This window comes from Colwellia sp. MB02u-10, assembly GCF_014077185.1.
Lineage (GTDB): Bacteria > Pseudomonadota > Gammaproteobacteria > Enterobacterales > Alteromonadaceae > Cognaticolwellia.
The window spans coordinates 1-57671 of record NZ_JACGVK010000045.1; the positions used below are offsets into that span (position 1 = coordinate 1).

Consider the following 57671-nt stretch of genomic DNA (forward strand, 5'->3'; position numbering starts at 1 on the left):
TGGTTAAAATACACCAAGGCTACGGTGCTCTCAATCACAATAGCCAGCTATTGCTCAATCAAGCGTCTTGCCCTGATGCATTTTCTCTGCGCACAACAAGATCACAAATTTAATGAAAGTGGTATAACACCTGATATAAGGTAAAATGGTTATGTATTGCTATTAAACAAGACATAACCATGAATGACTTAGCGAAAAAAGAGGCTTTCAACGCTAAGTGTTTCTGCTATATTTTTTAGTAAAACATTACTATTTCAAGCAATTAAAAAGCGAAGTCTTCACTCGCTAATGCCATAATTGAATCAACACCACCTTCAATACAAGCGGCGTGCCCTTTTGCACGTGGCAGTATGCGTTTAAAGTAAAAATTTGCTGTTTTAATTTTTGCTTGGTAAAACGCTTTATCTTCATCGCTATTTTTTAATTTATCTTCAGCCACTGCAGCCATTCTTGCCCAGAAATAAGCTAAAGTAACATAGCCAGCAAACATCAAATAGTCGACTGATGCGCCGCCAATTTCATCTGCGTTGCTCATGGCTTTTTTACCTACGTCAGCGGTTAATTCTTGCCATTGCTGAGAATAAGCCCCTAGTGCTTGAATATGCTCTGCCATTTCTGGATTACCTGCATGCTGTTGGCAGAATGCGCCAATATCAGTCATGAAAGGTTTTAAAATGGCGCCTTTACTGCCTAAAATTTTACGCGCAAGTAAATCTAAGGCTTGAATACCGGTAGTGCCTTCATATATGCAACTTATTTTAGTATCGCGCACTAATTGTTCCATGCCCCATTCTTTGATAAAGCCGTGACCACCTAATACTTGTATACCATGACTGGTACACTCAAAGCCTAATTCACTCAACAAGGCTTTAGCTATCGGCGTTAACAAGGCAAGTCTTGTTTCAGCGTCTGCTACTTTGGCTGCATCTTTTTCGGCATGTGTTACATCAACTAACTGTGACAAATAACCCAATAACGCTCGGCCGCCTTCAGCAATAGATTTTTGCGTTAACAACATTCTACGTACATCTGGATGCACAATAATCGGGTCTGCCGGACCATTTGGGTTTTTAACACCGCTAATTGATCGCATTTGCAAACGGTCTTTAGCATAAGCTAATGCCCCTTGAAAAGACGCTTCTGTTGCTGCCGTACCTTCAAGTGCCACACCCAAGCGCGCTGCGTTCATAAAGGTAAACATACAGTTTAAACCGCGGTTAACTTCACCAATTAAATAGCCTTTAGCATTATCAAAATTAATCACACAAGTTGCGTTAGCGTTGATACCCATTTTGTGTTCAATAGAACCACAACTTACCGCGTTTTTATCCGCTATCGTGCCATCATCGTTGACGTTAAATTTTGGTACGATGAAAAGAGAAATACCTTTACTACCTTCAGGCGAACCTGGAATACGGGCAATAACGATATGCACAATGTTGTCAGACAAATCATGCTCACCCGCTGAAATAAATATTTTTGAGCCGGTTAATGAATAGCTACCATCGTCTGTTAGTTCTGCTTTGGTGCGCAACATGCCTAAATCGGTACCACAATGCGCTTCAGTTAAACACATAGTGCCCGTCCAGCTGCCTTCAACTAGGTTTGGCATAAATTGTTGTTTTTGTTTATCAGTACCATGCGCTTCAATGGTAGCCATTGCACCATGACTTAAACCAGGATACATAGCAAAACTATGATTCGCTGCTGACATCATTTCGCTGATCGCGCCATTCAATGAATGTGGCAAGCCTTGACCGCCAAACTCTACGCTTTGAGATAATGTTGGCCAACCACCGTCAACATATTGCTTATAAGCATCTTTAAAACCGTCTGGTGTGGTTACTACGCCATCGGTCCATGTACAACCTTGTTGATCACCTATTTGATTAATGGGTGCAATAACCTGCTCAGTAAATTTGGCAGCTTCGCTAAGAATAGCATCAACCATATCTTCACTGGCATCAGAATAACCAAGTTCTTGGTAATGCTTGTTGCAGTCTAACAACTCTTGCATAACAAACTTTATATCTCTAATCGGGGCTTTATACTCAGGCATTTATTTATTCTCCAGTTATTATTAGATTCAGTCTTTTTTAATAGAAATTAACTTTACTACCATTGAAAATAACACAGTGGTACTACCAGTACGAGAAATTAAATTTTTTAGATTACTTTTAAATAAAATAACATTGAAAAAGCATGTCACACTTAATTTATTTAACCTTAACCTCTAATAATCAACAGTCTTCTGCCCATCATAGCGAGTAGTCTTATAATTTTATGCTGTTCACAAGACAGTTATAAAACCAATGAATATTTTTCATTACCTACTATTATGTTTTCGTATACAACAAATCATCAAATACATCTATAATTTGACTAGTGTCAAGATAGATTGTAACTTACTTAACTAACGTCTAGTTTAGTGCCGTTTTATCTTATATATCGTCACTACTATATGTTTTTATAATACCGTCTTATTAAAAATATTCATTGGTGTTATAAAAACATCGGCTTTAGCATAAGTAACACTACAAGCATGCTTTTATGCTGTAGGTTATTATTAAGCTTAGATTCAAATTAAACTAGCTTCACATTAAACTTAGATTCAAGCAGCAAATTAATCATCCGCTATTTTAAATCATTATAAAGGACCTGTTATGTCAGTGATTGCCCTGTTAGAAAAACGCTACTCTACCCGTGCTTATTTGGATAAACCCATACCACAACCATTACTGGAATCCATTTTTACACAAGCACAGCAGGCGCCTTCAAACTGTAATGTGCAACCTTGGCAAACCTGTGTAGTGTCTGGTGAGAAGAAAGAGCAATTAAAAAACGCTCTGATCTCAACCGTTATGAAGGGTGCTGCACCCAATCCTGATTTTAACTGGCTACCTAAATATGAAGGCGTTCATCGAGATCGCCAATTTGGTTCAGCGAATGCACTTTATAGTGCTATTGGCGTGACCCGAGAAGATAAGCAAGGCCGACAGCGTGCGATGATACGAAACTGGAGCTTTTTTGATGCTCCTCACGTTGCTTTTTTTACCATGGATAAATATTTAGATATTATGGGAGCCGTTGATCTGGGTATTTATGCCCAAACGCTTTCATTAATACTCGCAGAGCATGGCTTGTCATCTTGTATGCAAGGTGCTCTGGGCCAATTCCCCGATCCCATAAAAGCAGCACTTAACTTACCAGAACAGCGTGGCATTTTATTTGGTATGTCATTTGGTTATGCTGATGAAAGCGCTGCCGTAAATAACACCCGAACTGAGCGTGAAGATATGACCAATGCGGTGACCTTTTTTAAATAATCTTAAAAAAAAGAGCAACACTTAATCGCTATATTGCCAATGAGATATAACACTATTTTTAATCCATTTAAAATTTTTAAACAAACGCATATTTTTTGCTGGCGATTGTTTCAGTGCCGCTGATACTATGATGGCAATTATATTAGCAATGACCGAAAACCTGGGGTTATGAGCAAATCACACCATAACCCAAACTTATTTTGTTAACATTAACAAAGGCATCCGACCAAAAAGCAACAGGTTTTGGTTTGCAAGGCCATTTCATTCAAATTAGATAACTTTAGGAAGAACCGTGGAATTAATCGATTTAGACATTAATGAAAAAATTGCAACAATCACTTTAAAAAATGGCAAAGTTAACGCTATTTCTCACCAAGTGATAGCCGAAATAAATGACGCTTTAGATCAAGCTGAATCCGCCGGTGCTGTGGTTATTTTAACCGCTCAACCCGGTATATTCTCTGCTGGATTTGACTTAAAAACCATGAAAGAAAGTTCAGAATCAGCGGTGGCCTTAGTTACCGCAGGTTCTACTTTGTCTCGTCGTATGTTGTCATTTCCTTTACCAATTATCGGGGCATGTTCTGGTCATGCTATTGCTAAGGGGGCATTTTTATTACTGAGTTGTGATTATCGTATCGGCAGTTTAGGTAAATTTAAAATCGGCTTAAACGAAGTCACCATTGGTATGACTATGCACCAAGCCGGCATTGAAATAGCACGCAATCGCATACCCACTAACTATTTAACCCGCTCGGTGATTAATGCAGAATTATTCTCGCCAGAAACAGCAGTTTTAGCTGGGTTTTTAGATACCTTAGTAGAACCAGAACAGTTAATGACAACAGCGAAGGCAGCTGCTACTCATATGCTGACATTGAATATGGATGCGCATCACGGTACTAAGTTAAAAACAAGAAAAGATATTTTAGCGACCTTAGATGCGGCAATTGCCCTTGATGCAGCTATGGTTATCGCTTTATAGAAATTTTTTAAAACCGCTTGATATACCTGCCTATGCACTTAAATCAGAACGTTAGTTTAAGTGCATAATCATCATCTGTAGTAAGGCCCTATACAGAAACCATCTAGGTGTAAACCTAGGATGGACCTCAGTCCATCAGGTTAAATGAAATTTAACTGCTTTTAGTATTAAGACTCATTAAGAAAAATAATATCCGCTGCCAATGCTTTTTGGCCAATAGCATTAATCACCCGCTTAACGGTTGTCGGACTAAAGTCCGACCTACAAAAAAATCACCTAAATCTACATAGTCACCCGTAGGCTCTATGTAGGATGGACTTCAGTCCATCAAGTTAAATGAAATTTAACGGCTTTTGGTATTAAGACTCATTAAGAAAAACAATACTCGCTGCCAATGCTTTTTGGCCCATAGCGTTAATCACTCGCTTAACGGTTGTCGGACTAAAGTCCGACCTACAAAAAAATCACCTGAATCTACATCGTCACCCGTAGGCTCTATGTGGGATGGACTTCAGTCCATCGAGTTAAATGAAATTTAACGGCTTTTGGTATTAATACTGATAAAAAAACAATACTCGCTTAACGGTTGTCGGACTAAAGTCCAACCTACAAAAAAATTGTCCAAGGCTAGATTATCACCCGTAGGCTCTATGTAGGATGGACTTCAGTCCATCAGGTTAAATGAAATTTAACGGCTTTTGGTATTAAGACTGATTAAGAAAAATAATACCTGCTGCCGATGTTTTTTGGCCAATAGCATTAATCACCCGCTTAACGGTGACGGGCTAAAGTCCGACCTACAAAAAATTGTCCAAGGCTAGATTATCACTCGTAGTTTCTCTGTAGGGCCTATATAGATTGGACTTTTTATTTATACTTACATGAGTCTTTAGCTTACTTCTTTAATAGCACGACCTATACCGTCAACCGTTAGTGGAAACATTTTGTCGTCAATTAATCCTTTAATAATTGAAATTGACTGATGATAATCCCATTGATTTTCTGGTTGTGGGTTTAACCATGCCACCTTATTAAAATGCCCCAAAATTCGTTGCATATAATCAATGCCGGCTTTTTTATTCCAATGTTCAACACTGCCACCTGGGGCAATTATTTCATAAGGCCCCATGGTAGCGTCACCGACAAAAAGCACCTTATAATCACTGCCAAAGGTTCGTATTATCTCTTCTAGATCAACGGTGTTAGTACGACGACGGCTGTTGTCTTTCCATAAACTTTCGTAAACACAATTATGAAAATAGAAAAATTCAAGGTGTTTAAACTCAGTATGCGCCGCTGAGAATAGCTCTTCACAGGTATGAATGTATTCATCCATAGAGCCGCCAATATCAAAAAACATTAATACTTTTACCGAATTATGACGCTCAGGCTCCATATGCACGTCGAGTAAGCCACCATTTTTTGCAGTAGAACGTATAGTGGTATTAATATCAAGTTTTTCACTGGCGCCAGTACGAGCAAATTTTCTCAGTTTTTTAAGCGCAAGTTTGATATTGCGCGTACCGAGTTCTTTATCTTGGTCAAAGTTTCTAAACTCGCGTTTATCCCACACTTTTACCGCTCGGTTATTACGATTACCGTCTTGACCCACACGAATACCTTCTGGGTGATAGCCATAGGCGCCAAACGGTGATTTACCGCCGGTACCAACCCATTTGTTACCACCTTCGTGTCGTTTTTCTTGCTCTGCAAGGCGCTCTTTTAAGGTTTTCATTAATTCGTCAAGACCACCCAAGGCCTTTAACTTGTCTTTCTCTTCTTGACTGAGTTGGCTTTCAAACTTTTTTCTTAGCCATTCATCCGGTACAACCTTGTCGAAAATATCGATCTTTTGCACACCGTCAAAATATTCAGCGAATGCACCATCAAACTTGTCATAATGGATCTCGTCTTTAACCATCACAATTTTAGCTAAATGATAAAAGGCTTCAACATCGGCAAAAACTACGCCTTTTTTTAGTAACGCAATAAGATCTAAGAGCTCGCGCAAACTCACCGGTACTTTGTGCTTTCTAAGGGTTAAAAATAAATCTATAAACACGTTTATTGCCTGTTTCTGCGACTAATAAAAGCGAGCTTTTCGAGTAATGACACATCTTGCTCATTTTTAAGTAAGGCGCCAAATAAAGGAATGATGTCTGACTTTTTATTGATCAGTACATCTTGAGCAACATCGTCGGCAACTAGCAGTTTTAACCAGTCAATTAACTCAGACGTTGACGGTTTTTTCTTAATACCTTGCACCTCCCTAAGATCAAAAAACACCTCTAAAGTATGCGCTAACAAGTCTTGTTTTACATGCGGGTGATGAACGGCAATAATTTGTTCCATCTCTACTTTGGTTGGAAATTTAATGTAATGAAAGAAGCAGCGGCGCAAAAATGCATCGGGTAGCTCTTTTTCATTATTGGAGGTAATAATAATAATCGGCCGTTGTTTTGCTTTGATCACCTGTTGAGTTTCATAAACAAAAAACTCCATCTTATCAAGCTCTTGCAATAAATCATTGGGAAATTCTATATCGGCTTTGTCTATTTCATCAATTAATAATATCGGGCGTTGTTCTTCTTCAAATGCCTGCCAAAGTTTGCCTTTAATAATATAATTTGAAATATCATTAACCCGTTCATCACCTAATTGGCTATCACGTAAACGCGACACGGCGTCATATTCATACAAGCCCTGCTGTGCTTTAGTGGTCGATTTAATATGCCATTGATATAATTTACAATTAAGTGACTTTGCTAATTCTTCTGCTAGCTGGGTTTTACCCGTACCCGGCTCGCCTTTGATCAATAATGGTTTTTCTAAGGTAATTGCTGCGTTTACCGCTAAGCGAAGTTCGTCTGATGCAATATAATTTTCTGTACTGTTAAACATGGTTTTCCCTATAAAGATGATGCCCTGTAATGTTAGGCGCCATTAAAAATTGATGGATTAATATAACTGTCGGACTCAATAATTACTCAGACCGGAAAAAGATCTGGCGTGTCTGCTGATTGCTTTTATATTTACAAAACGCTTAAGGCTAATAATATCGTCTTAAGCTAAATAAGAGCAAACACTCAGTGAGTTTATTTTTAGTATCCTCCTACATGGCAAGTTTAACTGCGACTGGTGTGCCATTAAGCGCCGCGTTACCTGTTAATGTGTCGACCCGATTAACATCAGTTAAATCATTTATACTGACACCAGGTTGTGTCGCTGCTACCGACATATTCGTGTTTTTTTGGTTATGCCCCCAGCCTTGCGGCATGCTCACAACACCGCGTTGAATATCATCGGTAATAGCCGCATTAATCAGCACTTGGCCCGAAATCGAGCTAACACTGACTAACTGTCCATTGGCTATGCCCAATATTTTTGCATCTTCGGGATGAATTTCTAATGTGCATGGGTTTTTACCTTTCACTAAACGTGCTGAGTTTTGTGTCCAAGTGTTATGACTTTTTACCAAGCGCCGACCGATTAAGTCAAACGGGTAGTCATTATAACGAGCAGGCTTTGACATCACTGCTTTTAGCCGAGGTAAATCGTCAACATAGAGTTGCGGCAATAAATCTACTTTACCGTCAGTGGTTTTAATTCGCTCAGTTATACACGGCATTAAAGGCCCAATATCTATGCCATGTGGGTTATCAATAAGTTTTTGTAAACTTAAACCTTGCTCACCATAGGGGCCGTTTTTCAACTCCGTGTCTAAGATAATTTCTGGCGTCAGGTTTTTAAGATGCTCTGGAATGACTGTATCTGTCATTCTGGCGGTTAGTTCTTTTAATATTTCATAATCGTTGCGTTGGCCGTCTTCTTTTTCAAATAATGGCGCTGAATATTTTACGGTATTTCGCACAGAAAAAGAGTTAAAGAAAATATCATAGTGAGAATTTTCAATACCTGTGGTCGCCGGTAAAATAATATTGGCATATTGGGTGGTTTCATTTAAATAAATATCAACGCAAACCATGTAGTCTAACTCTTTAAAGGCTTCTGCTAATTTATGACCACTAGGACTAGAAAGCACCGGATTGCCAGCAATGGTGATCAAGGTTTTAATTTGGCCTTCACCTTGGGTCTGAATTTCTTCGGCTAGCGCAGCGACGGGGAATTCACCATTAAAAAACGGCAATTTTCGCACTCGGGTATGATGCTGACCAAATGAGCTTTTATGCCCTTTTTTATGATTTCTTAATAAATCAAAAGCGGGTTGAGGAAACATCGCCCCGCCTGCACGGTCAAAATTACCAGTAATGATATTCAGTGCATTGGTTAGCCATTGACATAAACCACCAAAGGTTTGTGTTGATGCCCCCATGCGGCTGTAACACACGGCTGAATTTGCCGACATAAACTCATCGGCTAAGCTACAAATTTTTTCCGCCTCAATACCAACAAACTCAGCAACAGTCTCTGCACAATAGCTTTTTGCTAGTTGCTCAAGTCCATCAATACCCTTAACTTGGTTATCTAAGTGGCGTAAGTTTAGCGAATTAGTGGCGAAAACACGGTTGATCATCGCCAGTAGTAATAAGGCATCTTTCTCTGGACGAATGAATAAATGCTGGTCAGCTACTTTGGCGGTATGGGTTCTGCGAGGGTCTATCACCACCACTTTACCCGCACGTTTTTGAATCGCTTTTAAACGGCCAATAACATTGGGCGCTGTCATCATACTGCCGTTAGAAACCACCGGATTAGCACCAATAATGAGCATAAAATCAGTGCGGTCAATATCAGGGATGGGAATCAGCATGCCGGCGCCAAACATAAAGTTAGCTGCAACATGGTGCGGCATTTGGTCGGTTGAAGCAGAACTGAAACGATTAAGCGTGCCTAACGCTTTAATGAAGGGTTTTAAAAATAGCGTATTACCCAGGTTATGGGCATTGGGATTACCTAAATACAAGGCTAAGGCATTTTTACCATGTTGAGCTTGGCTCGCCTTGAGTTTTTCAGCGATTTCAGTAAAGGCGGCTTGCCATGAAATGTCTTCCCAACCGTTTTCGGTGCGTCTTATCGGCGTTTTTAAACGATCTTTATCTTGGTAAAAATCTTGTAAGGCCATTGCTTTTGAGCAATGGTAACCTTTACTAAAGGGGTCTTTTTGATCGCCTTTAATGGAAATTATTTTTTTATCTTGATACTTAATTTCCAAACCACACATGGCTTCACAAATATTGCAGTTACGATAATGGCTTTTAATTTCACTCATAAATATTGCCTAATTTAATAATGAGCAAATCGGTTAGTACGGCTTGAACACCGATATACTCATTTTAATTTCCTTAGATTTAGGTTAAGACTTCTCTTTAAACCATATTTTAATAAAGCCTTTTAATGAAGCCTTAAATAAAGTCAATAGTAACGATACTTTTCAGCTTAAAAGTGCCAGCCAATCATCCTTTTCAGGTACAAGATTACGAAAACCTGGCGCTGAACGCTAAAGTACAAGGATAATTTTATGGCTATAGCAAATATTTACAAGCAAAAATTATTCGCTAACTGGTTAAATTTTAACGATTAACTTGCCTTTGTTTTTACCCGTAAAGAATAAGTTCAAGCCTGTAATTGCTGACTCAAGCCCTTCTAAAACGTGCGCACGATGTTTGATTTTTCCTTGCATCACGTAAGGGGTCAGCTTGGTTAATAAGGCTGGAATTTCACCAAAATGATCTGGCATGGTAAAACCTTGTATCGTCAAACGCTTTTTGATGATCGGGATCCAATTTGGCGCTAAGTCAGGGTTTTGTTTTGGATAATCAGCAATTAAGCCACAAACAACAATACGACCATGCGCATTCATTCTTTCAAAGACATGGTGCTGTATTGGGCCACCCGTATTTTCAAAGTAAACGTCAACACCATTTGGGGTAAGTTCGGCTAATTTTTCAGCTAAATTATCTGTTTTATAATTAATAGCACCGTCAAAGCCTAATTCGTTAACAATCCAATCGGCTTTTTCATCACTGCCAACCACACCAATAACTCTAAGGCCATCCGCTTTAGCTAACTGCCCGACAATTGAACCAACCGAGCCTGCCGCACCAGAAACAACCAGGGTTTCACCACTTTTTGGCTTACCTATACTGTACAAACCTTGTGTGGCGGTTAAGCCCGGTAAAGCAAATACCGATAAAATCGCTTCATCTGGCAGTGGCGCAGCCACTTTGTTCAAGCCTGCACCGTCACTTAAGTGATATTCTTTCCAGCCCATCATGCCCATAACACGGTCGCCCACTTTAAAGTCAGCATGTTGACTTTCGACGACTTCGCCAATGCCTGAACTGCGCATCACATCGCCTAATGCCACCGGCGGAATATAACTTTCGGTGTCAGCACTCATCCAACCAAACATGGCTGGGTCAAGCGACATATGGTTTTGTTTTACTAAAAACTGCCCTTCTCCAACGGTTGGCATGGCGACTTGCACAACCTCAAATAGTTCTGGGCCAATGGGGCCAGTACCTGGACGAGCGATTAAATTAATTGCGGTATAAGTAGTCATTATATTTCTCCTAGTTATCTGCTTTACTGAATATACAGAGCCTGATTAATAAAGCCTGATAACCAGATAAAGCAGTGGTTAATTTTTATTAAGCCGATAGTGGCAAATAGTATTGATTTAACGGTTTAGCTGCGTAATTCTTTTCGCAGCACTTTGCCGACATTGCTCTTGGGTAATTCATCGATAAATTCTACAAACTTAGGACGTTTATAATTGGTTAGCATTTCATGACAGTGATCAAAAATATCTTGTTCGGTTAAGTTAGGATCTTTTTTAACAATGAACACTTTTACTGCTTCACCGCTAGCATCGTTTTTAACACCAATGGCTGCCGCTTCAAGTACCCCTTGGTGCATCACAAGAACTTCTTCTATTTCATTTGGAAAAACGTTAAAACCAGAGACAATAATCATGTCTTTTTTACGATCGACAATCTTAAAAAAGCCATTTTCGTCCATGGTGGCGATATCACCGGTTGCTAACCAACCGTCTTTTAATACTTCATCAGTGGCGGCTTGACGATTAAAATAACCTTTCATCACTTGTGGGCCTTTTACCCACATTTCACCCGGCTGTCCTAGCGCAACATCCATACCATCATCATCGACTAAACGAATATCTGTTGAAGAAACAGGAATGCCGATAGAACCATTGTAGTTTTCTTGGTTATAGGGGCTCATCGTCACTAAGGGTGCGCATTCAGTTAAGCCGTAACCTTCTAATAAACGTGTGCCAGTAACCTTTTCCCAAAGTTCTGCGACGGGACGTTGCACAGACATACCCCCCCCAAAACCAAGTTTTAGTGGACTAAAGTCAAGTTTGTCAAAACCTGGGGTATGTAACAAACCATTAAATAAAGTGTTTACACCGGTTATGACGGTAAAAGGATATTTAGCTAATTCTTTAACAAAACCGGCCATATCTCTAGGATTAGTAATTAATAGATTAGTGCCACCAAAGGGGATAAAACACAGACAGTTAGAGGTTAAGGCATAAACATGATAAAGCGGTAACGCGGTAACCATAATTTCTTTGCCAACCTCGTAAACATTTTTAGTCGCCGCATTAGATTGCTCAAGGTTAGCAACCATATTACGGTGGGTTAACATCGCGCCTTTTGAAGGTCCGGTTGTGCCGCCAGTATATTGTAAAAAAGCTAAATCAGTACCCACCACCTCAACCGGCGTAAAATTAAGCGCCGCGCCTTTTGCCATTGCCCGATTAAATTTTACTGCTTGAGGTAAATGGTACGCGGGTACTTGTTTCTTAACATACTTTAGTACGCCATTAATTATAGCGCCTTTAATTTTACTCAACCTGTCACCGACACCGGTAATAATAACCTGCTCTACGTCCGTTTTATCAATAACGGCGGCAAGTACATGAGCAAAGTTTTCGAGAATAAGAATGCCTTTTGCGCCCGAGTCTTTTAATTGGTGTTGTAATTCACGCGCGGTATAAAGCGGATTGACATTAACCACAGTGAGTCCGGCAATCAATGCGCCAAATAATGCGATAGGATATTGCAGGGTATTTGGGATCATAATGGCAAATTTATCGCCTTTAACTAATCCTAAATCTTGTTGCAAATAAGCAGCAAAGTCGTTAGCTTGTTGTGCAAGTTCTTGATAAGAAATGCTGGCACCCATATTAATAAATGCGGTATTGTTTTGATAAAGTTTGGTGTATTTTAAAAACAAATCTGCCAAAGAGTTATATTTGTCTGGATCTATTTCAAATGCTAGACCCTTTGGGTAACTTTTTTCAAGCCAAATTCTTTCCATTTTATTCTCTCCCCAATTGTTGATTTTTTAAGTGACTTTTTAAGCCACCTTATTATTATTTTACTGCCGTGCTACATTGCTTTTAATATTTACAGTACTTCAAATAAACCTGCTGCACCTTGACCACCACCAATGCACATGCTGATCACGACATATTTTGCACCGCGTCGTTTACCTTCAATTAATCCATGCATAACCATACGCGTGCCGCTCATGCCGTATGGATGACCAATTGAAATAGCACCGCCATTTACATTCAGACGATCTTCTGGAATACCCAGCTTTTGAGCACAATATAAAACTTGTACGGCAAAGGCTTCGTTAATTTCCCATAAACCAATATCGTCCATAGTTAGCTTATTACGCGCTAGTAATTTTGGTATCGCATAAATGGGACCAATACCCATTTCATCAGGTTCACAACCCGCAACGGCCATGCCGCGATAAACGCCTAATGGCTTAAGTCCGCGCTGCTCGGCTAACTCACGCTCCATTAATACCACAGCGGCTGCACCATCAGATAACTGTGACGCATTGCCACCGGTTATTGAACCATGTTCTTTTACTGCTTTCAACGCCGATAAACCTGCCATATGAGTTGATGGGCGGTTGCCTTCATCTTGCGTTAAGGTAACTTCTACTTTACTGATAGCACCTGTTGCTTTGTCCATCACTAATTTTGTTGCTGTAACTGGCACAATTTCATCATCAAACTTATTCTCGGCTTGTGCGGCTGCCGTGCGTTGTTGAGATTTAAGTGCATAAGCATCTTGTGCTGCTCTTGATATATCATAACGATTAGCTACCACTTCTGCAGTATCTAGCATAGGCATATATATCGCTGGGCGATAGGCTTTTACACTGGGGTCAACCAGGCGATGCATATTCATTTTGTCGTTTTGCACTAAACTAATAGAGTCACAACCACCGGCAACCATCACTTGTGCGCCATCGCAGACAATATGATTTGCCGCGGTTGCTATCGACATTAAACCTGATGAACATTGTCTATCAATTGTCATACCGGCAACAGAAACCGGTAACTCGGCCGCCATAGCCACTTGACGAGCAAAGTTCATCCCTTGATTACCTTGTGTCAACGCGGCACCAAAAATACAGTCTTCAATTTCATTTACATCAATTCCTGCCCGTTCTACGGCAGCTTTTACCGCCACAGCAGCCAATGTTGGTGCTGATAAATCATTAAATGCGCCACGGTACGCCTTGCCAATGGGCGTACGAGCTACTGATACAATAACGGCTTCTCTCATGATAAATCCCTATTAAGTCTTTGATAATTAGTAGATAGTTATTTAGCCAAATAGCAACGCGTAACTATTTTCTTGCTTTTTGTTGTGATTTCATAAAAGCCATGGCTTTTAAAACAAACTTTTCACCTTGTTTGGCACCTGACGCTAATGTCGTTTGGCCAGTTTGATTAGTTAACTCGGGCCATTGTTCACGTACAGTTTCAGGATTTTGGTTTTGCTCGGCAATAAAACAACCCTGGGTTTCAACGATACTGGCACTTGAATAGCCGCCTGCGCCAGCACATAAAATAAAGCGATTAGGGGCATCGTCATCACACAGTGTTAACAGAGCGGCTGTTACCGCTTCAGGTGCAAAAGCTTGGACAATTTCTGCCGGCATTAAATCTTCCGTCATACGTGTGCCTGCAGTTGGCGCTAGGGCATTGACGCGAATATTATTTTTTGCGCCTTCAAGTACTAAAGTATTCATTAAACCTAACACCGCCATTTTTGCCGCGCCGTAATTTGCTTGACCGAAATTACCGTACATACCGCTTGAAGAGGTGGTCATCACGATACGGCCATAGTTTTGTTCGCGCATGATGTCCCAAACCGCTTTAGTACAATTAACTGAGCCCATAACATGAACATCCATCACCAGTTTAAAGTCATCTAAGCTCATTTTAGCAAAAGATTTATCACGTAAAATACCGGCATTATTAATCAAGATATCAACACGACCCCATTTGTCCATAGCTTGGTTAACCATGTCTTGTACTTCATCAAAATTGGCAACGTTAGCACCGTGACTGATAGCTTCACCGCCATTTTCTGTAATTAAACGCACCACTTCTTCAGAGGCTTGTGACGATGCACCGCTACCATCGCGCGCACCACCTAAGTCATTAACCAGCACTTTTGCACCACGTGCGGCAAGTGCTAAGGCGTGTGAACGGCCTAAACCATTACCCGCGCCCGTAACAATGGCGACCTTACCTTCAAAACTTATTGGCATAATACTTCCTTAACATGCTTTAATTGGTTGTTTATTAATAGTTCACATTGAGACGATAGATAAGCTTATTTCACCATTTGCACTGAAAGCCATTCCGCCACTAATGCCGGTGTGTCACAACCTTCAATTTCAACCGTCACTTGTGTCGATAAACGATATTGCCCTGGTTTTTTCTCTTCAATCGCTAGCGTTTTAGCATGTGCTCTAACCCGACTATTTACCTTAACCGGTTGCAAGAACCTGACTTTGTCAAAACCCGCGTTTAAGCCCATATAGAAACCCTCAATAATGACACTGAAGTCTTCCGCAAAATGAGAAAGCATTGATAAAGATAAAAAGCCATGGGCTATGGTTGCGCCAAATGGCGTTGCTTTTGCCTTTTCTTCATCAATATGGATAAATTGATGATCTAGGGTGCAATCCGCAAATTGATTAATTTGTGCCTGCGTTATTTGGTGCCAAGGGGTTGGCTCAGCTTCAAAACCAATGTAATTGGCTAATTGATCTTTTGTTATTATGGTTGGCATAGTAAATTTCCTTTTAAGCGCATGATTATTAAGACCCTGGTTATTTAAGTACATAGTTATGTAAGTAGATAGTTATTTAAGGCCAGTTAAGCTTTAAAACCAGTCTACTTTCATGTCATAGGTTGTACTGTCTGCATTTGCTAAAATACTCGACCATAGCGCTATTTTTGGTAACTCAAAGCGATAAAAATACTGTAATGCTTGTAGCTTTCCGTGATAAAAGTCCTCATCGCTTTGATGCGGTTGTTTACTCAGTGCTTCGCTGGCCACTATGCCTTGCTTTAACCATAACCAGGCGACAATAACGTGACCAAAAAATTCAAGGTACTTTACTGAGTTAGCTAAAGCCAAATCGATATTGCCGGTCGACATTGCACCTAATACCACTTGAGTTGTTTGTTTTAAGGTCTCAACAGCAGCACTGAGTTGGCTAGAAAATTCAGCTAAATTTTTATAGGGTTTTGCTTGTTCAATGGTTCTATAAATTTCGGCTATAGTTGCTGTGTAGCCGGCCATTTTATTCATCGGTACTTTACGGGTTAATAAATCTAATGACTGAATTCCTGTGGTGCCTTCATGAATAGCATTTAAGCGATTGTCACGATAAAACAATTCAACAGGATGCTCGTTAATATAACCATGTCCACCCAAGACTTGAATAGCTAAGTCGTTAGCTTTAGTACCATATTCTGACGGCCAGGTTTTTATAATTGGCGTTAAAAAGTCTAATAACTCTTGTGCATCTTGTCGTGCTTCAATTGTGGGGGCCGTTTTTTCGTCATCGCTCAGTTGTGAGCCATAAAGCACCAGTGCAAGTGCGCCTTCAGCATAGGCCTTTTGTGCGAGTAACATACGGCGAACATCGGCGTGTTCAATAATATTAACCATGGGAGAAAGTGGATCTTTGCATGATGGCAAGCGCCCTTGTGGACGGTTTTTTGCGTAATCAAGCGAATATTGATAACCGGCAACCGCGAGTGTTGCAGCGCTAGTACCCACCATAATACGTGCCTCATTCATCATATGAAACATGTACTTAAGCCCTTGATTCTCTTCACCCACTAAGTAGCCCACTGAGCCATTTTTTTCACCAAAGCTTAAGGCTGTTGAGGTGTGAGCGCGACCACCCATTTTGTGAAACAAACCCGCTAGCGCCACCTCATTATCCTCACCCAAAGTGCCGTCATGGTTCACTAAAAATTTTGGCACGACAAATAATGAAATACCTTTAATACCTTTCACTGCGCCTTTTACTCGCGCAAGTACTAGATGGACAATATTTTCACTTAAGTCATGATCGCCACCAGAAATATAGATTTTATTACCGCTAATGCGATAAGTATCATCTGCTGACTTAACCGCCTTGGTGATTAAATCGCCAAGCCCTGAGCCGCTGCCTGGCTCGGTCATCGCCATGGTGCCCATGAATCGTCCTGAGCGCATGGGTTTAACCCATTTTTCAATCAGGGCTTTGCTACCATGGGCTTGCAGTAAATTTGCATTGGCTGTGGTCAACATGTTGTAACCTAAGCCAACACCCCCTGCGGCGGTTAAATAGCTGTTAGCCGCGCTTGCAATAATGGGCGGTAATTGCATGCCATTTGAGGCAAAATCTGCACTAGCTGAAGAAATACCCGAGGCTATTACCGCTTCAATAGCCGGTTTTAACTCAGGAATAAGACTGACGTTTTTACCGTCAAAAGTAGGTTGATGGGTATCAAGTTTTTGTCGAATAGGTAAGAAGTGTTTCTCAGCTATGGCTTTAGCCGTATTAATGACCTCATTAAAAGTCTGACGGTCATGGTCTTGATAGCGTTCTCGTTTTATCAGTGATTCACTATCAAAAAGCTCATAGAGCATAAATTCAAGATCACGTTCATTCATTAATGTTGCAGACATAAAATTATCTTCTCATCTTTTTACTTAGCTAAATCACAGCGAGTTAGTGCAAGTTACTACATGGTTATTAACTTATTGCGCTGAAACACCGCCATCTATGGCGATACATTGCCCTGTCATGTAGGTATTTGCTGGAGATAACATCATCAGCATCATGGCAACAATTTCTTTAGGTTCGCCTAAGCGATTCATTGGAGCGCCTCTAGCCATTTTCTGTTGTTGTTCTTGGTCAGCAAAATTAGTCACCATAGGCGTTAAGGTAAAAAAGGGACAAATGGCATTGATACGAATATTGTCACGACCATATTCAACCGCACCCGATTTGGTTAAACCAATCACCGCATGTTTAGCCATCGCATAAGCACTACCTCTGGCGGCACCACTTAGGCCAGCCATAGAACTCACATTGAGAATACTACCTTCACCTTGTTGCAGCATTTGTTGTATTTGATGACGCATGCCAAATTGAACACCTTTAACATTAATGGCAAATTGACTGTCCATTATGGCTTCGTCTATCTCATGTAGTGGCATAAATTCGTGGGCAACACCTGCGTTATTAACCCCTATATCAACACGGCCAAAGTGTTTAATCGCGGTGTCGACCATGGCTTTACAGTCATAATTTTTTGAAACATCACAAGCCAGTGCAATAACCTCAGCGCCAGTTGATGCAATATCTTCAGCAACTTTTAACACACCAGACTCGTTAATATCACTGATCACTAACTTGGCACCACGCTTAGCCAACTCTTGTGCTAACAGCTGTCCAAAGCCTTGCGCTGCGCCGGTAATAACAGCTACTTTTCCTGTAAAATCTAATAGTGCATCCATGGTATTTCCCTTACATTACAAATATTGTTGATGAATTTTTGTTATAACGCGCCGTTATCACTCAATTTACATGGCGATATTTTTCTTCAAAACTTACCTTTGGCATTACTTATCTGCTATTTTTTCGTCTGTTTTTTCGGCTGCCTGTTCGCCTTCCTGCTCGATAATACTTAAAGCCATTTGCGCTAAAGGTTCAACAAAGGCCCCCACTTTATTGGCCTGTTTATTTGATGCGTTGCCCTCTGATGCACGTTTTGCCACGCCTTGCACTATTGCCGCTAATCTAAAAAAGCTAAATGCTAGGTAAAAGGTCCAATTATCGATACGGTCAATGCCCATGCGTTGACAGTAACTTGCAACATATTCTGCTTCTGTGGGTATGCCTAAACTCACCCTATCAACACCTTGCAGGCCATCGATAGCGCCCATCCCTTGTGGCATACGCAGCTGCATACATTGATAAGCTAAATCAGAAAAAGGATGTCCTAACGTCGATAATTCCCAATCCAGCACAGCCATGACTTCAGGCTTGTCTTTGGCAAACATCATATTGTCTAGGCGAAAGTCACCATGTACTAAGCAAACTCGGCCATCATCTTCAGGCAGGTGTTTTTCAAGCCAAAGTATCAGCTGGTCCATAGCCGAAATTTTCTGTAATTCTGTTGTGCGATATTGCGAAGACCAACGACCAAATTGTCGTTCAAAGTAGTTACCTGCTTTGCCATAATCACCTAAACCCACTAGGTCAATATCAACGCTGTGCAGAGCGACTAAGGTTTTATTCATCGCATCATATAGTTGACTGCGATAAGCATTTGTTGAAATTTCAGCTAATGACGGACTCCAGTAAACGCTACCATCACAAAACTCCATCAAGTAAAACATAGCGCCAATAATACCGGTGTCGCGACAAAGGTGATAAACCTGAGCAACAGGTACGTCAGTACCTTTAAGGGCATCAAGCACTTCAAACTCTCGATCAACGGCGTGGGCAGATTTTAACAATTTGCCCGGTGGTTGGCTGCGCAATACATACAAACCCGATTCAGCCGTGACTTTAAAAGTAGGATTTGACTGCCCACCGGTAAACTTGCTTAAGGTGATAGGGCCAATAAAACCTGCGACATGAGACTCAAGGTATTGAGTTAATTTTTCTAGATCAAAAGCAAAGCTTGCTGTCATCTGTTTATCTCTTTTATTGATTTAACTTGCTCAATGTTTATAGCAATTGACCTGAAGTTGTTTTTTTCACTAAATCGCGGCCAAGTTGCATCATATGTACTTGATCTGGACCATCCGCTAAACGCAAGGTTCTTTGGCCAGCAAAGGCATGGGCCAAAAAGGTATCTTGGCTGACACCAACGGCGCCATGGCATTGAATAGCACGGTCAAGTACATCAAGTGCCATATTCGGCGCGACGATTTTAATCATAGCGATAATATCTTTAGCGGCTTTATTGCCCTCAGTGTCCATTTTTTGCGCCGCTTTTAAGGTCATCAATCGTACTTGTTCAATCTGACAAGCAGAAATAGCAATGTCTTCACGCACTGATTGCTGTTTGATCATGGGGCGACCAAAAACAATGCGCTCGTTAACCCGATGACACATTAAATCAAGCGCACGTTGTGCTACGCCAATAGAGCGCATGCAATGATGAATGCGGCCTGGGCCTAAACGACCTTGGGCAATTTCAAAACCTTTGCCTTCACCGACAATAATGTTTTCAACCGGTACGCGGACATTGTCAAAGGTGATTTCAGCATGCCCTTCGGGAGCGTCGTTATAACCGAACACTTGCATTGGACGTACCATAGTTACGCCCGGTGTTTTCATCGGCACTAGCACTTGAGATTGCTGAATATAGCGGTTGCTATTGTCAGGATCAGTTTTGCCCATCACGATCATAATTTCACATTGTTTGCGACAGGCGCCACTGATATAGAATTTGCGACCATTGATAACATATTCATCACCTTCACGTTCTATGCGAAGTGCTATGTTGGTCGCATCACTTGAGGCAACTTCTGGCTCGGTCATGGCAAATGCTGAACGAATTTTTCCTTCAAGTAGCGGCTCTAACCATTGTTTTTTCTGCGCTTCATTACCATATTTAGCCAATACTTCCATATTGCCAGTATCAGGTGCCGCGCAGTTAAACACTTCTGGTGCCCACATCACTTTGCCCATAATTTCGGCAAGAGGAGCGTATTCCAAGTTAGTTAGCCCAGCACTATATTTACCGTAACTTACCGGTAAAAATAAATTCCATAAGCCTTGCGCTTTCGCCTTAGCTTTAAGTGCTTCCATTAAGGGCGGGGTTGACCATTGATCCTGAGCTACTTGCTCATGCATTTGTGCTTCAACAGGATAAACATGGCTGTCCATAAATGTGCTGACACGTGCCATTAATTCTTTAACTTTGTCGCTGTATTCAAAATCCATGGGTGATCCTTATTATTTTTTAATATCTGACTGTTATTTATGTCGTTTTAGCGCCATTAACTCTCTGCAGTCTTAAATTCACACTATCGCGAACATTTCTGCGATGGCGATTAACTTAATTTCATCAGCGCGGCTTTATTAAATTGTGCGATTTCATCGGCTTTATTGTCTTTAATTTTATTAACCCACTCTGGATCAACTAACAATGCTCGGCCGATAGCGACCAGGTCAAATTCATCATTATTTAAACGGGCCAACAAACCGTCAATATTAGTTGGGTTTGATGTCCCCCCAAGGTCGACACTGCCTTCACCCGTAAAATCACTATCTAAACCCACACTACCGACAGTGATAACAGGTTTCATCGTGATTTTTTTCGTCCAACCGGCAAGATTAAGGGCTGAACCTTCAAATTCAGGTAGCCAAAAGCGGCGTGTACTGGCGTGAAAAATGTCTACACCGGCATTGCTGAGTAACAATAGAAATCTTGTTAATTCTTCAGGTGTTTGACAAAGCTTAGCCTCGTAATCTTGTTGCTTCCATTGAGAAAATCTAAAAATGATTGGAAAGTTTTCACCAACAGCAAGGCGAATGGCTTGCACTATTTCAACAGCGAAACGTGCTCTATTTTCTAATGAGCCGCCATATTTATCGCTACGTTGATTGGTGCCTTGCCAAAAAAATTGGTCAACTAAATAACCATGTGCGCCATGCACTTCAATTGCGTCAAAACCAATAGCTTTAGCATCACCGGCCGCTTGAGCAAATGCGCTAACCACTTCATCAATATCTGCTTGACTCATGGCAATACCGTTGGGTGTGTCCGGCTTATACAAACCTGAGGGGCTATAAGCCGGTATGGCTTTATCTGGGCCTATGCCTTCTTTACGTACTGAGCCTACATGCCATAACTGCGGGGCAATTTTTCCACCGGCGGCATGAACTTCATCAACCACATGTTTCCAGCCCGCTAAGGCTTCTTCACCAAAAATAGCCGGCACACGCTCATAACCGTTGGCGGCTTTATGTGAGATAAAAGTGCCTTCGGTAATAATTAAGCCAACGTTACCTTCGGCTCTGCGACGATAATATTGAGCTACCTCGTCGGTTGGAATATAGTTTGGCGAAAATGTCCGTGTCATCGGTGCCATGACAGTGCGATTTTTTAATGTTAAACCTCCTATAGAGAAGGGTTGAAATAGTTTAGCGGCACTATTTACCGTGTTAGTTACAGCTTTAGTTATGCCCTTATCTTCAACTTTTTTTTCTAGATTTTGTACTGCGTCAATGCTGCTCATCTTATTCCCTAAACGCTTTCATTTTTTATTTGCTCTGCGTAAATTAACTAAAGTGGCGACAATAAGTCTAAAAGCCTGAGCCTCCACTAATTTACGCTTGTGATATAAATTTATAGGGCCATTACCTAGCCAATTAAATAACCGCCATCAACATTAATCGCCGTACCTGTGGTGTAGCTTGAAGCGTTGGAAACCAAGTACAAGACAGTACCCGCCATTTCTTCAGGCTGAGCCACTCGCTTCATCGGTACGTGATGCAACATTTGTGCTAATATTTTTGGATTATTAACTAAGGTAGAGGCAAACTTAGTGTCTGTCCCGCCGGGTAATATGGCATTAACACGAATGTTAAATTGGGCACATTCTTTCGCGAACGTTTTGGTCATCGAAATAACTGCGGCTTTAGTAATAGAATATATACCTTGATAATCACCCGGTATAACACCGTTGATAGAGGCCACGTTAACAATCGCCCCACCGTTATTTTCTTTCATCAATTTAGCGCCAATCGTTGACATGAAAAAATAACCACGAATATTAACGTCAACCGTTTTTTGAAACACCGCTAAATCAGTATCTAATACATGGCCAAAGTATGGATTTGTCGCGGCATTGTTCACTAATATATCTAGCTTACCGTGCTCTGCTGAAATTTGAGCAAATATGGCTTCTATCTGTTCCATTTCACCAATATGACAAGCAATGGCTTGTGCACTGCCACCCGCGGCAATAATTTGCTCAACAACGGCTTGGCAACCTGCTATTTTACGACTCGAAACAATAACATGAGCGCCGTTTTCTGCGAGCAGTTTAGCGATATGCTCACCAATGCCTCTGCTTGCACCGGTAACTAAAGCAATTTTTCCTGTTAAATCAAATAAATTGGTACTCATATCTTCATTCCTTGTTATAAATTTTGTCTTTATTTTTACTTGTCTCTTAACGCTTATCTCACCTAAACGTGACCCAGTCAGCACCCGCTTGGGTGAGATGACTATAATTATTAAAATAATCAATGCTTAAGTTTTTATTTGAAAAGAGTAATTTAGTCACACCGGTATTACGTAACTGTTGAATGATTGCCAGTGTATTTTGATCTGATAAACCTAATATATGTTGAACAAGCACAGAGATTGTACCGCCCGAGGTAAAAATACATATATCGTTTGAGTGCTTGGCGTTAGGTAAAAGTTTTTTAGGCATTAATGCTTGGTTAATAACGTCTTGCAAAGCTGTGATACAACGTTTTTTAAATTGTGGCCAGCTCTCAATATAATCACTGTCGTATGCGCCACCAACCCAGCGTTTAATTGCCAATGAAAATTCTGCTTGAAAAACGTGACTGGCGTTGGGTAACTGATTGGTTTCTTCTACCTTATCAGCAAAATTTCTCCATTGGGCATCGTAGCGTGTCAGCACTTCTACATGGTTAAATTCATTAAAACCTGAATGTAAAATCCTCGCGGGTTTATTACCCTGATACCCTAATAAAAAGTTTTCAAGGGTTTGTTCATGGCGCAGTAAATCGCCCGAAAAAATGTGTTTAGGTGCCGGCAATGACTGCCAACACTTACCCAATAACTGAGATTGCATCGCCCCTTTTTGGGATAACTGATCATAATCAGCTTGACCAAATGAGGCTTGGCCATGGCGAATCAGATAAATAGCGGCCATAAAACTAGGCTACTGCCATAACGTATTGGTTTTGCATTAGATTGAAATATTCTTTTATGATCATCTTATTGCTTACCATTGTCATGATTAAAATATCAGCTTAACGCGATTAATCTATGCTAAGTGCCCGCATAAAATTAAGCAAATGAATAGATCTTATAACTTACTATTCAAATTATGAATAGATAAGAAGGGGGATTACTTGTAACATAGCTAAAGAATAACTCATCACCATTGGCACTATTTTAATTGCCTTGATATTAATGATTTTGCTTTCACGCATATTGCCTACTTCACCTAGTAAAGATACAAACGTTTGTTAGGTGATAATATCGCGGTGGGTGATTGTTTTGTAGGTCGGACTTTAGTCCGTCACTGTTAAACCAGCGATTAACCTAGTGAGTTAACAAACATCTACAGCCAGCTATTATTTTTTATCGGTCTTAATACCATAAGGAAAAAAATGAATAGGTCTAACTAACTAGTAGCCAAAAATGCACTTAGATTAAAATAATAACATGACCCATAGTGGCTAAATGTTTGCTAAATTAAATGGAGAAAGTATGAAAGTAGATTTAAATCTATTTGTAGTGTTTGAAGCGATTTACTGTGAAGGAAATATTACCAAAGCGGCTTCAGCCCTTAACTTATCGCAACCTGCCGTGAGTCATTCATTAAGTAAACTTCGGCATAATTTTGATGATGCTTTATTTATTCGTCAAGGTAACCAGATGCGGCCAACACCGGTTGCCAATAATGTTATTGCCGATGTGCGTGAAGCCTTACAACAATTAAAAGTTTGCTTGGCGCAGTCTAGACAGTTTGAACCTTTAGTTTCGCGTAATAACTTCAATGTCTCGTTACATGGCGCTTTAGAAGCCTCATACTTACCCCCTTTAATGCAACGCATCAGAAAAGAAGCGCCTTTAATTAATTTACAAAGTAGTCGCCGAGTCAATCGTCATGAATTGGAAAACAAATTGGCCAGTGGTGATATTGATTTAGCGATAGACACCTTATTGCCGGTTAGTGACAATATTTTGCATACCCAATTAGATCAAAGCAAATTGGTGGTGCTAGCACGAGAAAACCACCCTATTGTGAAGTCGACACTTGATTTAGCCACCTACCTCGCACAAGAGCATGTACTGGTTTCATCTCGCACAGTAGGACTAAGTATTGAAGATTTTGAGTTAGGACGATTAGGACTACAACGAAAAATCGGCTTGAGGTGTCAGCATGCCTTTTCTGCCTGCCAAGTCATTGCCGATAACAACATGTTGCTAACACTGACCGAAACAACAGCGCAAATGTACAGCCAGTTGCTTGATTTGAAAGTATTTTCCTTACCCGTGAATTTGCACGATATTGACGTGCATTTATATTGGCACAGCAATGTCGATTTTGACCCAGCCAATAAATGGTTAAGAAATCAAATTATTCAAACTACATCGACAAGTTCAACCCTTAATGGCCAAAACACTTAATTGAAGACACTTAACCGAAAACAATGGCGGCAATGAACTTATACCAATTTCATTAATTAGGTGGTCTACTTTATACGCAGGGAAAATGGCCAAATATAAGGTATTTATTTAATAACTAGTTGTGCTAATTATTAAATAAATAACGCAGTAGTGGGTTATTTTAACCCGTAAAAATGATCAGATAATTAGTGAGATTGGTATTAATAAGAAAAAGTAATATTAATGTTGAAATTTAGTCTATTGGGTTAGTTGGCCTAAGACAGGCTAGATTTAAAGCAGTTAACACCGACTCGGAGAAGTCAGCTTTAAAGCTCAGATAAGATGTTTATATTATTTTTACTGGATTCGGTCTAACTTAACAGCCAACAAGTGTGGCTTTACATTTATTCATCCGTATTGAAACTCAGTATTGAAACTCAGTATTGAAACTCAGTATTGAAAAGTCATTTTACCCTTAATTAGGATGATTCCATTTATTAATTATTTTATCTAACTCACCAGATTTTTTTAAATCACCAATGGTCTGATTAATCGCTGTAACCACGCCAGGTTTAACCGATTTTTTGCTGAAAATAATATGAATGTCTGCCTGGTAAATACTTAAAGCATGCTTTTCAAACTCTCCAGCCATTTTGTACTTGTCAGAGAAGGCTTTCATGGTGGCCGGATCAACCAAAAAACCATCAATGTGCCCAGCTAATAGTAATGTTACATTCTCTTCAATATCAACAACTTCAATAATATGTTCTTGAAATTCAGCCGTTTTAATTAATGCTTGATATTCATCACCGTAATAATAGCCGCTTTCGATACCAATCATGTAATTGCTGTTGGTTAAATCTGATAAACCACCTAACTTAATACTATTAGCTTGGCCATTTCTAACAAATAAATTAACGGTCTCTTGCCTATAAGCTTCACTAAACATAGCATAACGCTGTCTTTCTTCGCTTAATGAAGCGCCCATAGCAACATCCATTTCACCGGTTTTTATATAGTGTAAATGTCGCTTCCAGGGTAATTCAGTATATTCTGTTGTATAACCAACTTTGGCAAATATTGTGTTGAAAATTTCAAAATCTAAACCTACAAGCTCTTGCTGGCTATTACGATATTGGTAAGGAAACCAAAGCTCCCAGCCAACATAGAAATTTTTGGCATCACTAGTAAAATTTACCATTAAACAAACTAAGAGAAGGAATTTTTTCATAGTAACCTGATTTATGACCTTAGCTAAATTATTTTTATTTCAACGGTTTGAGCTTTAATACTAATGCTGGATCTAAGCGCATATTAAACCAGTTTATGCGCCAATCTAAGTGTGGGCCTGTCGCTCGACCACTCGCGCCAACAGCAGCGACTAGTTGCCCTTTGCTTACTTTGTCGCCAACACTGACATATGAAGCGCTTAAATGCAAAAATGTTGAGCTAACACCATGGCCATGATCTATGATCATTGTGCCACCTGAGTAGAACATATCAGAGACAAACATAAGCACAGTACCATCGGCAGGCGCTTTAACAGCGTCGCCTGTATCACCCGCATAATCTAAACCATAATGCGGCCATTTAGGCACGCCGTTATAATAACGTTGACTGCCATAAACGCCGGTAATTACTCCTTCAATAGGGGCAATAAATCCCTGAGCAAAGGCGATTAAGTTACTGTCAATTTTTCGAGCGGCTTTAATCTTTTTGTTATCTTCCCTTACACGGATATTGGCTTTTTTGTTAGGGTTCATAATGCTTTTAGCAATACCTTCAACCCGTTGAATATTGTATTCACGTTTTAGCGGTTTTAATATCTGCTTTTCAATTACGCCACTTGGGCTAATGATGGTGAGTTCACTATTATTTTTTTCATCTCGGCTAAAGCCTAACGCATAGTCGCCGTTTAAAGAGACTTTAATCACTTTACCATTAAGCATAACTTTATTTTCTGGGGCTGTTTTACCTACAATTAACGCCCCTTGAAAAAACTGCTCACTCAGCTGTGTTTGAGTTGATGTTTTTGCTGACACCTCTTGTGTAGCCAGTAAACTAGCGATAAAGGTGAGTGTTAATAATAATGAACACTGTTTAGCCATTAGCAATAGCTCCTTTAGCAACGCCTTCAAAAGCAACCACTTTAAACTCATCGTTCGGTGCTTGCTGTTTAAGTTGACGGACAATAAAGTCAGCCAATAACTCAACCGTTGAGTCGCAATCAACCACATCTAAAATGTTACTTGGCACGGCAATATCAAATCGACCTTGTGGCGCAAAGTAAGAAAACAGTTGGTGATCGGGAGTTAAATTAGCCATAGCTGTAGCCGACAATTCTATTTCACTTTTCGCCATGCGGTCAGCTTCACTCGCAAGATATATATCGTGCCAACGTGAACTCCAAGCCGCTTCATGTGCTGCTGAGCGTTGACCATTTTTATAGATATGAATTTTTGAACGATGACCATGAGCGATACGCTGACAATTACCATCATGCAATTTCAAACCATGGGTATAGTGATAATAAGCACCCTCAATATTTTCTGGCCGTAAATTTAGTGTCAAACCTTGGACATTTTTCGGTAAATGACTCAAAATTATATCGGTTAAATAATTTGTCACCGCCGCGATGTCTATTTGCTTGGTATCTATTTTGGCAAATGCACAGCTCGGTGATTGTAAATAGTAGCTACTCTGCTTAGCACTGAAATTGACAAATTCATGACCTGCTCGATGGGAAGAAACTTCCACACTAACGGTGTTACTTTGCATGGGCAATAATAACTTATGATCAACCGCATCATCTATAATGGCCTTAATTTGCTTTTTAACCACAGCAAAATCAAGCACCATACTCATTTCATTTAAACTACCCTCAAGCAAAACATCAACAATCCAACTTTCGCCCACAATGCCACGTTCAGCACAACAGTACGAGAAGTCGATAACGGTTAAATCATTTACAAATAACTGCATTTAATAACTCTCCTACAACTTAACTTGCCAAGCAATGGTTTCATTCGCGCGAATAGGCACCACTTCGTCGTTACCAAAAGCCATGGTGGCCGGTACAGTCCATGCTGCTTTAACTAGGGTTATTTTGTCAGTGTTTACCGGTAAGTTATAAAACTTAGGACCATGTAAACTAGCAAAGCCTTCAAGCTTATCAAGCGCACCGGCTTGTTCAAATGCTTCAGCATATAACTCGATAGCAGCATGTGCGGTGTAAGCACCGGCACAACCACAGGCATTCTCTTTTGCATGTTGTGAATGCGGCGCAGAATCGGTACCCAGGAAAAATTTATCACTGCCACTGGTCGCCGCGGCAACTAAGGCGTCTTGATGAATATTACGTTTTAATATTGGCAAACAATAATAATGTGGACGAATACCGCCCACTAACATGTGGTTACGATTAAATAATAAATGATGAACGGTAATGGTTGCGGCTACGTTGTCACCCGCTGCTTTAACAAAATCAACCGCATTTTTGGTGGTGATATGCTCTAACACTATTTTTAATGTCGGATGCTTTGCCACCAGTGGCCGCAATATAGTATCGATAAAGACCGCTTCACGGTCAAAAATATCAATATCGTGACTGGTTACTTCGCCATGCACCAACAACGGCATGTTCTCTGCTTCCATCGCCGCAAATACGGGGGCAAGATTATCGATGTTAGTTACGCCAGATGAAGAATTTGTTGTGGCTCCTGCTGGGTAAAGCTTGGCCGCATAAACAATACCTGAGGCTTTGGCCGCTTTAATATCTTCTGCGCTGGTTTGATCGGTTAAATACAACACCATTAGCGGTTGAAACTGTGCACTCGGCTTTGCCGCCATAATACGCTGATGATATTGACGCGCTAATTCAGCATTGGTTACCGGTGGTACTAGATTTGGCATAATAATAGCGCGGCCAAAGTAGCGGCTAATATCAGCAACTGTGTTATTTAAGCTGGCGCCATCGCGCAAATGTACATGCCAGTCGTCTGGTCGAGTAATGGTTAATGTGGTCATTTTCTTTCCTAATGTCATCTATTCATCTGCTACTGCCGTTAGTAGGCAATATGTTTTATCACTTATTAGCTTAGCTTGAGCTAATACTAGTATTCGTCTTCTGAGCTTTCTGTGCTTTCTGTTTCTGTGCTTAGCCCTGACGTTATGGCTTGGCTTTGGCTCGCGCTCTGGTTAGCATTACTTTCTATTAAGGCTAGTAGTTGATCTTTTAAATTTGGCGGCACTTTATAAATGGTAATACTTTCATTGGCTGGATTATAAACCACATCTTGGCCAAAATGACTACGCTCGAAGCTTAAACTGATACCGTTACCATAACCCGCATACTTGGTGACTTTATTCACTACGGTTTGATCATGAGGAAACGATTCCTCAATGGGGTATGATTGCTCTTGGCAAAACTTATAAAAGTCTTGGCCACTCTCTTCGGTTTTAATCACATCACTTATTTCTTGCAATGAAACATCTTGCGCCGACTCTTTTTGCTCTTTGCAGTAACTTAAGAGTTCTTTACGACTGTGTTGTTTTTCATTGGCGTCAAATTGATTAACTGCAACATAATCTTCCACCGCTTGCACTAAGGTTTGGGTTTGTTCTTTTGAGTTTAAGCCTTCTTCACAGCTTAAAAAATCTAAGAAAAAGTCAGACACTTTTCTGCCCGCGCGACCTTTAATAAAAGAAATATAACGGTTACCTTGGGCATTATTCTGATAATCGAATAAATCGATGCGAGCCGCTAACTGAAGCTTATTAGTATCAAGGTGTTGATCAGCTGAAATATGTAAATCACCGTCAACTGAATAATGTTCAGAAATAGGAATTATCGCCGCCAGTAAGTAGCGTCCACCCATATACTCGTAATGACACACAATTAAATAACCGGTTTCTGCCAGGTCATATTTTTCTAATTCATTTTTAAGTAAATTTCCCGCTTGGCTACTAAATTCATGAAAACTTTGTGAATCACCTAAATAGCTTTCCATAATATCAACAAATCGAGCTTTGTCGCCTTGGGCTGGCATAGCAGAAAAATGTCCGTAGGCCTTACTGCCTTTGCTGTTGTAAATTTTATGTAGTGCATCAACAAAACTTTCAATTTTGCTGCTAGCTGCAACATTCTCAGGACCTAACCTGAGTACAACTTCGCCAGTTTCTTCTTTTTTTGTTAAAAAATGCAGTGCAATATTCGAAATTATTAAGCTCATAGATAAAGGTCAGTATTATATTGTTCGGGCATTTGATAAACTTATGTCTGTTTATTAAATTACCATTAAGTGTATAAGATGCCCATTGTATCCAAGTATTCCAACGAACGTGTAGAAAAAATTATTAAAGATTTGCTTGATGTACTCGTTAACGAGTCTGCAACCCCTGATCTAGCGCTAATGTGCCTAGGAAATACCCTAACAGAAATTATTACAAATAATGTGCCGAAAAAGGAACGAGAGGCAATAGTAGACAATTTTACCAAGGCATTAAAACAATCTATACAAAATTCTAAATAAAACGTATAGATAATCAGCGACATTCATAAACAATAATAAGAGAATTAAACGACGCAATGGTTTCATTTGAATCAAAACCCTATAGTAAGCGCCTATTACAGTTAATTAGCTGGAGCCACTGGTTCACTTTTTTTAATATTATTGCGGCGATCTTATTATCGTCAATTTATGTATTTAGTGAAGCAATGCCTGACACTTTATTAGGCCAAACCTATTTAGTCACCACTTGGTTAAGCCATGTAGCTTTCTTAACTTTTATGAGTTTTGTGCTCATTTTGTTTCCAATCACCCTGTTGTTTCCTCGAACCCGATTTATTCGGGTGGTCGCTTCTATCATTTTTAGTGCCCAGTTATTGCTTTTGCTGCTCGACGCATTTATCTATACCCGCTTAGGCTATCATTTAAATATTTCATCAAGTGCGCCCATACTTGACCTTATTCATAACGAAATACAACAAAATAGCCGAGCGTTCTGGTTTGTTAGCCTAGTATTGACCATGGTGATATTGTCGTTTGAACTGATAGCATCAAATTATGCTTGGAAGCACCTAAAAGAATTACAAAAAACTATTTTTGCGCGCTTTATCGTTATTCCTCTGGTGAGCTTTTTCTTTTTTAGTCATATTATTCATATTTGGGCTGATGCCAACCTGGAATATGACGTATTACGCCAAGACACAGTATTGCCCTTGTCTTATCCATCAACCGCCAAAACCTTATTAACTAAATATGGTATGTTCGATCAAGTGGATTATATTGCCCGTCGCACCAGCCCCCTTGCCTTTACAGATGCCGTACCTCAGTACCCGCTTTATCAAGGCCAATGTCTCAATGACACCGAATTAAAACAATCGGTTTTCATGGTGATTACAGACCAAATATTGCAAACTCAGCAACTAGATAAAATAAAACAAAGAGCCAAGCAAGGTGTACTATCGCTAGACAGCCATATTGATAACGCGTCACCAAAAGAAGCTTGGTTTAACTTGTTTTATAGCTTGCCAAGTATTTACCAAAAAGCCTTGTTCGAACAACAAGCACAGCCGCTACTATTTCAAATTATGGCTCAGAAAAATTTAGCCACATCACTTACTATTGTCGGTGAAGATCACAATGAAGCCTCAGTAATGAATACCCATGACTTGTTAAGCCTGACAAATAAACTATTTCCAACAGTAACAAAACTAGCCGATATATCGAGTTTGATATTTGCGGATAAACTCAATAGTTATGCCCCAGGTTTACACGTGTTTTATTTTAAAGGTAACAATAGCTATCAGTTTGAACTGTTTTTAGACGCTTTAATGTCGGTGCAAAACAACCAACCAGGCGATAAGCAACTCAAGGATATCCTTTGGATCAGCTCTATTGGTAACAGCACAACAGAAACAAGTTTATCGATTAAACCCGCGCTACTGGTTTTACCGGCAAGTAAAAATAGAGCGATTAATAAACTCACTAGTCATATGGATATGCAACCTACGTTGATTAAAAACTGGCTAAACTGCGATATTAAAGCAACAAGCTATAGCAACGGTACTGACATCAAAAAATTAAATAATGACCGTATTATTGCTAATACCATGGACAACGGCATTGTGGTGTTTAATAAAGATAAATCGATGTTTGTTGACCAAAATGGTAACTTTCAAAGTTATTCTATTCAACTGGCCGCCCCTATTACGGCAAAATCTGATTTTCCATTAATGATTGATGGCGTTCACTTTATTAAGCAATTTAGTAAACAATTCGATGAACAAGTGGATAAACAATTGAATAACGTACAATAATTAGACGCTTAACTCAATTGATGATGTTTTTTAATTGCAATCGAGCGATAAATCATTAATATAGTCCACATAAGCTTTTATCCCCATTAAGCTTATCAATCGGGGTATAGCGCAGCTTGGTAGCGCGCGCGTCTGGGGGACGTGAGGTCGCAAGTTCGAATCTTGCTACTCCGACCACATTAAGAAAATAAAAGAATCGCATTTTGCTTAAGTATCTATTACATAAGCTAATGCGATTTTTTTGTGCCTGTATCACCCTATTAAATTTACTAATCAATAGCAGTAGCATTGGCAGTACCACTTAGTTTTTAAACATATAGATACTCCACATAATCTCTAAATCAAATACGGCTCTTACTAACACTCAAGTTAAACAACCTAAACCTAAAGTAAAAGAGCAAATCACATACTAGCGAAGCATGTATTGCCTTCACTTGAAGGCATGCCTATTGGTGAAATCAAACCCAAGTATGTTATTTCTTTATTGAAACCAGTAGCGGCAGAAGGTAAACATGAAACGGTTAAGCACGTTCATCAATGAGATAATGAGACTAGCAGTTGGTGAAGGTGCTATTGCATTCAACCCCTTGTCCGATATAACAAAGCTATTCCCTGCTTCACAGACCCAACATTTCAAAACATTAACACCTGAAAAATTACCTGAGCTAATGAAAGGTATGGCCATAGCCAATATATCAAGAGTAAGCTAGGTATGTGTTTGAACTACAGCTACATTGTTCAACTAGACCTGCTGAACCTGCCACAGCTAAATGGGAGGTGTTTAATTTTGATACAAAAATCTGGACTATTCCTGCCTCGAAAATGAATAAGCCACATCAAATACCATTATCTACGCAGGTTATATAATTAATTGGTTTGGTTAAGACAATGAGAGTTAAGCGAATGTAGTGGTCTATATTCGCTTAACTCTTATTATATTCGTTGATAAGTAAGGTAAATTCTCTTCACTTTACTTAATTGCTGTGACTTAGTTTAACTGAGTAGCCAGCTTTTCTTTACCGCGAGAAGTTAACCGCTTCATATCTTCAACCAGCAAGTAGTTTACTGGTACAAGTATCAAGGTAATAAACGTGGCGAATATAATACCAAAGCCCAGCGATACCGCCATCGGGATCAAAAACTGTGCTTGAGTTGCCTTTTCAAACAATAACGGCATTAAACCAATAAATGTTGTGAGTGACGTGAGCATGACCGGTCTAAATCGTGATTGGGCAGCAATTAGTACCGCGTTATAGACCTTTTCTCCTGTGCGCACTTTTGCATTAATAAAATCAACTAACACCAAACTGTCGTTGACCACCACACCAATCAACGCCATTAAGCCTAATAGGCTCATGATGGTTAAATCCATCCCCATGATCCAATGACCAATAATCGCACCAATAGCACCAAACGGAATAACAGACATCACAATCAGTGGCTGTACGTACGATTTAAAAGGTATGGCCAATAAACAATAAATAATAAAAAATACAAACACTAAGCCCCAAGCAAGGCTACTAAAAGAGTCTGCTTGCTCGCGTGCTTCACCTTCTAAGCTATAAGAAACTCCAGGATACTTGTTCATAAGTTCGGTTAAAAATTGATTAAGGTCGGCATTTAGTATCGTCATATTGGTGGCGTTTTTATCAACATCAGCGGTCACATTAACCGTACGATATCGGTCAATACGCTTAATGGCTGATGCACTTTTCCCCGCTTTTAAGATCGCCACATGCGATAACGGCACTTTGCCACCAGCGGGGGTATTGATCAGCATATCCTTGAGTTGTGATATTGATTGTCGCTCAGACAATGGAAAACGCAACATCACACGCACATCATCACGGCCACGCTGAATTCGTTGAATTTGAGAGCCAAAATAAGCATCTCTGACTTGTCTGGTTATCCATGAATTACTCATGCCCATCGCATAACCTTGCGCGGTCAGCTCTATCTGTAGTTCTTCTTTGCCGTCAGATAAACTATCGGCAATTTCAAAGGCGGTTGGATAGGTCCGTATGCGCTCTTTTACTTCATCAGCCACTTGTTTTAAGGCTTGTAAATCCGTCGCTGAAAGTTGTACGTCGATAGGATCACTACCTCTGCCTATTTCGGCTCTAAAGGTTAAACTTTCCGCACCAGGTAGTGGGCCAATTAACGCTCGCCATTCTTTAACTAATTGCGCTGTGCCTATGCCAGTGTCATTTTTATCTGCGGGTAATACTTCAAAACGTACTCGGCCTTTTTCTTCACTGGTAATGGCTAAGGTGTTTAAAATTAGGCTTTGGCCTTCATCATCTCGGTATTTATCTTGTAAGGTTTTTGCCGCATTCGACATTTTCTCTACGTAAGCATCAACAACATCAAAGCTAGTACCCACCGGCATAGTGACACTGCCGCGAGCAGTTTCACTGGCAATACGCGGGAAGAAAACGAAACGAGTCCAACCACTGGTAATAAACGCAAGAATCAAAATAAAGACACCAAAAAACAAGGCTACTGTGGTTAAACGGTTGCGAATCGCTAACGACAATAAGGGCTTATAATAACGTAAAATTGCGTTTTCAAAGCCGTCGGCGAAGCCTTGCTGCCAGACACTAAACTTTGATTGTTTAGTGCTTTCACTACGCAAACGCAGTGATTTTAAATGCGAAGGCAAAACAAATTTAGACTCTATTAAACTAAATAACAGTACAGGAATAACAATAATGGGAATTTGCGCAAACAAAGCGCCCCGTTGTCCCTCAATAAAAGCTAAGGGTAAAAACGCCGCCACTGTGGTTAAAATACCAAAAGTTACCGGCGTAGCTACTTCTTCCGTGCCTTTAATAGCGGCTTCTAGGCCGCTAGATGCGGTTTGTGTATGGCGATAAATATTTTCACCTGTCACTATCGCATCATCAACTACAATGCCCAATACCAGTATAAATCCAAATAGGCTCATGATATTAATAGAAATATCAAAAAATGGCATCACGATAAATGCCCCCATAAAACTAACAGGAATACCAATAGAGACCCAAAAAGCTATTGATGGACGTAAAAATAGCGTAAGTAAAAGTAAAACCAGAAAACCACCTTGTAACGCATTAGTGATCAAAGTATTTAGGCGACTTTTTACAATTTCAGAATCATCATCCCAGTAACTTAATACGAAGCCTTGCGGCAGGCTTTCTTGGCGCTGATCAATATAGTCTTTTACGGCATCGGCAACGTCAATAGCACTTTGATTACCAATGCGATACACATCAATTAATGCCCCTTGTTGACCATTAAACCGCGCGCGCAATGGTGTTTCTTCAAAACCGTCATTGACCTGTGCTACATCTTCCAAAGAAATAAAAGTACCATCGGTGTTAGTTTTTATGATAATTTTTTCAAACTCATCTCGACGATACGCTTGACCAATATTACGTACCAAAACATCGCCACCATCTGTACGCACATTACCGGCTGAAATATCAACAGAGCTATTACCGATCGCGGTTGATATTTCAGTCAGGGTTAATTGGTATTGTTCAAGCTTACTTTGGTTAACCTCGATACTAATTTCATAGTCGCGCACCGCATCCAAGGCCACTTGTGTCACCTGAGGTAAGCGCAATAAATCGTCACGCACTTGTTCAGAAAATTCGCGTATTTCTTTCTCACCATATTCAGAGGCAATAGTCACTGAAATAACATTACGAATGCGCTGCGCAATGGCAATAACCGGTTTTTCAGCGTCCGCAGGAAAGGTATTAATAGCATCAACACGACTTTTAATGTCAGCGAGTAAGTCTCGTACATCGGTTGATGAATCAGCTTCAATGCGCACCGTTGCCCCGCCTTCTACTGAAGTACTAGTGATTTTTTCGATGCCCTGTAAATCTTGCACGGCCTCTTCAATTCGAATGGCCACACCTAGCTCTGCATCTTCGGGGGTCGAGCCTCGTAAGGTCACCGATACATTAACGACTTCGGATTCAAATGATGGAAAAACTTCTAATGGAATACTACTTTTAATTGAAAAAATACCAGTCAATAAAATGGTGATCATCAACAAGTTTGCCGCGACATGATTTTTTGCAAACCAAGCGATCATGACGTAACTCCCTTAGCCTTGTCTGATTGTGCTTTACGCGGTTTATCACCCTTGCCTGCATTTTTAGAGTCAGCTGCTGGATTAGCGCCAAGTTTGGCCGCTTTGTTAGACTTTTTCGACCTTGTTACTGCCTTACCGTCTATATTGCTTACAGTTACCACAGTGCCTGAATTGACTTGCCCTAAAGGTGTTAGTACTAGCAGTTGATCTGCTACTAAACCCGTTGCAATTACAGCAACGTCTTCACTTTGCCATGCAATGGTGATGTTTTTACGCTTAAGCACATTGTTATCAACAATGTAGACATAGCTGCCTTGATAAATAGCTCTATTTGGAATACTGAGAGCATTTTTAATGGTTTTACCATCAATTTTTGCACTGACATATTGGCCGATCTTTAACGGCAAGCCATTGCCTTCATTTTCGCCATAAGGGTCGTCAATTTGTGCCACGACAAACAGTTGTTGTGACGCTTCATCAAAAGCACCTTCAGTGCGTACGACTCTACCTGTCCAACTTTGACGAGCCGCCAGATCTGAATAAATAGTTACCGCAGGTTGTTGCTCAAGGCTTGCCTTTTGAAAGCGATTACTCTCTGGCAACAGCATATAAGGTAAGTCTTTATTTTTTAGCGGCAGACGAATTTCGACATAATCAATGGCATAAATTTCCGCAAGTTCAGTGCCTATACTCACTACTTGACCAACATCCACTGACTTACTTAATATTCGGCCAGTGTAAGGAGCAACAATATTACTGCGCTCAACGGCTAATTCAGTTTTTGTTAAACTCGCTTGTGCCGAATAAACTGACGCTTGCGCCGCCAGTAGTTGCGGCTTACGTAAGACAAGTTCAGGGGCTTGTTCACTATTGCCCAAACGCTGCCAGTCTTGTTTTGCTTGTTCTACCCGAGCTTGCTCTTCACTAAAGTTTTGCTTCGCGGTAAATAAGCTTGCTTGAGCTATTTTCACTTCCGCTAGTAAATCACGTTGATCTAATTGCAGTAAAATATCACCTTGTTCGAAAAACCCACCAGTTCTAAATTTAGGACTAATACTGATGATTTTTCCAGATACTTGTGGTAATAATACGCTCTGTGTACGAGGTTTAATGGTGCCATAACTATCAATGGTAACGGCTAAGTCGCTACGTGTTAACTTTTGTACTTGTACACTCAATTGTGGCGTATTACTTGGACGCCCGCGTTTTGCTGAAGGCGGATTACTAGTAACGACATAGGCCGAAAATACCAATGCAGATAAAACAATAATTGGCAGTAGTTTTTTTATTTTAAATGACATTACTTTTCCATGCTGATGCGGTTAATTAGAGATGCTGGTAATAAACTTTTTTCACTTTTGCTGGCATTTTCGCTTGGGTTATTAAGATAATCACCACCTAAAATGCGATATATTTCAATACGATTTTGTAACAACAGATTAGCCAACTGGATCACGGTAGTTTGGGCATCAAAAGAGCGTCGCTGTGCTTCTAATACCGTGGTATAAGTAACTAGGCCACGTAAGTATTGATCGAAAGAAAGCTTCTCTGCGGCCAAGGCATTTTCTTGTGCTTTAAGATAATAAGCATAGCGTTGATTCAATGAATCTCGCGCGCTAATACTGTTTTCTACATCTGCAAATGCTTGATAAACTTGCTGTAAATATTGCTGTTCTTTTTGTTCAACGCTCAGTTTTGCTTGTTGTTCAAGCGACTCAAGCTTTCCGGCATTAAATAAAGGTGTTGATATACTACCTAGCAGTGACCAAGCTAATGCACCACCGTTAAGTAAATTAGTTAATTCAGTGGCATTATCACTGACACTAGCGTTCAAATTAAAACTTGGAAAGCGTTGTTTATGTGCGACCGCTAGGCCCGCATCTAACGCTAATAATGCTAACCAACTTGCTTGAATATCAGCCCGGCGTGTTAATAACTGAGCCGGTAAGCCTAGTTTTATTTCATCATCAATAATGGGTAAGTTTTGCACGCTAACTTTTTTGGCTAGTGGATAATCACCTAAGAGCAACTCAAGTGTTCTACTGCTAGCTTGCAACGTTTGTTGTTGCTCTGCTACACGAGCAAGCTCTTGATTTACCGTATTTTTAGTGAGGTAAACATCAAGAGCTTCGTTCAAACCCAGTTGATATGATGATTGAATCATGACTAAATTACGTTGTAAGTTGTCGGCACGTTCTTGATATAAATTAAGTAACTGCTGCGCTTGTGTTAAATCAAACCAAGCTTTACTGATATTGGCGACTAAAGTTTGTTTACTTTGTTGGTAATCGGCTTGTGCCGCGGCAAAATTTAAACGACTCTGATTTTGTTCGTCAGATAATTTACCCCAAAGGTCGAGCTCATAACTTAAATCGACACTAATATCGGCACTATTTTGATAGCTGGTCGTACTATTGGTTACTTGTTTACGTCTTGAGTTATCTAATGATAACGATAGTGCTGGAAAATCAGTCGCCTCACTGACATTTAATCGTGCTTTAGCAAGTTCAACGTTGATGCGTGCCGAGGCGAGTTGATAATTATTTTCTAACGCATATGCAACCATCTTCTCTAACGCGCTATCGTTAAAGCTTTTTAGCCAGCCATCAGTCACAGGGCTTGCTAGCGATGACTGTGATTTATTTGCTTGCCATTGTTCTGGGGTGTTTTTCTCAATAATATTTAACGGTTTTTTTTCAGATAAACCACTGGGTGTACTGCAGGCGCTGATTATCACTGCTAAGGCAATAACTGTAATACGGCTGGCTTTTATCAAAGATATTGCCCTTAATGCTTGGCTTAACTCATTGGAATTATCTAGGCCGCTTTTAGCGACAGCTTTATTCGAGTGAACTTGCAAATTTTTGTTCAAAATCCTGTTCAAAATTTTCCCCACCACAGATACAATTAAGCCAATTTTTAAGGTCACAATAATATGGTTCAGCATGGAGGCAAACAATATACTTTACATTGCTTTACATTAGCTTACCGCAAGAGCGTTGAATGGACGTTTTTTAACGCTAAGTGGTATTTTATCCATTAGAACAGTAACTAATCTGATACTAGCTAATGTTAACTAATGAAAGTCTCTCGAGTGAACCGTTAACCCTTAGGTACGATCGCTTAAGTTAATTAAACGTCCGGAAATAAAAAACCATTTGATAGCTGTTAAGCAAAGCATGATAAAAAGCAGCGGGATAATGATACGTTAACCGAGCATAAGCCTGCGCAGCAACAGTCACTTTTCAAACATTGCTCCGCCGCCCATAACGACCCTTCCCGTTTTTGAGAGGAAATTATCAATAAATTTTCTAAAGGTATAAATGCTTGCAGCAACCTTAATTCACCAATAGCATTAATAGTTTGTACTTCATACCCCCTTGACGGGGTAGGCCACCGTGTAGGTATTTGTTAATTTCAGGATAACTAATATCAATAGTTTCAACAACGTTAAACATAAAAACGGGCTATAAACACATCATAATTGATAAGATAAAGTTAACCATCTGATAATAAGTAAATTTAAAATAATAAAAACGCCAGTCAGCAATTAACTGACTGGCGTTATTAATAGCCTGTTTTTTCTTTCGGTGTTAGCTGCTACAAAACTCGACGCTGAATAACGGCTTGATCAAGTTCGGCGAGCAAGGTTTCAGTATCTTGCCAGCCAATACACGCGTCGGTAATGCTTTGGCCATAGGTGCCCGTTTCACCAAGCGCTAAGTCTTGACGACCTTCAACTAAGTGACTTTCTACCATCACACCAAAAATGTGCTTATTACCCGCACTCATTTGTTGGCAAACGTCACGACAAACTAACATTTGATTTTCAAACTTTTTGCTGCTGTTAGCATGACTAAAATCGATCATGATATTGGTATTTAAACCTGATTTATCAAGTTGTTCGGTAACAGATTTAACACTACCGGCATCAAAGTTTGTACTTCTACCACCACGTAAAATGATATGACAATCTTCGTTACCTGCCGTTTCAACAATGGCAGAATGACCATATTTAGTTACCGAAAGGAAATGATGTGAAGCGCTAGCAGCGCCAATAGCATCAATAGCAACTTTAATCGTACCATCGGTACCATTTTTAAAGCCAACTGGGCATGATAAACCTGAGGCTAATTCACGATGCACTTGGCTTTCTGTCGTGCGTGCGCCAATGGCACCCCAACACATAAAATCAGCCATATATTGCGGGGTGATCATATCTAAAAACTCACCGGCGGTAGGTAAGCCCAAGTTATTTAAATCAAGCAATAACTTACGGCCAATACGTAAACCATCGTTAAGTTGGAAGCTATTGTCCATATAAGGGTCGTTAATAAGTCCTTTCCAGCCGACAGTAGTTCTTGGTTTTTCAAAGTAAACGCGCATAACAATTTCTAGTGTGTCTTGATATTTCTCACGCAATTTAACTAACCGCTCACCATATTCTAAAGCCGCTTTGGGATCATGTATCGAACATGGCCCGATAACCACAAGTAAACGATCATCTTTATTATTAAAAATGTCACTTATCGCTTTTCTGCCAGCAAAAACCGACTTTGTTGCTTGTTCTGATGAAGGAAATCGCTCAAGTAACGCGATGGGAGGTAAAAGTTCTTTGATATTTTTAATACGAACGTCGTCGGTTTGCTCAAACATATTTTTTCTCTTTATACTGCGAATAATTGCTACTCAATATTTACGTCTAGACATCTAGATGATTAGTCTCTGACTAATTTATCAGTGTTATCACGCTAATAGCAACATAAAATACGAAAAAGACGGTATAATAAAATCATCTTACATCAGAGTAAAATAAATACGCTTATTGTAGAAAACTCTGGTCGTACTTTTCATCAAACACATTCATCTAGGTTGCCAATAACTATGACGCATTCTCAGCTACCCTTAATTGACTTACACCGACATTTAGACGGTAATATTCGCCCTAAAACCATTTGGGCATTAGCACAACAACATCACATCGTTTTGCCTGAAACTGACTTTGAAGCCTTTATTCCACATGTGCAAGTACAAGGCAGTGAAAGCGATTTATTAGCTTTTCTCAGTAAACTTGATTGGGGCGTTGCTGTGCTTAAAACCTTAGATGACTGCAAGCGCATAGCATTTGAAAACGTTGAAGATGCCTTTAACGCGGGTATTCATTATGCAGAATTACGTTTTTCACCCTATTACATGGCCATGAATAATAATCTTGTGGTTGCTGATGTTGTTGCAGCGGTTATTGATGGCGTTAACGCGGCATGTAAAATATATGACGTAAAAATTAACCTTATTGGCATTTTAAGTCGAACCTTTGGTGTAGAAAAGTGCCAAGCAGAGTTAGACGCCCTGCTTACTCATAAGCAACATTTAATTGCGATTGATTTAGCTGGAGATGAATATAATTTTCCAGGTGAAATGTTTGTTGATCATTTTAATCAAGTACAAAAAGCACAATTAAATGCCACTATCCATGCGGGTGAAGCAGCCGGGCCTGAGAGTATTTGGCAAGCAATAAACCAATTGCATGCTAAGCGCATTGGTCATGGTGTTGCGTGTCATCGTGACGAGAAGCTTATGGATTATATGGTAAAACATGATATTGCCATTGAGTCTTGTTTAACGTCGAACTATCAAACCGGTACCATTAAAGATTTAAGTCAACATCCCATTAAAGACTTTCTAGCCCGTGGATTATTGGTTTGTTTAAATACTGACGACCCTGCGGTACAAGGTATTGAGCTAAAAAATGAATATGATCTTGCTCGTAATACCTTAGGTTTTGATGATAAAGATATCAAGCAACTACAAGAAAACTCTCTGAAAGCGAGCTTTTTATCAGACAGTGAGAAATCAGCGTTAAAGCAAAAAGTGTTGAATAATAACTCAAATTCATTGTTGTAATTGTTGATCTTAAGTTAAAATAATTAATTAACAACCAACTAGGAGAACACGTGTACGAAGTTATTATCGCGACAATAACAGGTATTGTTGTAGGCTTGATATTTTCATTACTGAAATTACCCATACCTGCACCCCCTGTTTTATCGGGTATTGCCGGAATTTTCGGCATTTATTTAGGCGGCATCGGTTATCACTGGATCATCGAGCGCTTTTTCAGTTAGAATTCCACTTTAAATATTTAAAAGACATATCAGTAAAACATCCTTGATAGCGGCTGAATTGATACCATATATCAGCAATGGCTAAAAACTTACTGTGATTGAAACACCACTAACAAAGGTTAACTCTCATGGCAACAGCACACATAGAAGCAAACGCAGGTGATTTCGCTAAAACGGTACTTATGCCGGGCGACCCACTACGCGCAAAATATATAGCAGAAAATTTTCTTGATGATGCAAAATGTGTCACCCGCGTACGTAATATGTTTGGCTACACGGGTAGCTATAAAGGCAAACCCGTTTCAGTGATGGGCTCAGGAATGGGTATACCCTCTATTTCAATCTACGCGACCGAATTGTATAAAGATTATGGCGTTGAAAGCATTATTCGCATTGGCTCTTGTGGCGCAGTTCGTGATGATATAAAACTACGCGACATCATTGTTGGTATGGCTGCAAGCACAGACTCAAATGTTAATCGTTCACGTTTAAATGGCTGTGATTTCGCCGTTACTGCTGACTTTGAGTTATTACATAACGTGGTAAAAACAGCAGAAAAAACTGGTAAAAAAATTCGTGTAGGTAATATTTTCACCTCTGATTTATTTTACACACCGCAACCAGAAATGTTTGCCTTAATGGAAAAGTACGGTATTTTAGCCGTTGAAATGGAAGCTGCAGGCTTATACGGTGTTGCTGCTGAGTATGGTAAAAAAGCACTAACGGTATTAACCGTGAGCGATCATATTAAAACCGGTGAGCAAACTACAGCTGATGAACGTGAAACAACATTCAAAGATATGATGGAATTGACCCTAGATAGCTTGTTGTAAAGATTAAGCTAGACAATAAAAAACCAGTCAACAGACTGGCTTTTTATTTTCAAACTTTACTACTATATTGTTTAATCTTAATTATTTCATTGCCCCTACACAATTATTAATAATTACAACTTAATTCTTCCTTTATTAAGCTCTAATGTGTGCTGGCCTATACCCTTAACATGGCTTAACTCATCAAAAGATTTAAATTCACCATTTAACTCTCGATAAGCGATGATTGCTTTTGCTCGTTTTTCTCCCACACCTTTTAATAAAGCTAAAGTTTTAATATCCGCTTTATTAATATCAATAATTTGTATTTCTTGAGGTGAAATAACTGCTGGCGTTTCGTTGAAACCTACCGCTTGAAGTGGCAATGACATTACCGTAAATAAGATAACAAGAGAATAACAGATATACTTTTTCATAAAACTTTCCTTCTAATAAAATGAATTTCCATATAGGTGAATTATCATAAATAATAATTCACCTTATTAGGTTTAGAAGTCTTATCTTTATTTGTCAAATAGATAGGCTGATAAGTATAATTTAATCGTTGAAACTAACTAATTGATTGGTTAATTTCTTGTAATACAGCCTGTGGATTTTCAGCTTTAGTGATCGGTCGACCAATCACTAAATAGTCTACGCCAACATCTATTGCTTGTTGAGGTGTCATAATACGCTTTTGATCATCGGCATTGCTCCCTGCTGGGCGTATACCTGGTGTGACTAGTTTAAAGTCTTTACCTAATAATTGCTTCAGTGATTCGGCTTCCATTGCTGAACAAACAACACCGTCTAAACCGGCTTTTTTAGTCAAGGACGCTAGATCCAGTACATGTTCAGCCGGTGACTTAGTGATACCTATTCCCGCGAGATCTTCTGGCCCCATACTGGTTAAAACGGTAACCGCAATCAACAAGGGCGCCTTATCTCCATAAGGCAATAAAGCCGCTTTGGCTTTTTCCATCATTTTAAAACCACCAGAAGCGTGTACATTAACCATCCAGACCCCTAAATCAGCAGCGGCTACAACCGCTTTAGCGACAGTATTAGGGATATCATGAAATTTTAAATCAAGAAACACATCAAAATCACGCTGAACAAGTTCTTTAACAAAATCTGGGCCAAAATGAGTAAACATTTCTTTGCCTACTTTTAATCGACAATCACTCGGCTGAATTTTATCTACAAAAGATAATGCTTCATCTTTGTTATCAAAATCTAACGCCACAACGACTTTTGCATCTCTCATGCTGCTTTCCTTACTAGGTAAATATTGTTAATTATTATGTTTTGTCATTTGCATCAGCAAGTGAAAAATTTTAGGATTAATCTGCTAACACTTTAAAATTGGAGCACTAAAGTGTGGCATTACTCGCCATCTAAACCCCGTATAGGTTTAAGTTGCTCCCAGTCATGGCATGAAGGACATGACCAATAATGGGTGCTAGAATTAAAACCACAACTTCTACAACTATAGCGGTGCTTAACATTTAGATAGGCTGAAACAAGCTCACGGATCACTTCAAGATTTTCAGAGGTATTTTCAGACTCGCCATCATTCATTTGCATTTTCACAAAATACTTAAAACCACGAATAGTAGGTCGGCGATTTAATGCTGTTAATATAAATTTTTTCGCCTGATTAACACCCTTAACTTGCTCTATATGTGATAAATATTTGATAAGCGCTGATGTGGCACCCGTTTCTTCATAAACCTTTCTGATAAATTGGAAAAACTCTTCTTCAGCATCAAGTGCTTGATAACAAATAAACATTTTTTCTATTACATCAGGAAAAAATTCTTTATCTTGCTCATAAATAGCCTTATAGCATTGGCAGGCTTCATTATATTGCTGATGATTTTCATATATTTGTGCCATCAGCCAATTTGCTCGAGATGAATTAGGATCATGGCTTAATGCATTGTCTAATAGCTCAATAACTTCAATAAATTTATCTTTTTCTAATGCCAAAGTAGCAAGTTCACAATAGAAATTAGCTAAAGTATGTAAGAGTTTTATGTCACGAGTTTTTGCGATGGCTTTTTTAAGTGCAATACCTTGTTGCCAATCTTTAGTTGATTGATAAATCTTCATTAAAGAGCTTAGCGATTTCAAACCATAAATTTTTGATTTTAGTAATTTATGAAACATCGCTTCAGCGCGATCATATAATCCGGCGCTAAGAAAGTCTTTTGCCAATTCAAATACCGCTTGCTGTTTAGCACTATTAGGTAAGTGTTTTTGGCGCACTAAATGCTCATGCACTTTCAGTGCTCTATCAAGCTCACCGCGACGTCTAAATAAATTTGCCATGGCAAAGTGAGCTTCTACGGTATCATCTTCAACTTTTAACGCTTCAAGTAGATAATCAATCGCTTTATCTTGTTGATTTGAAAATAAATAATTTAATCCAGTAGAATATTTAATAGAAAGTTCTTGTGTAGCTGAATGGTCATTTTGTTTAACGCTATTGCGTCCCATAAACCAACCATAGCCCATAGCAACCGGTAACAATAAGAATAATAATCCTAGCATACTAAGACTTCTTCTCCGTATTCAGTTGATTATTTTTGCTGGTCTTTATCATACCAAGCAGCTTCCAAAACAAAGCAAATAATAATCCTAACACAAAACCTATTGAGGTAAATAAACTGACGGCTGCAGCAACTGAAAGGTTAGTTTTTGCAATTAAATAATTTAAGGTCAGTACTTGATCATTTTGACTACCAAAAACAAATGCAATGGCAAGTAAGATAAGAAAAAGAATAACAGTAATATAAAGGCGCATAATAGTTCGTCCAAAACAACACAAAAAAAAGGCATGCTGATAGCATGCCGTTTAGTCATCAATTCTGCAATTACGCGATTGAAAGATTTACTCTTTCACGTAATTCTTTACCAGGTTTAAAATGTGGAACATATTTTCCGTCAAGCTCGACAGACTCGCCAGTTTTTGGGTTCCGTCCCACACGAGGAGCGCGATAATGCAACGAAAAGCTGCCAAAACCTCTAATTTCAATACGCTCACCTTTTGACAAAGTGTGCGCCATCATTTCAAGAATTTCTTTAATAGCTTGTTCTACATCTTTCGCAGCTAAATGATTTAATTTATCTGCTAATCTTTCAATGAGTTCTGACTTGGTCATGTGACCTCCAGTGTTCACTATAGCTTCGCGCCATCGGATTTAAACAATAAAGAAGAACTACTTTATTGTAGTTCTTCTTCTCTTGGTATTGCTAGGAATTATATCTTAGCGTTTTTAAACGCTTCAGCCATTGCACTAAGACCAGATTCTTCTTCTGGTGCTTGGTTCAATGTATCCATAGCTTCACGCTCGTCTGCTTGATCTTTAGCTTTGATTGATAAGCTGATAGTGCGGTTCTTACGATCAACACCAACAAACTTAGTTTCAACGCTGTCATCTACAGATAATTCAGTGGTCGCATCTTCGATACGTTCACGTGAAATATCAGCAACACGAAGGTAACCTTCAACGCCTTCGGCTAATTCAATTTTAGCACCTTTAGCGTCTACTTCAATAACCTTACCTGTAACAATAGCACCTTTTTTGTTATCTGCAAGATATTGATTAAACGGGTCATCTTCAGTTTGTTTAACACCTAAAGAGATGCGCTCACGCTCTGGATCAACCTGTAATACTACCGCTGAAATCTCATCACCTTTCTTGTATTCACGAACAGCTTCTTCACCGCCAGCCCATGAAATATCAGATAAGTGAACAAGACCATCAATGCCGCCGTCAAGACCAATAAAGATACCAAAGTCAGTAATTGACTTGATCTTACCTGATACTTTGTCGCCTTTGTTGAAGTTCTTAGCGAACTCTTCCCAAGGGTTCGGGATACATTGTTTAAGGCCAAGAGAAATACGACGACGTTCTTCGTCAATTTCAAGCACCATAACTTCAACTGTATCACCTAAGTTAACAACTTTAGATGGGTGGATGTTTTTGTTAGTCCAATCCATTTCAGAAACGTGAACTAGACCTTCAACGCCTTCTTGAATCTCAACAAAACAACCGTAGTCAGTTAAGTTAGTTACGCGACCTGTAAGCTTAGCGCCTTCAGGGTAACGCTTAGCGATAGCAACCCATGGATCTTCGCCTAACTGCTTCATACCTAGAGATACACGAGTACGCTCACGATCAAATTTCAATACTTTAACTTGAATTTCATCACCAACATTTACGATTTCACTTGGGTGCTTAACACGTTTCCAAGCCATATCTGTGATGTGAAGTAGGCCGTCAATGCCGCCTAGGTCTACGAATGCACCGTAGTCAGTAAGATTCTTAACAATACCTTTAACTTCAATGCCTTCAGCAAGAGAAGCAAGAAGTTCATCACGTTCAACACTGCTTTCTGATTCGATAACAGCACGACGAGATACAACTACGTTATTACGCTTTTGATCAAGCTTAATAACTTTAAATTCTAAATCTTTACCTTCAAGATGAGTAGTGTCACGAATAGGACGTACGTCTACTAGTGAACCAGGTAAGAAAGCACGGATATTGCTAACTTCAACTGTGAAACCACCTTTAACTTTACCGTTGATAACACCGATAATAGTTTCTTTTTCTTCATATGCTTTTTCAAGCACTTGCCATGCTTCATGACGTTTAGCGTCATCACGAGAAAGAATAGTCTCACCGAAACCATCATCTGTAGCTTTAAGCGATACATCGACTTCATCACCAACAGATACTTCTACTTCGCCTGTAAGGCTTTTGAATTGGTCGATTGAAATAACAGATTCAGATTTTAAGCCAGCGTCAACTAAAACGTTGTCTTTTGTGATGGCGACTACAGTCCCTTTGATAATAGAACCAGGACGTGTTTCGATCGTTTTTAAGCTTTCTTCAAATAGTTGTGCAAAATTTTCAGTCATAACTTGTATATAAACTCAGTTATTAATCCAGTCAACGTCATTGTTTCATGGGGTAATTAAATAGTTGCCCAGTGCATCCTTACAGTAGGCGATAGGTTAATGTTCAGTTTGCATTAATCTTTCATTGCTAAATGAGAGGATTTTACTAACCACTTCTTCAATAGAAAGTTCAGTAGAATCAATAATTAACGCACCTTCTGCAGCAACAAGCGGCGCCACCTTGCGGTTTTGATCTCGCTCGTCTCTCAGACGTATGTCATCCAAAAGGCGCATTATTTTAACATCAAAGCCCTTTTCTTTCAACTGATTAAATCTTCTTTGCGCCCTTTCTTCAGCGCTGGCAGTCAAAAAAACTTTAACTGGTGCATCAACAAACACTACAGTGCCCATGTCACGCCCATCAGCAACTAAACCAGGTCCAACTTTAAAAGCACGCTGGCGTCGCAGTAAAGCTTCACGTACGCGAGGAAACGCAGCAACTTTCGATGCTAAAGCGCCTATTTCTTCCGTACGAATAGCGTTGGATACATCTTCGCCTTCCAAAATGACTTTACCTTCACCTTCATTACAGGTTTGAAACTGTACATCAAGATTCGCTGCTACAGGTAATAAAGACTGCTCGTCTTCTACGCTAATATTATGGTGCTGAGCCGCTACGGCTAATACACGATAAATGGCGCCACTATCTAATAAGTGCCAACCTAATTGCTCAGCGACAATACGCGCAACGGTACCTTTACCCGCACCACTTGGTCCATCAATTGTAATTACAGGGATTTGTTGGTTCATTCAATTCTTCCTAGCTGACTTTTTTCTAACACAATAAGGTGTTAGTTACTTGGGATTAACGTCAATCCTACTTGGTTTGCTAATGCAACAAAATTTGGAAACGAGGTCGCCACATTGTCACACTCTAAAATTGTTATTTCACCTGTAGCTCTTAGAGAGCTAATAGCAAATGACATAGCGATACGATGATCGTCATGGCTTTCAATCGTACCTGAAGTTAGCTGGCCACCAGTAATATCGATACCATCAGGGTAAACGGTACAATCAATACCTAGCTCAACTAAGCCATCTGCCATTGCTTGAATACGATCACTTTCTTTAACACGTAATTCTTCAGCACCTCTTAATCGTGTAATACCCGTTGCACATGCCGCAGCAATAAATATTGCTGGAAATTCATCTATAGCAAGTGGAACATCACGCTCATCAATATCGATACCTTTAAGCGGCGAAGATGATACCACAAGATCGGCAACAGGTTCACCTCCGGCTAGCCGTTCATTTGTAACAAGTATTTTGCCATTCATTTGCTGTAAAATATTAATGGCACCTATGCGTGTTGGATTCATCCCAACATTGCGAATAGTTATTTGTCCTTCTTTGGCAATTAAGCCTGCTACCATAAAGAAAGTAGCGGAAGATATGTCGCCTGGCACTTGAATATCACAGGCCGTTAACTTGTGACCACCTTCAATGGATATTTTCTTACCTTGTTCAGTTTCTATAGACTTAACTGGATAACCAAATGCCGTTAACATGCGTTCTGTATGATCGCGCGTAATGCCAGGCTCAGTCACTGATGTTGTGCCATCTGCGTACATACCAGCCAATAACACACAAGATTTTACTTGTGCACTAGCCATGGGTAATAAATAATCAATCGCATTTAGTTTTTCATCTGCGGCTAAACCACTACACACAACTGGCGGCGTACCGTCACTAGCGGCGGTAATATTAGCACCCATAAGTTGTAATGGTGTGATCACTCGCCCCATTGGACGTTTGTTTAAAGAATTATCGCCAGCCATACGAGTTTCAAAGCGTTGGCCTGCTAAAATACCTGAAAGTAGTCTAATTGATGTGCCTGAATTACCAATATCTAATAATCCATCTGGTTTGCTTAAACCATGTAAACCTTTACCCTGTACGGTAACATTGTGTTCGCTATCTGGGCCTTCAATTTCAATGCCCATAGCTTTAAATGTATTCATCGTTGCCAAGCAATCTTGACCAGGTAAAAAACCACTAATATGCGTGGTACCGTCAGCAAGCGCGCCAAACATTATAGAGCGATGAGAACAGGACTTATCACCCGGCACTAAAATATCTCCGCTGACTTTATGGCTAGGTTTAGCCGTTATTGTTAAGGTACTATTTTTTTTAATTTCTAGGTTTGACATTATGATTCCAGTTAAATCTTTCCTTTACGGAAACTTCTCGCTTAACCTAGGCCATTGCTTCACTAGGCTGCTATATTCATTATATTATTGCATGTTGACACTTAATGCTGTTGAGCAAAGCTGTCCATAAAATTAATCAATGCTTGCACGCCTTCTATTGGCATAGCGTTATATATACTCGCTCGCATTCCACCAACCATGCGGTGGCCTTTCAGAGCAGTTAAGCCCTGAGCTTCAGATTGTTTTACAAATTCAGCAGATAAGCTGTCATCCGTTAACCAAAAAGGTATATTCATCAAACTTCTATTTTCTGGCACTATTGAGTTTTTGTAAAAAGTACTTTGATCAATATATTGATAAAGTAACTGCGCTTTATGCTGATTAATTTCAGCCATGGCACTAACACCACCTTTAGCTAATAACCAGTCAAAAACAAGACCCGCTAAGTACCAAGCATAAGTCGGTGGTGTGTTATACATTGAGCCATTTTTAGCCTGTATCTCATAGTTCAAAATTGATGGAGTATCTAAATGCGCCTTACCCAATAAATCTTCACGTACGATAACTAAAGTTAAACCCGACGGGCCAATATTTTTTTGCGCGCCGGCGTAAATCAAGCCAAATTTGCTCACGTCAAATTCACGTGACAAAATAGTTGACGACATATCAGCAACCAAGGGAATATTACCGGTATTTGGCACTTCGAAAATTTCGATGCCGTCTACTGTTTCATTGGGGCAATAATGTACATAGGCTGCATCTGGGCTAATGGGCCATTCGCTACTGGGTTTAATACGCTGAACGCCATCAGTATTATCTATTGCATTGAACACATTAATATTGCCGTAATGACTGGCTTCTTCTGCCGCTAATTTAGACCAAGAGCCACTGACGATATAATCTGCTTTTTTAGTCTCGCCCAACAAGTTTAAAGCAACAGCAGAAAACTGACCGCGACCTCCACCGTGACAAAAAAGCACTTTATAATTTTCAGGAATAACCATCAGCTTACGTAAATTTGCTTCAGCTTGTTCTGCAACAACAAGAAACTCTTTACTTCTATGGCTCAGTTCCATCACAGAGCTACCGGTATCGGCAAAATTTAAAAATTCACTCTGCGCTTTGTTCATTACATCGACAGGTAACATCGCAGGACCTGCGCAAAAATTGTAAACACTAGACATTTAACACTACACCCTTATTTATTAAACTTATTAAATTATAATTGGCCTGACATTAGATCATCAATAGCAAGTTATTCTATTATCTCACGGTATTATACCAGTTCCATTAAATTTTTGATCTTGTTGTGCGCAGGAAAAACAAATCAAGACACAGGTTTATTGTTTCAAACTAAAGCTAAGTACTCACCTTTATATGAACAACACAGCTTTGGGCTATTTTAACGAGCACAAGTGGATAATAACTTAATGGCATTGGTATTTTACTTAATTAATTATCTTTTCATTTTTAATGATGAAAATGAAAAGATAGCTCACTTCATTAATCAAATTGGTATGATAACCACTGTAAAAATTCACATGAAATTTAACCGCTACTAGCATACCTGTTTGGTACCCAGCATCAATTCAAAAATAGAATTTGATATAACCATTATCAAGCTAATTAAATGGCTAAATTTTACGCATAAAAAAAGGCGGTTATAACCGCCTTTTTATAAATTAACGACAGTTACTCTGGCGTATCGTCATTATTGAGTGTTGGCTCATCGCCTTCACTTTCGCTCTCTATATCAATATCAGTTTCAGTTTCAGGCGCGTTTACTTGCTCACCCTCTATGACTTGAATTGGCACTAGCTCGCCATCCTCGTTTTCTTCAAATACTTCAACTTCTGCTATTTCATCGATACGTTGTAAGGCAACAACATGTTCACCTTCCATGGTACGTATAATACGAACACCTTGAGTATTACGACCAATCACACTAACTTCACTAACACGAGTACGCACTAGGGTACCATTATCTGTGATCAGCATGATTTCGTCTTGTTCTTCAACTTGCACCGCGCCAACAACAGGGCCGTTGCGTTCGCTGACTTTAATTGAAACAACACCTTTAGTTGCACGACTCTTCGCAGGATACTCATCTAATGCCGTACGCTTACCGTAGCCATTTTCAGTAATGGTCATGATTGGACCATCATTGGTAGGTACAATTAAAGAAACGACTTTTTGATCACCCTCTAACTTGATACCACGAACACCAGTACCTGTACGACCAATAGGTTTTAATGCCCATTGCTCTAGACCTGTTTCAGGATCAATTTTTATTTCGCCTGTTTCACTGTCACGTCTTTTTTCATTAAAACGCACCACTTTACCAGCGTCAGAGAACAACATAATGTCGTTAGCTCCGTCAGTAATAGCAACACCAATGAGGGTATCATCATCACGTAAATTCAGCGCAATAATACCATTAGCACGTTGATTTTTATAAGCGGTCAAAGCGGTTTTCTTCACCGTACCTGACGCGGTTGCCATAATAATGTATTTATCTTCTTCGTATTCGCGTACGGGTAAAATAGCCGTAATACGTTCACCTTTATCAAGCGGTAAAATATTAACGATTGGACGACCACGAGCGGTACGACTTGCTAATGGCAACTCGTATACTTTTAACCAATAGAGTTTACCGCGGTCAGAGAAACATAAAATTGTGTCATGTGTGTTGGCTATCAGTAAGCGTTCAATGAAGTCTTCTTCTTTCATTTTCGTCGCTGCTTTACCTTTACCGCCGCGACGTTGCGCTTGATAATCACTTAATATTTGATACTTAACATAGCCTTCATGAGAAAGCGTTACCACCACATCTTCTTCGGTGATCAAATCTTCCATAGATAAGTCATGTGAAGCATTCGTAATTTCAGTGCGACGTTCATCACCAAATTCATCACGAATCGCTTCAAGCTCTTCACGAATAACTTCCATTAAGCGAGAAGGTGTTGCCAATATATAAAGTAATTCAGCAATTACATCTAATAATACCTTATATTCACTTAAAATTTTCTCGTGTTCTAAGCCCGTTAACTTATGTAAACGTAAATCAAGAATCGCCTGTGCTTGTGGTGGCGTTAAAAAATATTGTCCATCACGAATACCAAACTCTTCTTCAACCCACTCAGGACGTGCAGCGTCATCACCGGCAGCAGCTAACATGTCAGCCACAAGACCTAAGTCCCAGCCACAAGCTAATAATTGCTCTTTTGCTTCGCCTGGTGTTGGTGATTTTTTAATTAATGCGATAATTGGGTCGATGTTAGAAAGTGCAATCGACAAACCTTCCAATAAATGTGCGCGTTCTCGTGCTTTGCGCAACTCAAAGATAGTTCTGCGTGTGACCACTTCACGACGGTGTAAAACAAAGGCATCAATCATTTCACGCAGGTTAAATAGTTTAGGTTGACCGTTGGTCAAAGCCACCATATTTAAACCAAATGAAACTTGCATTTGAGTAAGCTTATATAAGTTATTTAAGATAACTTCGCCCACTTCACCACGTTTCACTTCTATCACCATACGCATGCCGTCTTTATCAGACTCATCACGTAAAGCAGAAATACCTTCTAAACGTTTTTCTTTCACCAAGTCGGCCATTTTTTCAATCAAACGGGCCTTGTTAACTTGGTAAGGTAATTCGTAGACAACAATGGTTTCTTTACCCGACTTCTCATCAACTTCGATTCTAGCTCGAGCACGAATTTTAATTTTACCACGGCCAGTAAGGTAAGCTTCTTGAATACCCGCGCGACCGCTGATAATACCCGCTGTTGGAAAGTCTGGACCGGGGATATATTCTAATAACTCTTCAAAACTAATATCGTCATTTTCTATAACCGCTAAACAACCATTAATAACTTCAGTTAAGTTATGAGGAGGAATATTAGTTGCCATACCTACTGCGATACCTGAGGTACCATTGACAAGTAGGTTAGGAATGCGCGTTGGCATTACCGCTGGTATCATTTCTGTGCCGTCGTAGTTGGCAACGTAATCAACAGTTTCCTTGTCTAAATCAGCCAAAATAGAATGGGCGATTTTCGACATTCTAATTTCGGTATAACGCATAGCCGCCGCTGAATCACCATCAACAGAACCAAAGTTACCTTGGCCATCAACAAGCATGTAGCGTAATGAAAATGACTGCGCCATTCGAACAATAGTGTCATAAACAGCAGTATCACCATGTGGATGATACTTACCTATAACATCACCAACAACACGTGCTGATTTTTTATACGGCTTGTTAAAGTCGTTACCCAACACATTCATCGCAAAAAGTACGCGACGATGCACTGGCTTTAAGCCATCACGTACATCTGGTAATGCACGACCTACGATTACACTCATCGCGTAATCTAAATAGGAGCTTTTTAGCTCGTCCTCAATATTGACAGGAGCAATATTATTCGCCAAATCGGTCATAAATTGATGGTATCCCTTAACGTAAATCTAATTCAGAAAATTTCGAAATTATTATATTTATAATTAACACAGCATACTAGCATAAATATTTGTCATGCCCTACCGCTTTGTATGGCTTAATCTTGCCGTTAAAAAGGTAAAGTTTCAAGTAAATGCTAGATATTAACCACAACAATAATATGGATTTGATTTTAGAGGTATTTATCAGCTAAATTCAAGCGCCTATGCCTAAAAATATTAGCGCTTATTAGGGTGTTAAACATATCTCATATTCAAGCACTTATTTTACCATCATTGTCATCGATATACCTACGACCTGATTGAGAAAAAACAAAGCAATGTGCTACTAGCAATTAGATTGCAAATAAAAAACATCACCATTTTTGCTGTCGATTTAAGGTCAATCAACTTTCACACTAGGCTTGCAGTAATTATTGCTTTAGAATTGACGATATTAAAAGACCAACAACGATGGTAGTTATGTCTAATCCTTTAAACGTTAATCCAGACGAAATCGCTAAATTTGAACAAGTTGCTAGCCAATGGTGGGAACTTGATGGTGATTTTAAGCCTCTACACCAAATTAATCCTTTACGCCGACAGTTTATTTGCCAGCATGTCGGCGATATTTCTGAAAAAAAAATAATTGATGTCGGTTGTGGTGGTGGTATTTTAGCAGAAAGCCTTGCGCAACTTGGTGCAGATGTTACTGGCATTGATATGGGACAAGCGCCCTTAAATGTTGCCAAGCTGCATGCTTTAGAAGCCGGTGTTAGTGTTGACTATCAAAAAATAACCGCCGAAGAAAAAGCCCAAAAACAGCCACAACACTACGATGTCGTTACTTGTATGGAAATGCTCGAACATGTGCCTGATCCCGAATCTATTATAAAGGCCTGTGCACAAATGGTTAAACCCGGTGGCTTTGTTTTTTTCTCTACCCTGAATAAGTCATTAAAAGCCTATTTATTGGCGATAGTCGCCGCAGAGAAGATTTTGAAGCTTGTGCCTAATGGCACTCATGACCACAAGAGTTTTATTCGCCCATCAACATTAATAGCATGGGCTGAGTCGTATGAGCTGAAATGCATCGATGCCGCCGGTATTCACTATAATCCGTTGACTGAAAATCATAAGTTAAACTCATCACTTGATGTCAACTATATTCTTTGCTGTCAACGCGTTTAGCTGTGCTAACTTAACGCTGAAACTGCCGCTTAAAATAGCATGGGTGCAAATTAACGTGTTAATAAAATTTTATTTTCGCCGCTACCCCGCCGATAAAAATAATTATAACGAAATAGAGCGATATTATGACAACTCCCCATCATTCCACTGTGCAACTTGCCAGTGTACTTTTTGATTTAGACGGCACACTGTTAGATACCGCTGATGATTTAGGCGCGGCATTAAACCATGTCTTAAGCCATTACAATAAGCCCACTGTCGCCGCAAAAGATTATCGCCCTATTGCTTCAGACGGTGCTTTAGGCTTGCTAAACCTAGGTTTTGGCTCAGCTATTAAACAATATGACTATGAAGTTTTGCGTCAACAATTTCTCAATTACTATCAAGAAAATATCGCTGTGCATACCTGCCTTTATCCAGGCGTTGCTCAATTACTGAAAAAATTAGAAACCGACAATATACCTTGGGGTATTATCACCAACAAGCCTGAGGGCTTAACAAAACTGCTTTTACCTTATTACCCTGAATTTGCAAACTGTGCTGTTATGGTCGGTGGTGACACCTTAACTAAACGAAAGCCTGATCCTGAGCCAATATTACACGCTTGTCAGCAAATTAATGTTGATAATAAACAGTGTTTTTATGTTGGCGATGCTCTGCGTGATATCCAAGCCGGTAATAGCGCCAAGATGACTACGTTCGTGGCTAAATGGGGATATATTCTTCACAACGAAAATTGTCAAACTTGGCAAGCAGATCATATCGTCGCTACACCATTAGACCTACTCAGCTTTATTAACTGATACTGAGTTATTAACCGACACTGAATAATAAGCTGCACTACTCTGTTATTTTTAGAACAGCTTTACTTTGCTTATTACATTAAGCGATTAACCCGTTTTATCAACACTAAATCTAGCCCAATGCCAAATGAGTATAAATATTAAAATCAGTACACTTTCGTGGCTAATCACACCTTCTTATTCACTAGCGTTCTAAATAATAGCATCAAAATATCATCTATTAGCGTTGATAAAATAATCATTCGTCAATTAATGCGCCCAAGAATCAACCAAAAACATAAGCCATTGAATAATAAGAGTTATTATTTTCATATTACCTTTAGTCATATAAACTTTAAAAAATAACTTAAAATAATTTAGGGCTAAAAAAAAATTAAAATAACCGTTGCGTTTTAGAAAAATCAAAATTGAAAAGAGCTACTAAGTTAGTTGTTACTAACAGAACTTTCACTGTAAAAAAAGCAACCAATATTAGACAACTTTTATTCTTGCAATATCACGAAAACCGCACTATCTTGTGATTAGTTTCTTAAAAACCCCAAGATATAGTGCATTTTTCATTCAAAGGCATTTTGAATGAAATACAATTTACCTTGTGTAAATATCATCTTGAGGCAATGAACATTATATCCATCTATTTTGGGTATTTATAACAACAAACAGATTTACAGGTACTGCATGACTAACAAACTTTTTGTCACAAAACGCAATGGTTCAAAAGAACTCATCGACTTAGAAAAAATCCA

49 protein-coding genes and 1 tRNA gene (1 of these 50 running past the window's edge) are annotated in these 57671 nt (G+C 39.5%); 15 read left to right on the forward strand and 35 right to left on the reverse strand.

The annotated features are described in order from the left end of the window. Positions 1-262: 262 nt before the first annotated feature. Positions 263-2059, reverse strand: a complete 1797-nt coding sequence (locus H4J59_RS00150) for an acyl-CoA dehydrogenase C-terminal domain-containing protein (RefSeq protein ID WP_182235764.1) — start codon at positions 2057-2059, stop codon at positions 263-265. Between the two features lie 604 nt (positions 2060-2663). On the opposite strand from H4J59_RS00150, the gene H4J59_RS00155 reads away from it, so the two are divergent. Both H4J59_RS00155 and H4J59_RS00160 read left to right on the forward strand, forming a co-directional pair. Beyond that, positions 2664-3326 (forward strand): nitroreductase family protein, encoded by a 663-nt coding sequence (locus H4J59_RS00155; protein ID WP_182235766.1) that lies wholly within the window; start codon positions 2664-2666, stop codon positions 3324-3326. A 292-nt stretch (positions 3327-3618) separates the two neighbouring features. Beyond that, positions 3619-4311, forward strand: a complete 693-nt coding sequence (locus tag H4J59_RS00160; protein ID WP_182235768.1) for a crotonase/enoyl-CoA hydratase family protein — start codon at positions 3619-3621, stop codon at positions 4309-4311. A gap of 889 nt (positions 4312-5200) precedes the next feature. Here H4J59_RS00160 and H4J59_RS00165 read toward each other — a convergent pair. The 15 genes from H4J59_RS00165 to H4J59_RS00235 form a co-directional block, all read right to left on the reverse strand. Beyond that, positions 5201-6373, reverse strand: coding sequence for a VWA domain-containing protein (locus H4J59_RS00165; RefSeq protein WP_182136748.1), 1173 nt, complete (start codon positions 6371-6373; stop codon positions 5201-5203). Positions 6374-6375: 2 nt separating this feature from the next. Next, positions 6376-7212 carry a MoxR family ATPase gene (locus H4J59_RS00170; protein WP_182136749.1) on the reverse strand — a complete coding sequence of 279 codons (837 nt, stop codon included), beginning with the start codon at positions 7210-7212 and terminating at the stop codon, positions 6376-6378. A gap of 211 nt (positions 7213-7423) precedes the next feature. After that, complete coding sequence (locus H4J59_RS00175; protein WP_182235770.1) at positions 7424-9541, reverse strand: molybdopterin-dependent oxidoreductase; 2118 nt, start codon at positions 9539-9541, stop codon at positions 7424-7426. A 294-nt stretch (positions 9542-9835) separates the two neighbouring features. After that, on the reverse strand, positions 9836-10834 hold the full coding sequence (locus tag H4J59_RS00180; RefSeq protein ID WP_182235772.1) for an NADP-dependent oxidoreductase: 999 nt from the start codon (positions 10832-10834) through the stop codon (positions 9836-9838). A gap of 125 nt (positions 10835-10959) precedes the next feature. After that, positions 10960-12618 (reverse strand): AMP-binding protein, encoded by a 1659-nt coding sequence (locus H4J59_RS00185; RefSeq protein WP_182235774.1) that lies wholly within the window; start codon positions 12616-12618, stop codon positions 10960-10962. A gap of 89 nt (positions 12619-12707) precedes the next feature. Further along, the gene (locus tag H4J59_RS00190) at positions 12708-13889 is read right to left on the reverse strand and encodes an acetyl-CoA C-acyltransferase (protein ID WP_182235776.1); all 1182 of its coding nucleotides are present in this window, start codon (positions 13887-13889) and stop codon (positions 12708-12710) included. Between the two features lie 64 nt (positions 13890-13953). Continuing rightward, positions 13954-14883, reverse strand: coding sequence for an SDR family NAD(P)-dependent oxidoreductase (locus H4J59_RS00195; protein WP_182235778.1), 930 nt, complete (start codon positions 14881-14883; stop codon positions 13954-13956). A gap of 65 nt (positions 14884-14948) precedes the next feature. Further along, the gene (locus tag H4J59_RS00200; protein WP_182235780.1) at positions 14949-15410 is read right to left on the reverse strand and encodes a MaoC family dehydratase; all 462 of its coding nucleotides are present in this window, start codon (positions 15408-15410) and stop codon (positions 14949-14951) included. Positions 15411-15503: 93 nt separating this feature from the next. After that, on the reverse strand, positions 15504-17309 hold the full coding sequence (locus H4J59_RS00205) for an acyl-CoA dehydrogenase (protein ID WP_182235781.1): 1806 nt from the start codon (positions 17307-17309) through the stop codon (positions 15504-15506). A 72-nt stretch (positions 17310-17381) separates the two neighbouring features. Beyond that, the gene (locus H4J59_RS00210) at positions 17382-18143 is read right to left on the reverse strand and encodes an SDR family NAD(P)-dependent oxidoreductase (RefSeq protein WP_182235782.1); all 762 of its coding nucleotides are present in this window, start codon (positions 18141-18143) and stop codon (positions 17382-17384) included. A 105-nt stretch (positions 18144-18248) separates the two neighbouring features. Next, entirely contained in the window at positions 18249-19325 is a 1077-nt protein-coding gene (locus tag H4J59_RS00215) for a phosphotransferase family protein (protein ID WP_182235783.1), read from the reverse strand. Positions 19326-19362: 37 nt separating this feature from the next. Further along, positions 19363-20586: an acyl-CoA dehydrogenase family protein gene (locus H4J59_RS00220; protein ID WP_182235784.1), complete on the reverse strand. Its 1224-nt coding sequence runs from the start codon at positions 20584-20586 to the stop codon at positions 19363-19365. Between the two features lie 110 nt (positions 20587-20696). Further along, positions 20697-21884 carry an NADH:flavin oxidoreductase gene (locus tag H4J59_RS00225; protein ID WP_182235785.1) on the reverse strand — a complete coding sequence of 396 codons (1188 nt, stop codon included), beginning with the start codon at positions 21882-21884 and terminating at the stop codon, positions 20697-20699. A 125-nt stretch (positions 21885-22009) separates the two neighbouring features. Further along, the gene (locus H4J59_RS00230) at positions 22010-22777 is read right to left on the reverse strand and encodes an SDR family oxidoreductase (protein ID WP_182189599.1); all 768 of its coding nucleotides are present in this window, start codon (positions 22775-22777) and stop codon (positions 22010-22012) included. A gap of 58 nt (positions 22778-22835) precedes the next feature. Beyond that, positions 22836-23558: a histidine phosphatase family protein gene (locus H4J59_RS00235; RefSeq protein ID WP_182235786.1), complete on the reverse strand. Its 723-nt coding sequence runs from the start codon at positions 23556-23558 to the stop codon at positions 22836-22838. 563 nt (positions 23559-24121) lie between these two features. Between H4J59_RS00235 and H4J59_RS00240 the strand changes: the two genes are divergently transcribed. Continuing rightward, positions 24122-25045: a LysR family transcriptional regulator gene (locus H4J59_RS00240; RefSeq protein ID WP_182235787.1), complete on the forward strand. Its 924-nt coding sequence runs from the start codon at positions 24122-24124 to the stop codon at positions 25043-25045. Positions 25046-25499: 454 nt separating this feature from the next. Here the strand turns inward: H4J59_RS00240 and H4J59_RS00245 are convergent, their stop codons facing one another. The 5 genes from H4J59_RS00245 to yejK all read right to left on the reverse strand — a co-directional run bounded on the left by H4J59_RS00245 (position 25500) and on the right by yejK (position 30255). Continuing rightward, the gene (locus H4J59_RS00245; RefSeq protein WP_182235788.1) at positions 25500-26225 is read right to left on the reverse strand and encodes an ABC transporter substrate-binding protein; all 726 of its coding nucleotides are present in this window, start codon (positions 26223-26225) and stop codon (positions 25500-25502) included. Positions 26226-26289: 64 nt separating this feature from the next. Next, positions 26290-27132, reverse strand: coding sequence for a M23 family metallopeptidase (locus tag H4J59_RS00250; protein ID WP_182235789.1), 843 nt, complete (start codon positions 27130-27132; stop codon positions 26290-26292). Then, positions 27125-28006 carry a 6-carboxytetrahydropterin synthase gene (locus H4J59_RS00255; protein WP_182235791.1) on the reverse strand — a complete coding sequence of 294 codons (882 nt, stop codon included), beginning with the start codon at positions 28004-28006 and terminating at the stop codon, positions 27125-27127. Before H4J59_RS00255 ends, H4J59_RS00250 begins: the two co-directional genes overlap by 8 nt. A gap of 12 nt (positions 28007-28018) precedes the next feature. Further along, the gene (gene pyrC, locus H4J59_RS00260) at positions 28019-29050 is read right to left on the reverse strand and encodes a dihydroorotase (RefSeq protein WP_182189605.1); all 1032 of its coding nucleotides are present in this window, start codon (positions 29048-29050) and stop codon (positions 28019-28021) included. Positions 29051-29136: 86 nt separating this feature from the next. After that, positions 29137-30255 (reverse strand): nucleoid-associated protein YejK, encoded by a 1119-nt coding sequence (gene yejK / locus H4J59_RS00265; RefSeq protein WP_182235793.1) that lies wholly within the window; start codon positions 30253-30255, stop codon positions 29137-29139. 78 nt (positions 30256-30333) lie between these two features. Here yejK and H4J59_RS00270 point away from each other — a divergent pair, with 78 nt between their 5' ends. From H4J59_RS00270 to H4J59_RS19745, 6 genes are all read left to right on the forward strand, one after another. Further along, the gene (locus H4J59_RS00270; RefSeq protein ID WP_182136768.1) at positions 30334-30555 is read left to right on the forward strand and encodes a DUF1414 domain-containing protein; all 222 of its coding nucleotides are present in this window, start codon (positions 30334-30336) and stop codon (positions 30553-30555) included. 56 nt (positions 30556-30611) lie between these two features. Next, complete coding sequence (locus tag H4J59_RS00275; protein ID WP_182235795.1) at positions 30612-32345, forward strand: DUF3413 domain-containing protein; 1734 nt, start codon at positions 30612-30614, stop codon at positions 32343-32345. A gap of 100 nt (positions 32346-32445) precedes the next feature. After that, positions 32446-32522 (forward strand) — tRNA-Pro (locus H4J59_RS00280). A gap of 229 nt (positions 32523-32751) precedes the next feature. After that, positions 32752-32886: a phage integrase central domain-containing protein gene (locus tag H4J59_RS19740; RefSeq protein ID WP_404851994.1), complete on the forward strand. Its 135-nt coding sequence runs from the start codon at positions 32752-32754 to the stop codon at positions 32884-32886. A 4-nt stretch (positions 32887-32890) separates the two neighbouring features. Beyond that, positions 32891-33055, forward strand: a complete 165-nt coding sequence (locus tag H4J59_RS00285) for a hypothetical protein (protein WP_182235797.1) — start codon at positions 32891-32893, stop codon at positions 33053-33055. Positions 33056-33059: 4 nt separating this feature from the next. After that, positions 33060-33212, forward strand: a complete 153-nt coding sequence (locus H4J59_RS19745) for a hypothetical protein (RefSeq protein ID WP_404851993.1) — start codon at positions 33060-33062, stop codon at positions 33210-33212. A 121-nt stretch (positions 33213-33333) separates the two neighbouring features. Here the strand turns inward: H4J59_RS19745 and H4J59_RS00290 are convergent, their stop codons facing one another. From H4J59_RS00290 to aroG, 4 genes are all read right to left on the reverse strand, one after another. Beyond that, on the reverse strand, positions 33334-36432 hold the full coding sequence (locus H4J59_RS00290) for an efflux RND transporter permease subunit (RefSeq protein WP_182235799.1): 3099 nt from the start codon (positions 36430-36432) through the stop codon (positions 33334-33336). After that, positions 36429-37733 (reverse strand): efflux RND transporter periplasmic adaptor subunit, encoded by a 1305-nt coding sequence (locus tag H4J59_RS00295; RefSeq protein ID WP_182235801.1) that lies wholly within the window; start codon positions 37731-37733, stop codon positions 36429-36431. The genes H4J59_RS00290 and H4J59_RS00295 overlap by 4 nt, the downstream gene beginning before the upstream one ends. Beyond that, positions 37733-39316, reverse strand: coding sequence for an efflux transporter outer membrane subunit (locus H4J59_RS00300; RefSeq protein ID WP_182235803.1), 1584 nt, complete (start codon positions 39314-39316; stop codon positions 37733-37735). Before H4J59_RS00300 ends, H4J59_RS00295 begins: the two co-directional genes overlap by 1 nt. Before the next feature lie 716 nt (positions 39317-40032). Further along, positions 40033-41088 carry a 3-deoxy-7-phosphoheptulonate synthase AroG gene (gene aroG, locus H4J59_RS00305; protein WP_182235805.1) on the reverse strand — a complete coding sequence of 352 codons (1056 nt, stop codon included), beginning with the start codon at positions 41086-41088 and terminating at the stop codon, positions 40033-40035. Positions 41089-41316: 228 nt separating this feature from the next. Here aroG and add point away from each other — a divergent pair, with 228 nt between their 5' ends. From add to deoD, 3 genes are all read left to right on the forward strand, one after another. Further along, on the forward strand, positions 41317-42336 hold the full coding sequence (add, locus tag H4J59_RS00310; protein ID WP_182235807.1) for an adenosine deaminase: 1020 nt from the start codon (positions 41317-41319) through the stop codon (positions 42334-42336). A gap of 50 nt (positions 42337-42386) precedes the next feature. After that, the gene (locus H4J59_RS00315; RefSeq protein ID WP_182137886.1) at positions 42387-42557 is read left to right on the forward strand and encodes a XapX domain-containing protein; all 171 of its coding nucleotides are present in this window, start codon (positions 42387-42389) and stop codon (positions 42555-42557) included. Positions 42558-42685: 128 nt separating this feature from the next. Further along, a complete protein-coding gene (gene deoD / locus H4J59_RS00320) occupies positions 42686-43390 on the forward strand; it encodes a purine-nucleoside phosphorylase (protein WP_182235809.1) in 705 nt (234 codons plus the stop codon). Between the two features lie 113 nt (positions 43391-43503). Here deoD and H4J59_RS00325 read toward each other — a convergent pair whose 3' ends face one another. The 10 genes from H4J59_RS00325 to gyrA form a co-directional block, all read right to left on the reverse strand. Further along, positions 43504-43806: a helix-hairpin-helix domain-containing protein gene (locus tag H4J59_RS00325; protein WP_182235811.1), complete on the reverse strand. Its 303-nt coding sequence runs from the start codon at positions 43804-43806 to the stop codon at positions 43504-43506. 134 nt (positions 43807-43940) lie between these two features. Then, positions 43941-44636, reverse strand: a complete 696-nt coding sequence (pyrF, locus tag H4J59_RS00330; RefSeq protein ID WP_182235813.1) for an orotidine-5'-phosphate decarboxylase — start codon at positions 44634-44636, stop codon at positions 43941-43943. A 119-nt stretch (positions 44637-44755) separates the two neighbouring features. Then, on the reverse strand, positions 44756-45925 hold the full coding sequence (gene lapB, locus H4J59_RS00335) for a lipopolysaccharide assembly protein LapB (protein ID WP_182235815.1): 1170 nt from the start codon (positions 45923-45925) through the stop codon (positions 44756-44758). 1 nt (position 45926) lies between these two features. Then, positions 45927-46178, reverse strand: coding sequence for a lipopolysaccharide assembly protein LapA domain-containing protein (locus tag H4J59_RS00340; protein ID WP_182137881.1), 252 nt, complete (start codon positions 46176-46178; stop codon positions 45927-45929). Positions 46179-46248: 70 nt separating this feature from the next. Further along, on the reverse strand, positions 46249-46536 hold the full coding sequence (gene ihfB / locus H4J59_RS00345) for an integration host factor subunit beta (RefSeq protein WP_077286743.1): 288 nt from the start codon (positions 46534-46536) through the stop codon (positions 46249-46251). A 98-nt stretch (positions 46537-46634) separates the two neighbouring features. Continuing rightward, complete coding sequence (gene rpsA, locus H4J59_RS00350) at positions 46635-48302, reverse strand: 30S ribosomal protein S1 (protein WP_146879902.1); 1668 nt, start codon at positions 48300-48302, stop codon at positions 46635-46637. A 96-nt stretch (positions 48303-48398) separates the two neighbouring features. Further along, positions 48399-49091: a (d)CMP kinase gene (gene cmk / locus H4J59_RS00355; protein ID WP_182235817.1), complete on the reverse strand. Its 693-nt coding sequence runs from the start codon at positions 49089-49091 to the stop codon at positions 48399-48401. A gap of 41 nt (positions 49092-49132) precedes the next feature. After that, positions 49133-50491, reverse strand: coding sequence for a 3-phosphoshikimate 1-carboxyvinyltransferase (gene aroA, locus H4J59_RS00360; RefSeq protein ID WP_182235819.1), 1359 nt, complete (start codon positions 50489-50491; stop codon positions 49133-49135). 101 nt (positions 50492-50592) lie between these two features. After that, entirely contained in the window at positions 50593-51675 is a 1083-nt protein-coding gene (serC, locus tag H4J59_RS00365; protein WP_182235821.1) for a 3-phosphoserine/phosphohydroxythreonine transaminase, read from the reverse strand. A gap of 508 nt (positions 51676-52183) precedes the next feature. Then, positions 52184-54934, reverse strand: coding sequence for a DNA topoisomerase (ATP-hydrolyzing) subunit A (gene gyrA, locus H4J59_RS00370; RefSeq protein ID WP_182235823.1), 2751 nt, complete (start codon positions 54932-54934; stop codon positions 52184-52186). Between the two features lie 480 nt (positions 54935-55414). Between gyrA and ubiG the strand changes: the two genes are divergently transcribed. The 3 genes from ubiG to nrdA all read left to right on the forward strand — a co-directional run. After that, complete coding sequence (gene ubiG / locus H4J59_RS00375) at positions 55415-56122, forward strand: bifunctional 2-polyprenyl-6-hydroxyphenol methylase/3-demethylubiquinol 3-O-methyltransferase UbiG (RefSeq protein WP_182235825.1); 708 nt, start codon at positions 55415-55417, stop codon at positions 56120-56122. 125 nt (positions 56123-56247) lie between these two features. Continuing rightward, on the forward strand, positions 56248-56925 hold the full coding sequence (locus H4J59_RS00380) for an HAD family hydrolase (protein ID WP_182235827.1): 678 nt from the start codon (positions 56248-56250) through the stop codon (positions 56923-56925). 678 nt (positions 56926-57603) lie between these two features. After that, positions 57604-57671: the 5' end (the start) of a class 1a ribonucleoside-diphosphate reductase subunit alpha gene (nrdA, locus tag H4J59_RS00385; protein ID WP_182235829.1), read on the forward strand. Its footprint extends 2203 nt past the window's final position; the window shows 68 of its 2271 coding nt (coding positions 1-68); the start codon lies at positions 57604-57606; the stop codon falls past the right edge of the window.

Excerpts from the sequence above, each read along its gene's own strand:
- H4J59_RS00150 (WP_182235764.1), bottom strand. The coding sequence starts at position 2,059 with ATGCCTGAGTATAAAGCCCCGATTAGAGATATAAAGTTTGTTATGCAA.
- H4J59_RS00155 (WP_182235766.1), top strand. The coding sequence starts at position 2,664 with ATGTCAGTGATTGCCCTGTTAGAAAAACGCTACTCTACCCGTGCTTAT.
- H4J59_RS00170 (WP_182136749.1), bottom strand. The coding sequence starts at position 7,212 with ATGTTTAACAGTACAGAAAATTATATTGCATCAGACGAACTTCGCTTA.
- H4J59_RS00175 (WP_182235770.1), bottom strand. The coding sequence starts at position 9,541 with ATGAGTGAAATTAAAAGCCATTATCGTAACTGCAATATTTGTGAAGCC.
- H4J59_RS00180 (WP_182235772.1), bottom strand. The coding sequence starts at position 10,834 with ATGACTACTTATACCGCAATTAATTTAATCGCTCGTCCAGGTACTGGC.
- H4J59_RS00185 (WP_182235774.1), bottom strand. The coding sequence starts at position 12,618 with ATGGAAAGAATTTGGCTTGAAAAAAGTTACCCAAAGGGTCTAGCATTT.
- H4J59_RS00190 (WP_182235776.1), bottom strand. The coding sequence starts at position 13,889 with ATGAGAGAAGCCGTTATTGTATCAGTAGCTCGTACGCCCATTGGCAAG.
- H4J59_RS00195 (WP_182235778.1), bottom strand. The coding sequence starts at position 14,883 with ATGCCAATAAGTTTTGAAGGTAAGGTCGCCATTGTTACGGGCGCGGGT.
- H4J59_RS00200 (WP_182235780.1), bottom strand. The coding sequence starts at position 15,410 with ATGCCAACCATAATAACAAAAGATCAATTAGCCAATTACATTGGTTTT.
- H4J59_RS00205 (WP_182235781.1), bottom strand. The coding sequence starts at position 17,309 with ATGTCTGCAACATTAATGAATGAACGTGATCTTGAATTTATGCTCTAT.
- H4J59_RS00210 (WP_182235782.1), bottom strand. The coding sequence starts at position 18,143 with ATGGATGCACTATTAGATTTTACAGGAAAAGTAGCTGTTATTACCGGC.
- H4J59_RS00215 (WP_182235783.1), bottom strand. The coding sequence starts at position 19,325 with ATGACAGCAAGCTTTGCTTTTGATCTAGAAAAATTAACTCAATACCTT.
- H4J59_RS00220 (WP_182235784.1), bottom strand. The coding sequence starts at position 20,586 with ATGGATTTTGAATACAGCGACAAAGTTAAAGAATTAATGGCACGTGTC.
- H4J59_RS00225 (WP_182235785.1), bottom strand. The coding sequence starts at position 21,884 with ATGAGCAGCATTGACGCAGTACAAAATCTAGAAAAAAAAGTTGAAGAT.
- H4J59_RS00230 (WP_182189599.1), bottom strand. The coding sequence starts at position 22,777 with ATGAGTACCAATTTATTTGATTTAACAGGAAAAATTGCTTTAGTTACC.
- H4J59_RS00235 (WP_182235786.1), bottom strand. The coding sequence starts at position 23,558 with ATGGCCGCTATTTATCTGATTCGCCATGGCCAAGCCTCATTTGGTCAA.
- H4J59_RS00240 (WP_182235787.1), top strand. The coding sequence starts at position 24,122 with ATGAAAGTAGATTTAAATCTATTTGTAGTGTTTGAAGCGATTTACTGT.
- H4J59_RS00245 (WP_182235788.1), bottom strand. The coding sequence starts at position 26,225 with ATGGTAAATTTTACTAGTGATGCCAAAAATTTCTATGTTGGCTGGGAG.
- H4J59_RS00250 (WP_182235789.1), bottom strand. The coding sequence starts at position 27,132 with ATGGCTAAACAGTGTTCATTATTATTAACACTCACCTTTATCGCTAGT.
- H4J59_RS00255 (WP_182235791.1), bottom strand. The coding sequence starts at position 28,006 with ATGCAGTTATTTGTAAATGATTTAACCGTTATCGACTTCTCGTACTGT.
- pyrC (WP_182189605.1), bottom strand. The coding sequence starts at position 29,050 with ATGACCACATTAACCATTACTCGACCAGACGACTGGCATGTACATTTG.
- yejK (WP_182235793.1), bottom strand. The coding sequence starts at position 30,255 with ATGAGCTTAATAATTTCGAATATTGCACTGCATTTTTTAACAAAAAAA.
- H4J59_RS00270 (WP_182136768.1), top strand. The coding sequence starts at position 30,334 with ATGCCCATTGTATCCAAGTATTCCAACGAACGTGTAGAAAAAATTATT.
- H4J59_RS00275 (WP_182235795.1), top strand. The coding sequence starts at position 30,612 with ATGGTTTCATTTGAATCAAAACCCTATAGTAAGCGCCTATTACAGTTA.
- H4J59_RS00285 (WP_182235797.1), top strand. The coding sequence starts at position 32,891 with ATGAGACTAGCAGTTGGTGAAGGTGCTATTGCATTCAACCCCTTGTCC.
- H4J59_RS00290 (WP_182235799.1), bottom strand. The coding sequence starts at position 36,432 with ATGATCGCTTGGTTTGCAAAAAATCATGTCGCGGCAAACTTGTTGATG.
- H4J59_RS00295 (WP_182235801.1), bottom strand. The coding sequence starts at position 37,733 with ATGTCATTTAAAATAAAAAAACTACTGCCAATTATTGTTTTATCTGCA.
- aroG (WP_182235805.1), bottom strand. The coding sequence starts at position 41,088 with ATGTTTGAGCAAACCGACGACGTTCGTATTAAAAATATCAAAGAACTT.
- add (WP_182235807.1), top strand. The coding sequence starts at position 41,317 with ATGACGCATTCTCAGCTACCCTTAATTGACTTACACCGACATTTAGAC.
- deoD (WP_182235809.1), top strand. The coding sequence starts at position 42,686 with ATGGCAACAGCACACATAGAAGCAAACGCAGGTGATTTCGCTAAAACG.
- H4J59_RS00325 (WP_182235811.1), bottom strand. The coding sequence starts at position 43,806 with ATGAAAAAGTATATCTGTTATTCTCTTGTTATCTTATTTACGGTAATG.
- pyrF (WP_182235813.1), bottom strand. The coding sequence starts at position 44,636 with ATGAGAGATGCAAAAGTCGTTGTGGCGTTAGATTTTGATAACAAAGAT.
- lapB (WP_182235815.1), bottom strand. The coding sequence starts at position 45,925 with ATGCTAGGATTATTATTCTTATTGTTACCGGTTGCTATGGGCTATGGT.
- H4J59_RS00340 (WP_182137881.1), bottom strand. The coding sequence starts at position 46,178 with ATGCGCCTTTATATTACTGTTATTCTTTTTCTTATCTTACTTGCCATT.
- ihfB (WP_077286743.1), bottom strand. The coding sequence starts at position 46,536 with ATGACCAAGTCAGAACTCATTGAAAGATTAGCAGATAAATTAAATCAT.
- rpsA (WP_146879902.1), bottom strand. The coding sequence starts at position 48,302 with ATGACTGAAAATTTTGCACAACTATTTGAAGAAAGCTTAAAAACGATC.
- cmk (WP_182235817.1), bottom strand. The coding sequence starts at position 49,091 with ATGAACCAACAAATCCCTGTAATTACAATTGATGGACCAAGTGGTGCG.
- aroA (WP_182235819.1), bottom strand. The coding sequence starts at position 50,491 with ATGTCAAACCTAGAAATTAAAAAAAATAGTACCTTAACAATAACGGCT.
- serC (WP_182235821.1), bottom strand. The coding sequence starts at position 51,675 with ATGTCTAGTGTTTACAATTTTTGCGCAGGTCCTGCGATGTTACCTGTC.
- gyrA (WP_182235823.1), bottom strand. The coding sequence starts at position 54,934 with ATGACCGATTTGGCGAATAATATTGCTCCTGTCAATATTGAGGACGAG.
- ubiG (WP_182235825.1), top strand. The coding sequence starts at position 55,415 with ATGTCTAATCCTTTAAACGTTAATCCAGACGAAATCGCTAAATTTGAA.
- H4J59_RS00380 (WP_182235827.1), top strand. The coding sequence starts at position 56,248 with ATGACAACTCCCCATCATTCCACTGTGCAACTTGCCAGTGTACTTTTT.